The following is a 57,671-nucleotide window of genomic DNA, read 5'->3' as shown; positions in this document are numbered from 1 at the left end:
AATCATTTCAACGTTCATAAAACTCCTTTTTACCAAATACTCAGGCTAGCCAAATACCATAGAACATCAATACGCTTCCACATGAAATAACACATTTCGCGAGAACAAGAAGAGAAAAAGAAAAGCTACTCGAAACAGACGATAATTGATTATAGTTTTCATAGTTGTATTTTTTATGGAAGACCATAATCTTTTTAAAGATGGCACATAGCATAACCACCATGAATTTCATACCCAAAACAGTCAAAAGAGAGAGACCTAAAGCTGTAGTAAAATGTCTAGCTAATGCCATAGGCATTATTTCCCATGACACAATCAAATCATGCATAAGCCGCCCAAGTAAAGCGGTAAAAATCAAAACTCCAACCACTTTCAAAATAAGCATAAACCATTCTTTTTTATTAAAAAAATCCTGACCATTCCATAAATAAATAAGTGTCAGGATAAGAAAAATGACAAAAAAAATGTAATTCACTATAAACTCCTCTGTAATGAAAATCAGTCACCAACTATAACACTGCTACAACCGGTGATAATAAATCCTTCACCACTGCCAGTTTTTTTAAATTTTTTATTTTCACTATCATCATCTTCATATCCCCATTCTAAAATTCTTTTGATGGAAATTTTCGTATCAATGTCAAACCCTAACCCCAGAGCCATCATAACTTCACCTGAAAGCTTTATATTAAGTGAGTCGTCGTTAGTATCAATATATCCCGTTATTCCTCCAGAAAGTCCAACTGCGACTGCAGTTCCGCTAATTTTTGCATTAGTCACAATAATACCATATAAATCAAAGTTGCCTGAGGCCTCTCCTTTGATCGCTGCTGCTTCTGCACCCGCTTCCGCGCTAAACCCGTAGCGCCCATTATTACCTTTGTAAATCTCCGAAACTGCCTTAGCTTCAGCGGTTCCCAATGTCACATCTCCGGTACCGCTGCCGTAAAGTGTTCCCTCCTTGCCCAAAGCACCGCTTGCACCATACTGCATCCCCAATGCAGTAGCGCTGTTGTTAAATCCCGTAATATCGCTGTCACCACTGTAACCGTACCAGGTCCCTGTCACATTGGCTACCGCGATTTTATTGCGCAATTCGCCTCTTGTAAGATCATTACTCTTCATATTACCTATGGTTAGGTCTTCAAGAGCAAACCCTGATGAGGCCGTATCAAAACTGCCGTCAGCATTTTTATCCTGCAAACTGGAGATGGCACTCAGTATGGTTGCATCAAAATGATCACCGTGTATTGTGCCATCTTCACTTGCTTTTTTAGCAAGGCTTCCTCCCCAATACTGGGGAGGCTTTGCCTGTGGTTTATCTTCTTTGGTTGCGCCAGATACACTACATTGCGTTTTGTCACCCTTTCGCGCCAATGGCAATCCGTTAACATAAACGCTGACCGTTCCGCCGACGATAATACCGTTACCATGCTCTGAACAGACGATACGATCGCTTTTCCTTGCAGCGGGGAAACCGCCGATAATCACATCTGGGCTACCAGACTGGATTGGGCCACTGTGCGCTGCTTTATCTATCAGAGCTCTGGCAGCTGGCATTCCCATGCATCTTCTCCTTTTTAACAATATCAGCTGTTAATTTTGACTACAGCACTTCTGATGTCCGTGATGTTCGTCCCGGAGATCTCAACACTGTCACTAGCCTTGAGTTGCGCATTTACACCGCCCCCCAACATTGTCATTTTTTTGCCCGTCAGCATGGCAGTTTCAACACTTTCTGCCTGGATATTTCCTGCGTTAACCTGAATCTGAATCCCATCGGGAGATATCAAAATATAGTTATCGTTCACCTTTAATTTGATGCTGGTGTTAGCTTCAAGCAACGCATTGCCCTCTTTATCCATGGTCAGCACCGTTTCGCCTTCGCCAACATTAATAACGTGCTGGATGCCCGTATTGCTCACCGCATGTTCACCCACGTCGGCCTGACGATTGCGCTTTATCGTGACTTTTTCGTCACGGCCTATGCTTTTCTGCCGATCCACACCAACATGGTGCGTCTCACAGCTTTCCACTTCCGTATCCATATTTTTTTCGGCGTGGATCCAAATCTGCTCATGCCCTGCTTTGTCTTCAAAACGCAACGCATTAGCAGTATCGCTGTTGCCATCCTTCGACCGGCTCAAAAAGCCCATCTGCGTCGCTGCCGCCGGCAGCGCCCACGGCGGCATGCTTGCCTCGTTGTAAACCCGGCCGATGATCAGCGGACGATCCGGATCGCCGTTGATGAAGTCCACCACCACTTCGTCGTTCACTCGCGGGATCTGCACCCCGCCAAATCCCTGGCCGGCCCAGGCGCTGGAGACGCGCACCCAGCAGGAGCTGGTGTCGTCGCCCTTCGCCAGCCGGTCCCAGTGAAACTTCACCTTCACCCGCCCGTAGCGGTCGGTCCAGATCGACTCGCCTTTAGGCCCCACCACCTTCGCGGTCTGCGGGCCGTGCGTTTTCGGCCACGCCGTTTCGGGCGGCGTGCGGTACGTCACCGACGACGGCAGCACCGTGAAATGGATGTTGTGACGGCTGTCGCCGGTGTCACCGCTGGCGTAGGCGTTCTCGGCGAAGTCATAGGTCGCCGAGGTCACCAGATACTCGCCGTTGTCGCTGAAGTGCGGCGCGTTGATGATGGCGAAGGTAAAGCCCGGCGCGATGCCGGTGGCCGTGCCCGACCCGCTGACGCTGTGGTGCTCGGCCTGCCACACTTCCTGACGGATGCGCGCGTAGGACTCGCCGTGGCTGTGGTCGACAAAATGGCCCGGCCAGTCGTAAACGTCCACCGAGCCCGGCACCGGCGACGCCGGGTTCTGCCGCGCCTGCAGCATCCAGGCGTTCGGCTTGCGGAAGTCGTAGTCGTCGGTGCTGTAAATGCCCGGCGTCACGCTCTCCGCCAGCGACCACTGGCTGATGCCCTCTTCGGTGACCACGCCGCCCGACGGGGTGACGTGATAGGCAAGGGTCTCGTAGCCCGGAAACGCCTGATGCTGGTCCGGCGCGTCGCACAGCACCAGCGTGTGTCTGTCCGCCTCGTGGCGGAAGAAGTAGTAAATTCCCTCCAGCTCCATAAGGCGGCTGATAAAGTCCAGGCTGCTCTCCTGATACTGCACGCAGTACTCCCACACGCGGTAGCTGCCCGCCAGGCGCGTCTCCACGTTGACCCCGTACTCCTTCAGCAGCGTCTGCACAATCTGTGGCACCGTCTGACTCTGGAAGATGCGCAGGTTGCGGTCGCGCTTCATCGGCCAAAGGTCCGGCTCCACCGTTAGCGCATAGACCGCGTAGCGGGTGCCGCTCAGCTCCTGGCTGCGCACCGCCACCCGGGTGATTTTGCCGTTGAGGTAGCGCGGGCTCAGCGCGTTCATCAGCCCGTCGGTCGGCAGCGTAAAGGTCACCGGCTTCCCCAGCAGGGCGTGGCGGTCAATGCGCGCGTCGGTGGCCAGCAGTTCAGCGGTGAGCACAAACGGACGGGACAGCGTCTCGGTGCCCTTAAGCGTATGGAACAGCAGGCCGTCCGCCGGCAGCTGTGCAGTAATGCGTGAGAACATAAGTAATCCCTGACTATTAACTGTGTGGATCGAGCAACCAGACACCTTCTTCACTGATGTTCAGCGTTTGTTCGCGGGTGCCACTCTGGCCGCTGATGGCAAAGGTGTAGTTGCCCGGTGCCAGTTGCAGCGTGGCGAAGCCATTCACCGCCGGCACCAGCGCCTGCGGCTGACCGTTCACCTGAACGCGTTCACCCTGCTGCAGACGGATATAGACCTGGGCGACCGGCGCGGGCGGTGGTGCCGGTTGTGGATCGGGTTCACGCGCGGCGGTCTGCGCGGGCTCAGAAGTCTCAGCCGGCGTGCTGGCAACCGTATCCGGTGAGGCGTCAGCCTGGGTCGGAGGTGCGGCAACCGGCTGGTTAACCGGCGCGACGGTGACGGCAGGCGCGTCGTTCTGCGCGGTCTCAGCCGGCGGTGTCTGTTCGTTACCGCGTGACATCAGCAGACCGGCGCCCAGGCCGACCAGCACGCCAGCGGCAACCAGGCCCGGCAGTGCAAAGCGGTGTCCCAGCAGCGTTTTCAGTTTCGAGGCGGGTTTGCTCACCTCCTCTTCTTCTTCAATCGGCACCAGCATCGTGCCCGGTCCGCTGATTTTTGCGCTAAGCAGCGGTTCCGGTTCACGTTCCGGCAGCGCCATCAGCTCAGCAAAATCATCAATGCTCTGAGGGCGGTCTTCCGGTTTCAGCGCCAGCGCACGATCGACGGCGCTGAGTAGTGCCGTCGAGTAGCCCGCCATACGGCGCTGCACCAGCGGCTGGTAGTTATCTTCGATGCTGCGCACCACGCTGACCGGCGGCGGCGCACCGGTAATCAGGGTATGCAGCACCGCGCCCAGCGCGTAGATATCGGTCCATGCGCCCTGCTCGCTCTCGTCGTTGTCGCTGTACTGCTCAATCGGCGCATAGCCGGGACGCAGCATCGTCTCGCTCTCATCCGACAGATTGCCGATGGTTTTACGCGCCGACCCAAAGTCCAGCAGGATCGGCTCGCCGCTGCTCTGAATCTGGACGTTATCCAGCGAGATATCGCGGTGCAGATAGCCCGCTTCATGGATGGTTTTGATCGCGCCCAGCAGCGGTGGCAGCATGCGACGGATCCAGGCCTCATTTACCGACTGCGGATTGCGTTCGCTGAAGTTCGAGAGCGTGGTGCCGCTGTAGAACACCGTGCCCATATAGGCGGTGTCGTTCTGCACCCAGAAACGCAGCACGTGCAGCAGGTTGGGATGGTTAAAGCGTGCCAGCAGCCGCGCCTCTTGTATAAAGCTGTTCAGTCCGGCGTGGAAGGTTTTGCTGAACCGTTCGCTGCGCAGCACCAGATTCAGGTCATCGCTGCGCACAGCCAGCGAGGCGGGCATAAACTCTTTGATGGCGATATCACGTTCAAGCTGGTGATCCCAGGCGCGATAGACGATGCCAAAGCCGCCACCGCCAATGACCTCTTTGATTTCAAACTCATTGAAGCGGTAACCCAGCGGCAAGGCGTTGGGGACATTCAGGGGTTGATCATGTTCCGACATATTCAATTACTCTCTGATAGCAAGGCTTTAAACCGCGAACTGGCAGACAAATTCACCCTGCTCACAACGCACATCGACGCGGCGATAGCGTTCATCGCGGGCGTGGGCGCTCAGCAGGATCTGGCTCATCTGTGGCAACAGCGTGTTGGTGAGGATGGCATCCACCATGCGACCGCCCGACTCGACTTCGGTGCAGCGCTGCACGATCTGGCTCACCACTGACTCGTCGATCTGCGCCTCAATGCCGTGGTTCTCGGCCAGACGACGCACAATGCGCGCCAGCTGCAGCCGCACAATCTCCGCCAGCATCGCGTCGCTGAGCGGGTAATACGGCACCACCAGCAAACGGCCCAGCAGCGCAGGCGGGAACACCTCCAGCAGCGGCTTACGCAGCGCGGTGCTCAGGGCATCGGGGTCGGGCATCAGTTCAGGATCGGCACACATCGCGCTGATCAACTGCGTGCCGACATTGGAAGTCAGAATGATGATGGTGTTGCGGAAATCGATATGGCGGCCTTCGCCATCCTCCATCCAGCCTTTATCAAACACCTGGAAGAAGAGCTCATGCACATCCGGATGGGCTTTCTCAATCTCATCCAGCAGCACCACGCTGTAGGGGCGACGGCGAACGGCTTCGGTCAGCACGCCGCCCTCGCCGTAGCCGACGTAGCCCGGCGGCGCGCCTTTGAGTGTCGAGACGGTGTGCGCCTCCTGAAACTCACTCATGTTGATGGTGATGATGTTCTGCTCACCGCCGTACAGCGACTCGGCCAGCGCCAGCGCGGTCTCGGTTTTACCGACGCCGGAAGGGCCGCAAAGCATAAACACGCCCACCGGCTTGTTGGGATTATCAAGGCGCGCGCGCGAGGTGCGTACCCGTCTGGCCATCAGATCCAGACCGTGACGCTGGCCGATAACCCGCTGGTTCAGGGTGTCGGCCAGATTCAGCACCGCGTCGATCTCATTCTTCACCATTCTGCCCAGCGGAATACCGGTCCAGTCAGAGACCACGGCAGCCACCACGCCTGCATCGACGGCGGCAAACAGCAGCGGCGTGTCGCCCTGCAGCGCAGTAAGTTGCTGCTGCGTCGCATCACGCTGTTCACGCAGCGCCGCATCCTCTTCGGTCACACAGCGGGCGCGTAACGCAATCAGCGTCTCGACCAGTTCGCGCTCCTGCAGCCAGCGCTGTTGCAGCGCATCCCGTTCGGCTTCCAGCGCAGTGCGCTGTGCTGCAATCGCCTGCTGGCGGGTGGCGTCGCCCAGGCCCACCTTGATTTCGCGTTCGATGATCTCTGCTTCAATCTCCAGCGCCGCCAGACGGTGCAGACAATCTTCCAGCGCCGCGGGCTGCGCGCCCTGACTGACTGCCACGCGGGCGCAGGCGGTATCCAGCAGCGCCACCGCTTTATCGGGCAGCTGGCGCGCCGGAATGTAGCGATGCGACAGTTTTACCGCCGCACTGACCGCATCATCCAGCAACAGCACCCGATGATGTTTTTCCAGGGCGCTGACGGTGCTGCGCAGCATCAGAATCGCTTTGGCTTCATCCGGCTCCTGCACCTGTACGGTCTGGAAGCGACGGGTCAGCGCCGGATCTTTCTCAATGTACTTTTTGTATTCCGCCCAGGTGGTCGCGCCGATGGTGCGCAACTGTCCACGCGCCAGCGCCGGTTTAAGCAGGTTGGCGGCATCACCGGTGCCCTGCTGACCGCCTGCGCCCACCAGGGTGTGGATCTCATCAACAAACAGCACAATCGGCGTCGGGCTGGACTGCACCTCATTGATCAGCGCCTGCAGTCGTGCTTCAAACTCCCCTTTCATGCCGGCACCCGCCTGCAGCATGCCGATGTCCAGCAGCCAGAGCTGCACATCGCGCAGCGGCGCAGGCACATCGCCCGCCGCGATACGCAGCGCAAGGCCTTCGACCACCGCGGTTTTGCCGACGCCCGCTTCGCCGGTCAGCAGCGGGTTGTTCTGGCGGCGACGCATCAGGATATCGACCATCTGGCGGATTTCGTCGTCTCGTCCGGTCACCGGATCGATACGGCCTTCACGGGCGCGCGCCGTCAGGTCCTGCGCATATTGTGCCAGCGTGCTGCCACTGGCGGCGGGCGGTGCGCCAGCCGCATCAGCCGGTGCGCTCAGCGCCTGCTGCGCTTCCTTGCTGTTGCTGAGCAGCGTGTCGAACTCCGCCAGCAGCGCATCGGCATTGACGCGGCTGAACTGACCGGAGATGCCTTTCAGCACGCTGGCCAGGTTGAAGGTTTTCAGCATGCCGATCAGCAGATGGCCGCCGCGAATGCGGGTCGCGCCATATTTCAGCGAGGCGTAAACCCACGCCCGTTCAACGGCGCTGTCGATATGCTCGGAGAGGTCGGAGACCGCACTGGCACCGCGCGGCAGACGATCCAGCGCGGCAACGATGTCCTGAGTCAGGGCCTTTTCATCCAGTGAAAAATGTGTGATGACCTGCTGTAAGTCGCCATCCTGCTGCTGCATCAGCTGATGCAGCCAGTGCACCAGTTCGACATAGGGATTGCCGCGCAGTTTGCAAAAGGCGGTGGCGCTTTCCAGCGAGGTAAATAACAGCGTATCCAGTTTGCCGAATAGCACGGCACGGCTGATTTCTGACATAGGGGGCTCTCTTCAATGAAAGACGCAGGCTGTGTAACAGGGAAAGCGGCTGGGCTAGCGTGAAGCAGCCTCAACCTCAAACATAAAATCTTCACGATCTTGCGGCTGCGGCGCATGCCCCAGCCAGCTGGTATAGCCGAGTCGTGCACCGCCACCCAGCGCCACACCCTGCACCTCGTCAGCGGCCAGGATCAGGCTGAGATCCCACTGCATTTCGATGCCGAGGTAGTGACGCACCCAGTCGCGTACTTCACGCGCGCCGGGGGCATCCGGCAGAAAACGGGCATACTGCGCCGCGCTGAGCGGTCCCAGGTGCAGGCGAAAACGGTGCTGCACGTCGCGCACCGCCACACCGAGAAATGCAGAAGCACCCAGCCGGGGCATATGGCGTCCCGCGCCCAGTCGGGCCTGATCGCGGCTGTCCAGTGTCAGCCAGTGCGGCAGGTTCTGCGTCAGCCGGACCGGCACGCCAAAGTAGTGGCGCAAAATGCGCACCAGCCCTTCGGCATCGTGGCCGTGCCGGCTGAGGTGGCCCACCAGCATCAGCCGGGCATGGAGGCTGAGCGAGCTGGCCTGCTGCTGGGCCGGTAAACCGATGCCCGCCAGGCAGGCGAGATAGTTCAGAAAGCGACTGTCGTCGGGGCGATCCAGCGACACGGTCGGTTGCGCATCGGCCCAGGCACGATAAAAAAGCAGCGTAGCGCGATGGTGAAACAGGTCAGCAAATGCCGACAGGCTGTGATCCTGATGATGCACGATACGTTCATGCACATATTCGGTCAGATGGGTCGGCAGCGGGCCGTTGGGGCCAAACAGGCCGAAGCTGTAGATGGAGAGCGCATGACGTCCCGCCTCGTCACGCGGCGTGGCGCTGGCGACGGTGGCGGGCGCAAACGCCAGTGACGGCGTCTGACCGATGCGCACCGATTCGAACTTCGGCAGCGGCGCACGGCCCAGGGGATAGCGCTGACCGCCCTGCGCATCCAGCCGCCGCAGCAGCTGGAACAGATCGTAGCGCCACGGCGCAGCCATCACCCGCTGCCAGAAATCATCCGGCAGACGGGTGAGTCGGGGCAGCGAAATCACCTTTTCGCCACTCATATCAGCGCTTTCCGGCCCATGCGCGGTGGCCAGTAGCCCACTTCTCCACGCTGCTGGCTGTTCAGGGTGAACTCCGTGAAACTGTTGAGCGCCACAAGGCGGCCACAGACCCGCTCCAGTACGCTGCCGAACAGCCACGGGCTGGCACCCGAAAACGCCTGCTCATCCACTTCCAGCGTGATGCTGACACCGCGCGCAAACACTACCGGCCCCGGCTCCGGCACGCGGCGGTTGACCGCGCTGAGCGTACAGTGGCGGATGCCGTCAATCTGACGGGCAACCGGCGCTTCCGCCAGGTTGGCGTAGAGGCTCAGCAGCTGGCGCAGCGCCGCCGCGCCTTCTCCGTCGCTGCTGTCCATCAGGCTGAGGTAGTTCATCTGCAGATGGCTGATCAGCCGCCATGCGGAAAGTCCCTCGGCCAGCGCCGGACGCGGCGGCGTCGGCCCTTTGCAGAGCTTCAGTTCCGACACCGGAATGGAGTCCGGCATCACGAAGTTGCCCTGATCCTGCTGCAACATCAGCGGCAGATCGCGACTGGTGCACATCACGTCGGCTGAGAGATAGCGCACCTCGTCGTGCCACGGCGCGTGATGCTCATCCACCAGCGACAAAAAGACTTCTGAACCGATGTAACCGGTGCGCGTGCCGTAGCGCTGCGCCTGCTCGGACAGCGTGCGCTGTTCGCGGCGCAGTGAAAAATAGGCGCCGTAATCGCCCTGGTCACCGCTGAAGGTGCTCCAGAACGGACGGAAGACCTGCTCTTCCCGCTTGCCCTCTACCGTAGCGAACAGCCGCTGCACCGAGTGCACCTCATAATCCAGCGGCCGGATGTTATCGACCACCAGATGATATTCATGCTGGCTGTCGCTGACCTTCAGGCGCTCGGCGGTTTTCGGAAACAGATTGATGACAGGCGTGCAGTGCAGCGCCAGATGGCTGTGATCAACCACGCTTTCCAGCGCGCTGTCCGCTTTGTCGAGCAGAATAATGATATCGAACGCCATGGCGTTGTCGCAGCGGCGCAGAAACGGGGCCAGCTGGCTCAGGCTGATAAACTGGAAGCGCGCCGGAAAGGCGAAATACTCCTGCAACAGACGATAGCCGTCGAAGTTGCGCAGATCATCCGGCAGCAGCGCCTGCTCCGGCGCAAAACCCTGCTGCTGCAACGCGTCATCCGTCAGCACCTGACGCTGTGGCCGCTTCTCTACCGACTGCAGCACGATGCCCACCCGGTGCTGCATCAGCAGCTCCAGCAGTTTCAGCGCCTGGATATCCGGGCCGCTGAGAAACAGCATCAGATCGTCCACGCTGAGCTGACTGAGCGAGGAGATCCCTTCACAGCTGATGCGGATACGCAGCGCACTGACCGCGCCCAGGCCGCCGAGTTTCAGCTCGCCAGAGGGCAGATCGCCGGGCACGCCGCCGAGGCTGGCTTCGCTGATGCGCAGCGGATGCAGCACCACATCGTGTGCGGTGGTGTAGCTGCAGGTCACGCCGGTTTTTTTCAGGTTCTGGCTCTCCATCATGGTGCCGCGCGGCACGCGAAAGCCCTGGGTGATGTCACCCTTGCGGCTGTCAGGCGTCAGCTGAGCGATTGCCATTGACGGCGTTGGCGAGAGATAGGATGGCGCAATCATCTCCAGCAGACGCTGCGAGAAACGCGGAAATTCCGCATCCATCTTGAGTTGCACGCGCGACGTCAGGAAGGCAAAACCTTCCATCAGCCGCTCGACATAGGGGTCCGCCACGTCAATGCCGCGCATGCCAAGACGTCCTGCCACTTTAGGGTAGCGCGCAGCGAACTCGGCCCCCATCTCACGCAGGTAGGCCAGTTCACGGTTGTAATAGTCGAGCAGATTGCTGTCCATGATTACCCTGCATCCTGTAGTTCGAAATGGCCGCTCTCCAGATCAACCTGAGTGCGGAACAGAAACGCCAGCGGATAAGGCACGCACCAGAGCCGCCCTTTGATCTCAATCGACAGTACGTTGTGCAGGCTGAGCGAGCCGAGATCGCTGACGCAGCGCACCTGTAAACCCTGCGGCAGGATGCGCGGCTCGAAGTGCAGAATGGCGTTGGTCATTTTGCGCTGCATATCCTGCCATTCGATATCGGAGACGTTCTGCCCGGCCAGCGGTGACACACCGAAGTTCCAGACCGAGCGCTGCACGTGATCAAAGCCGCTGAGATCCTGCTGCGCTTCGTTGTTGATGGTGTTGAACAGCCACTGCAGATCGCGCAGTACGTGGCGGCGCAGCGTGCTGTGAGTGATCAGCATGCTGTTGTCCGCCTCCTGCTGTTTATCAGGCGCGTTGTCGGTCAGGCGATCCAGCAACGAGGATTGCAGCTTGTCGCGGGCGGTTAACGCATCACGTTTTTTACGCGCGCGAAAGCCGCCATGCAGCTGGGCATAGCCGTCGTTTTGTGCGCCTGAATCATGGCTCATCGGCGGACTCAACGCTGTCAAACGCGACCTGCTGCAGGCTCAGCAGCGAAAATTCCGCGCTGTCGCTGAGCCACATTTTTTGCCCCTGGCCGATGAACTGGTCCGGATCGTCGCCCAGCGGCTGCCATTCGGTGACGCTGGCGCGCAGAAAACGTTCGTCAGATGCCGCCAGCAGCGGATAGCGCGCCGGGATCTGGCACACCTGCTCACTGCCATCAACCAGTTGCACACGCGTGTGACGCCACACCAGATCGGTGACGCTGGCGGGTGCCTGAAACTGCATCTCACGAATAGCGGCAAACGGGATCCAGTAATAACGCCCCTGACTGATGACTTCACACACCGGCCCGAAACGGCTGTCGCCATCCATCAGCCAGCTGAATGCGGTGGGCTGATCCTGCTGCGTTGCGGTGCCGGGATTGGCCGCCGCAAGCTCAAGCGCTTCAGCCCGCAGCGTGCTGCCGCGCGCGACATCACCCGCTACCTCGGCCTGCAAGGCCGCCAGCAGCGTGTCGCACCAGTGCCATGCGCTGCCCGGCAGCACCGGCCCGGCCTCGCCACGCAGCACCGCGTCACGCTGTAATTCACCGGCGATCGCCTGTTGCAGCAGATTAACTGTCGGTTGCGCCTGCGGGCTTAACGCCAGCCAGGATTGCAGCTGCGTCTGCGCGCGCGCCCAGTTGCCGGAAAGACAGAGCAGTTGCACAAAGGCGGCCCGTAGGTCAGCATTCGCCGGATTTGCCTGAATCTGGCGGGTCACGTCAGCGAGCGTCTCGCCGAGGGTGGCGCTGGCCAGACGGTGTTGTAAGGATTCCATGCAAACTCCTTTTGCGTCAGTTAAGGGTGCGGTAGACCGCAGCGGCGGGATCTTTCAGTTCAGGATGGAGTTTTTCCACCAGCTGCACGCTCAGTGCGGCATCGCCGCTGATCCACGGCGACCAGACTTTACGGACTTCCTGCAGACGCGCCTGCAGCGCACTCTGATCGGCGGCTTCACTGACGGGCATTTGCACCACCACCTGACGCGTTGCCTGCCAGCCGTTAAAGCGGTTGCTGAACGGCAGAATCAGCCAGCTGTCCGGGGATTTTTCATTGCTCAGCACCATGCGTTCACTGTTGACCGTGGTGATGTGCAGTTCGGCAGTGGGCGACTGATTGCTCAGCCCCAGCACCGGAAAACCCTGCAGGAAAGTCACGCCGACTGCCGCAGGTGCGCCGTTACCCTGTTGCGTCAGACGGCTGTGTCCGCTGAGCCAGCCATCCGAACCACAGATCAGCCCCTGCTTTGCGGGAACAAACAGCGCGCTGCCCTGCGCAGGGTGCTGCCACCAGGTGCGGAAATGGCAGCCGTCCAGCAGACTGAATTGCAGCCACGGCGACGTGTCGGCCTGAGCGGCGTTGCGTAGTGCGTCTGCGGGGACCGCCGTAGCCGTCGGCTGGACCGGTTGCGTCGCGGGCGGCGTCACCACGGTTTTCCACTGCTGCGCACGGGCGGCGCTGCCAGTAGCAATTTCACTCCCCTGCGCATCGGTCAGTTGCCAGTGCAACTGTTGCAGCGGTTTACACTGTGACGCCATCAGTCCGGCAACGCGGGGCAGAAAATCTTTCAGCACCGCGGCGTTTTTTTCGCCCAGGGTGACGATGCGCAGGTTAATGGTGCTGTTACACCAGCTCGACAGCTGATTGTTTTTTACGTCATCAATCCAGACATCCAGTTTCTGTGCCGGGGACTGTACGATGCGATAGTTTTCAGCATAAGCGTGCGTGCTGAGCAGCAGCGCAGCCAGACCCAGTAATCCATATTTCATGTTGGCGTTCTCAATCTCGCAGAGGGAAGAACTGCGCCGCTTCAGAGAGCGAGTGCAGCAAGGTGGTGTCCTGAGGTGATCCAATCCAGACGGCCAGCGCGCTGAAATTATCCTGCTGCCCCTGATCCGGCTGATCGTTTCTGATGATTTGCTGCATCAGCGTCAGCCACTCTTCCGGTGTATTCACCATGTGCAGCGACTGTTGCATCTGTTCCAGCGTTACGCCGTGCCAGAAACCATCGGTGCAGAGTAAAAAGGCGTCGCCATCTTCAATCCCGACCACCTCGCTGTAGCTGGCGTCGCGCTGCCCATCGCCCATCCCCAGCGCAAAATAGAGCAGATTGCTGTTGATGCCTTCGGTGCGATGTCCGGCATCTTTCATCTGCTGCACCAGGCTGTGGTCAGTGGTGACCAGATAGAGATAGCCGCGACGGAACAGATAGAGGCGGCTGTCGCCTGCATGGGCCCAGCAGGCCAGATGGTAGTCGCGGTCGATGAACAGGCTGACCAGCGTGGTGCCCATCCGGCTGTGTTCGCTGCTGGCTTTCTGCTGCTGGCGGATGGCGTGATTCGCCTGATTGACGTAGTTACGAATCGACTGCGCATTGAGATGCGCATCGCCATCAAACGACTGCAGCAGGCTGCTACGGGCAATTGATGCTGCGATGTCCCCGCCGGGAAAACCGGCCACACCGTCGCAGACTACAAAGCAGGCCGAGCGCTTACCGATGACATCACCGATCTGATCCTGGTTACTGGCGCGATCGCCCTGATTCGACGTCGAGGCAATAGTGATATTCATGCGTCATCCGTGTGGGTTTGTGAGTCTTTGTACTGATTAACTTCCAGGTCATAGGCGTGCAGGAACGCTTCGCCGAACAGGGTATGGAAATCGTCTTCAATCTCGCCCGCCGTCTCGCTGTAGCGCTCAACAAAATGCTCCCAGAGCGCCGCTTTACGGCTGCCCGGCAGGCCGATACGTGACACCGATCCCGCCTGACGCGCCTCCTCTTCCAGCTGCTCCGGGTTAAAAGATTGCAGCATTGAGGCGATGATGGCGCGGATACCGGCGATCATGCCCAGCTGGTGCGCCTGCAGATCGATCAGCGCATCACGCACAGCCTGACGCGGCGGCATAAAGCCCGGCATCCGGCTGCCAAACATCTGCATTAAGACGGTTTTGCCCGAAGGCAGCAGCTTGAACGGGTTGTTGGCGTCGTCGAGGATCACCGTCATGTCAGCCTTCACCCCGCGCTTGAGGATCGAACGCGATGAGAGCAGCGCCACCGTGCCCTGCGAAAACATGCTCAGCATCTGCCCGAATTGCAGCATCTGCTCACGGTCAAATTGCGGCGTCGGCTGCAGGTCGCGCAGACCCATTCCCTCCAGCAACGCATCCAGCAGTTCGCCCTTAAGGGCATCACCGCTGCTCTCGCTGGGTGTCGTCGGGTGCGCAGCGGCGGCATGGTGGCGACCGGAAGCAACGGGATCGATGCGCAACCGCCCTTTCGGCGTCGGGGATGGCGCACGCTGTACCGCCTGCGGCGTGGGCAGCGTAATTCCGCCGTAGTCGATCTGTGGATTTACCGCGTCAGACTGGCCGGGCAGTTCCTCGTCAATCAGCGGCGACGGCTGCTGTGCCTCAGAGTGAGGCTGGCTGTGAGTCTCATGCTGTGATTCATCGAAGCTGAACAGCGGTGAGTGATCCATGTCGGTCAGGCTGGCGGGGGCCTGCTCCGGTGGACGTGCGGCCATCGGCTCAGTTTTTGCCACCGGTTGAGGTGGCACATGCAACGTGGCCGGTTTCGGCGTCGTCAGCTCCGGCTGGGCCAGCGGCACCGCGTTGCCCATCATCAGACCCAGCGGATCATCATGGTTGCGCGCATCTACGCTGCTCTCACCGTCAAACAGGCTCAGCGGATCAAGTTCAGCGGCAGGCGTTTCAGCCTGCGGTGGCGCCGTGTTCTGCTGAGCAGAGAGCGTGCTTGGCGTCCGGTCGTCAAAAATACTCTGCTGCCCGAACAGCGCATCGCCTTCATCAAACAGGCTGCTGTTTTTTGGCTGCTGCCCATAATCCAGCGGCGCGTCGTTAATCAGCTGAGCCAGCGGATCTTCCGGATTTCGGTCAGGACGAGCGGGCGCGGTCAGCGGATGGGCCTCGGGCATCTCTGGCGCAGCTTTGCGTTTAGAGAGATCGTCCGAAATCGAAAACTCTTTCGCCAGGCTGTCCCAGATCTCGCTGGGAATGGCGGCGGTGGTGCTGGCTTTTTCCGCTGCCGGTTCGCGGAAGGGTACTACGGGCTGCACCGGCTCAGGACGCGGAACGGCTCTTTCACTCTGCGGTTGCTGCGCACTGTTGAGATCGCTGACCAGCAATTGGTAATCATCAATGCCCAGTATGTCTCCATCCTGCAGCTCAACCTGACGTCCGCGTTCCAGCGGAATATCGTTGAGTAACACGCGCGTCACATTGCCACGGTTGGTCAGGCGACATTCGCCATTTGCCGTGATGTGCACAATCGCCTGCAGGCGGGAGAGTGTGCGATCGTCATCCGGCAGCACCAGATTATTATCCACGCCGCGACCAATGGTGCCGCCGGGCGGAAAGAAATCACAATGAGTTTGCGGCGGCTGTTGGCCGGGTTTAGTCGTTATTATCGTAAAGCGCATAACGGATTCCTGCGGTTAGCGGTTCGGCATCTATACCGCGCACCTCTCGGGGAAAGGCGCGGGGTATAGAGAGCGGGAGGTTTTAATTTTGGGAGTTGTCTATTTAAATACTCTGCCACTGGATTAATTCAATTATTTAAACAGATAAAAATTATATTTATTTAAGAAAATGAAGCTGCGTTAACGGCTTATCTTTAATTAACATACAGGGTAAACATTAAAATAGTTGCAAAGATGATTGCATTACAGCCACCAGAAGCCACTCTGCTGAAATGTCATTTATACAGAATTATTTACCGGCATTGAAAAAACGGGATTACAGCGTAATGCAGAGAGTGATATTCATAGATAATAGCGTGCCCAGCCTGTAAACCCTGAGCACGACGACATAATCAGTAAAGCAGTTGCTTCAGAATAACAGTGCGTTCTTTGTCGATGCGGATAACACAGAGGTTGGTGGCAACCGCATTCGCATTGCTGCCATCTTCAGCGGCAAAGGCTTCCAGTTTGCACTGACCGTCACGATACCTGAGCCAGCTGCGCTGAGTATCCACCAGCGTGGCGACATGGTCATCAGCCAGTTTTTTCTGCGTACCGTACATCTGAAAAATGCGTTTTTTAGCCGTCTGGTACTCTTTGTTCAGGTCATCTTCAGCCAGCTTCTTCTGCTGAACAGTACACTGAAATAGCGCACCGTCTGAATGCTGTTTTGCACAAGGTTCCTCAGCGAGCGCTGAAGCGCTGATGCAAAGAGACACAGCGATCAAAGCCAACTTATGTAGTCTCTTCATATTTTTCTTAGCAATCTGTACCATCAATGATAAGGAATTAACTTAAGTTTTTTAATTCTTTGCTCGTTAAGTTCAGAAGTACACATATTAATATTAGCGTTACTTAAATCACTTCCCTTATCTGCAGCATAAGAAGCCAGTTTACAATCATTCTCTCTATACTTCAGCCAGGCTCGTTGAGATTTAGTCAACGCATCCATATACTGGCTTAACTCTTTACTGTCACCTTTAAAAAGCATTTCAACTCTGGTCTTAGCTAGCTTATATTCTTTGTTTAAATCAAGCTCAGTTTCGTTCCTGTTTTTCTGGGTGCAGGTATAAACTTCCTGGTCATTATTGCCGCTTGAACAATCACTGGTTGCGTAGACGGGGGAAACATAAAAAACTGTGACACACAGCAACAAAGAAAAATAAGCTCTCATTAAAATCCTCACCTGTAATAACACACCTATGCCTGAGAACAAGTGCAGACTCAATATGCCAGGATTTTTATAAACGATGTTATTTAATCACCCCAAGATCCTGAGCAATAACTTTACTTTTAAAGGTTACGATATAATCCCAGAGGCCGTTGCCCTTCTGGCTTGGATAAAACGAATAATCATACTGGCCATTAGTAAAGCGATAACCCCGGAAGTCGCAGACGTCAGGACAGTTTGAATTTATGGTTTCACCTTTAAGAAATATCGATGAATTGTCTTTTACTCTGGTTGACTTAAGCGAAACGTCATCACAGGTGACGTTACCTTCATCACAGCCATATTCAATATCCGCTTTGAATATTTTTCCTTCAAAGTGTGAAACTGACTTCGCCAAAGAAAATGAAGGTGAAACTAAAAGCACTATCACAATCAAATGACTTACTTTCTTCATCATGTGGCAAGTTCCGTATAAGAGTCATTTACATTATACTGATCAACTTCAGGTTTAATTATCGGCTTCATTTAACTAAACATATTCTCTTTTGAAAATTCGCTGCTGATGTTTAGCGCTGCATAGACTTTTAATTCTCCTAAAAATAAACGCTATTTCTTATACTTATTGTAGAGCGCCTCGGCATCCTGACTTTGGGAAAGCAACGTGCATTTCATCATATTGAAGTTTCCTGTGACCGAACCATTCAGGTTCATCTTCAGATACGCATTGATTAACTTATCACCATCACTGAATGCTTCAACAGGGAGATGGCTTACCTCTAACCAGCCTGACGCACTTTTAAATGCATCATCGGTGAAAGCCTTGTCAGTCGCAGCTTTTCCTGCACAACGGTTCAGAAGCCAGTTGCTGAAAATCTGCGGTTGCTTGAATGAGTCAGGAGCCGGTGGCGATATCGCCAGCGCGGCTGGAGATAACATCACAGCAAATAACATCAGGAATTTTTCCATTTCAGTATCCACAAGGAGGCAACATCAGGAACAAAACTACCATTTTCTGCTCCCCAGAAAGTGACAGGTATCAGAGCAGATATTGCCGTTCCAGAGTGTCACGTGCCCTCCGGCTTTGCTGCAGCCATTTGCATCAACATAGTTAAGTACATATTACTTATAAAAATGACGCCAGATAATAAAACCTAAGCCTCCGCCAATCATCATTACCGCAGTCACCATATTTAAATTATGAAGGCGTATTAGCCAGCCAATTTCTTTTTCAGGTAACGATTGAATAAAATCATAAGTTTCCTGACTAACGCTTTCGTTACCTCTACGCTGAAGTTTTACACCTTTATATAAGCGTGCAAACCAGGAAATTTTTACAGGATGGAATGATGGACTAAAAAAGGAACTAACCTGAGTGCTGAAATCAAGATCCAATCTTCTTTTACGGAACTCGCTAATTAATGATTCAAAATTTTGAGCGTTATTTCTGAATATTATATAGCCAATGAATTGCAAAACAATTGAAATCAGGAATGAAATCACCGAAACAGAGATCAAAATGCATGGCCAAGTCATAAAATTTTATCCATTGTTAATCCCGTAAACCAGCTGGCAATTTCACCAGAAATATATCCCCCTACAGCCGCCCCGACCAGACTGCAGGTCAGATAGCCTACGGGACCAGTTCCTACCCCTACAGCAAGACAAATTCCCGGCCCCAAAGCAGATCCTAACGTACCACCATAGATACTTGCAGCGGTGCTACTGGCAAATTGAGCATACTTAGTTACGGCAACTTTAACACATTCATTCTGCCGGTCTACAGTACAAGCTTGATAAACGTCATTAGAAGTATTTGCAGCACCGAACCCGATGGATACCAGCCCACCCATTTTCATAAATTTCGCTGCCTTGGCTGCACCATCTACATAGGTTGAATAACCGCGTATTACTCCTGTCCCAGCAGTTTGCCAGTCATGAATAATAGAGGAGCTGGAAAGGTTTAATGCATGCTTAATCTTCTCATAGGGGCGCAAATTCAACATAAATCGGGATAAGCGATTCAGTAACACTTCAAGTTCACCAAACAACCGTCGGCGCTCGTAAAAAACTGTTGCCCGAACAATGTTCCTGATGTCAGGTATTGGTTACGGTAGGCGGTTTCAATAGCAACGAGTTTCTTGCCAATTTCATTGAAATATCGTTCTCCCGCATCGCCTATAAGACCTGAGGCTTTATCCATAAAATTGGTAATGGCAGCAATGGAAGCATAATGGCGGTTGAAAAAATCAGCCTCATCAACGGTCAGATGAGTGACACTATTATTGGTTCTGTATTTAGCCTCTTCCAGCGTGCGCATGGCTGCAGGGTGATTGTTACCATTCGGATCGGCAACAATCAAAATCTGGCCTGGCTTAGCCCATGCAACGTCAGCATTCAATTGCAAAAAGTAGTTTGCGGCAGACATATTGCGCGTGCCATAGAGCCACATTGCCTGCTCAGTCAGTCTTCCCGGACGCTGAACAACGCAAAACCCAGGCTCAATGGAATTTCTTTCAGCCATAACAACCTCCCTTTGCAAATAAATGTTTGAAACGTATAACTACTGCATCCATATCGTTCGATGTTTATGAAAATACGCCCCCTGTTCGGAGGCGTATTTTATTACGCTTCTTTGTTGCCTTTGATGTCCCAGCCGGCGCTGCTCTCTGCGCCTTTGCCGCCGGAAGAACTCTGCTCCCAGTACTGCTGCTTCACTTTAGAAGCCTGGAAGGAGTAGGTCATTCCCAGGGTATCGCCGTTGTCGGAGCCATTGTAATTCACAGCGGTCACCAGAACGTCTTCCAGGGTAATGCGTGCATACTCAACCTGAGAGCCACCCGCTTTGCAGATTGAGAGTTCGACTTTAGCGAGATGTTTACCGCTTGCGCAGTTCTTCAGCAACGCCGTGGTGGATTTGTCGATCAGTGCATTAACGTGCAGGTCGTTGAAGTTAACTTTACCGGCACCGCCGCCGCCGCCAACAGACATGTTGCCTGGCTGAGAAGCGCCCCATGAGAAAGAGGTGATATCAGTCCAGCCAGAGTGGTTTGAGTCTTTAGACTCGCCGGTGACTCCGTCAACCTTCATAAACATATCAATAGCCATTATCTTTCACTCTTTATTGGTTGAGATTATTGCTTTCAAAAAAGCAAGGATATGGCAAAAAGAAAAGCATGGGGCTGAATAAAACAGTCCATATTTTACCTTTGCCTTGCTTCTGAAATATCGTCATAAACCATATTTCAGACGTCGTATTGCCAGTTATTTAACCAGGCAAAAATCAGTATGCGTTTTTCATGGCGAGGCCAACATCGATAACCTGATACCCTGCTGCATCCCGCGCTTTCAGGTGGTCATTTCATAGACAGAATCCTGGCCGATAGTTTATAGTAGGCAGGCGCTTAAAAAGTTCACAGAAGGAATGAACATGAAAAAGATCATCTCACTTTTCCTGATAGTCGTGTTGTCGCTGCTTTCTCTTTACGCCATCGCTGATATTATTGGTTCGATATATCTGGTTGCTCGCTATGAAGAATTCACTCTCTCTTCTTCCGGTCTCATAGCCGGTAAAATTCTCTTTACCGCTGTCTGCCTGGCCTTTGTTTTTATTTTAATTAAAATAGCGCGCAGAAAGCCGGTTAATTAATTTGCTTCAACTTTTCTGCTACGGCATAAAGCGATATTGACGCAGTTATTGAAATAATAATCAGTACTGCGTTAATAACCTTACCCATTACTGGGATACTCCAGTCAAAAAACAGAATATAGTAACCCGAGCAGGTAACTAAAATCAGGGCAGAAAAAAAGGTTAGCAGATAACTCATGAAATAGAAAACTGACTTTTTAAACATCATGCATTCCTTCCACAAAATTCGTAAAGACCTCCTGGGCGAGTGGTGAGTTATTCTGTTGCAGCGCAATCGCATCCAGCCAGGGATCAATGTTGTCCTCCAGCAGGAAATAGAGTAAATCAAGATCGCCCGCCCCGCGTAGCAATGCGTATACCTCTTTATTCTTTTTCATCAAATCTCTGGAGGTATAGATGGATCTTGAAACAGACGCGCCAATTGTAATAATCCCTGTCATCCCCGCGCTAAAAAGGAACTTAGGAATGACCCGGCTAAAGAATCGTGACACGATTTCATTCACGAAAATGATTTTAAAAGCAGTTGAACCCGCTGCACTGCCGCCCATTTTAACCAGCATCTTTTCTAACTGCTGTTCATTAAGGCGTTTAACATATTGCTCAACCACCAGCTTTATCAGTTTTCTGAGATCGTCACTGGTTGCCCCTTTTTTTAACAGGGTGATCAGCCGGATACGATCTGTTTCGTTATCCCAGCGATGGTCGCTATCAAGAAAGTCTTTGGTCAGCGCAAAGAGATCACCTGGAATAGCGGTAAATCCACTTATCGCACTCACCATAAACGTCTCAACGCCTGATTTTTTTTTGGTATTGAACAGACCCAGCATGCCATCGGCGATATTTTTCGGCGAATCCATATCCCATATCCTTTTTTATACAGCAATCTTCGGAAGCAGGAGGCGCAAAACCCTTTGCTCCTGTTAACTCTGTGACTCAGCGGATACGTGATGCCAGGTCATCCCCGGCATCACGCCTCCCTGTCAGCCCTTACGCATTATCATTTTTCAGCGACGGCAGCTTAGAGACCAGACGCAGAGAAACCGTCAGCCCTTCCAGCTGGTAGTGCGGACGCAGGAAGAATTTCGCGGAGTAGTAGCCAGGATTATCCTCCTGCTCTTCCACATTCACCTCGGCAGCCGCCAGCGGCTTGCGTGACTTGGTCTCCTGCGAGGAGTTAGCCGGATCGCCATCGACATAGTTCATCACCCAGTCGTTCAGCCAGCGTTCCATTTCATCACGCTCACTGAAGGAGCCGATTTTGTCGCGCACAATGCACTTCAGGTAGTGCGCGAAACGGCAGCAGGCGAACAGGTAAGGAAGACGCGCGGCCAGACGGGCATTGGCGGTGGCATCGGCGTCGTGATACTCCATCGGCTTCTGCAGTGACTGCGCACCAATAAAGGCAGCGAAGTCAGAGTTTTTGCGATGCACCAGCGGCATAAAGCCATTTTTCGCCAGTTCAGCTTCACGACGATCGCTGATAGCGATTTCGGTCGGGCACTTCATATCCACGCCGCCGTCATCGCTCGGGAAGGTATGGCACGGCAGATTTTCCACTGCCCCACCCGACTCCACGCCGCGGATTGCGGTGCACCAGCCATACTCTTTGAAGGAGCGGTTGATGTTGGCAGCCATCGCGTAAGCCGCATTGCTCCACGTATAGTTGCCATGATCGGAACCATCGGTCTGCTCTTCAAAGTCAAAGCTGTCGACTGGATTAGTACGGATACCGTAAGGCAGACGCGCCAGGAAGCGCGGCATCACCAGGCCCAGATAGCGTGCATCTTCCGACTCACGCAGGCTGCGCCAGGCAGCATACTCAGTGTTCTGGAAGATTTTGGTCAGATCGCGCGGATTCGCCAGCTCCTGCCAGGACTCCATCTGCATCACTTCCGGTGCGGTGCCGGTGATAAACGGACAGTGCGCAGCTGAGCCGATACGCGCCATCTCACCCAGCAGCTCAACATCCTGCGGACTGTGGTCGAAGTAGTAGTCGCCTACCAGGCAGCCAAACGGCTCGCCACCGAACTGGCCATATTCCTGCTCATAAATCTTCTTGAACAGCGGGCTCTGATCCCAGCCGGCACCCTTGTAACGCTTCAGAGTGCGACCCAGCTCCTGCTTGGAGATGCTCATAAAGCGGATTTTGAGCATCTCGTCAGTTTCAGTGTTGTTCACCAGATAGCTCAGGCCGCGCCAGGCGCTCTCCAGCGACTGAAACTCCGGGTGGTGAATAATCTGGTTCACCTGCTGTGACAGTTTTTCGTCGATCTCCGCGATCAGCGCCTGAATGGTGCGATAGGCATCGCTGGAGACGGTAACCGTGTTCTCCAGCGCCTGCTGCGCCAGGGTTTTCACCGCGCTTTCAACCGCGGCACGCGCCTGATCGCTTTTTGGCCGGAACTCTTTATTCAGCAGCGCGCTGAACTCATCCTGACTGAAACTGGCTGCGCCCTGCGACTGCGGTTGTTGTGAAGTCTGCGTCATGCCTGCGGCTCCTTACCTTCAGTGGCCTCATCCTGCTTTGGCAGATGGGTCAGGGCCTGCAGCAGCGTAGGATCCTGCAGCACCTTACCAATCAGCTCTTCCGCGCCATTTTTGCCGTCCATATAGGTCAGCAGGTTAGCCAGCTGGGTACGCGCTTCCAGCAGCTTGCTCAGCGGCTCCACGTTGCGGGCCACCGCGTCCGGCGAAAAGTCATCCATGCTGTCAAAGGTCAGATCGATGTTCAGCTTGCCTTCGCCATTCAGGGTATTGTCTACCTGGAACGCGGCGCGCGGCTTCAGGGCTTTCATGCGCTCATCGAAGTTGTCGATGTCGATTTCCATGAATTTACGGTCATCGATGCCCGGCTGTGGCTCCAGCGGTTTACCCACCAGATCCGCCAGCACGCCCATTACAAACGGGAGCTGGATTTTGCGTTCCGCGCCATAAATTTCCACGTCATACTCAATCTGAACGCGAGGCGCGCGATTGCGGGCAATGAACTTCTGCCCACTGGATTTGCTTGTTGCCATGGTTTTCTCCATACATGATGCGCGGATAAAGTGTCACAGCAGGCGCGCAGGTCCCGCTGAGTGTGTGTGCGTCACGCCTGCTTAATCGCGACGTCCGAAAATGGTTTCCAGCTGATGTACGCCATCGGGTGCCAGTTCGCGGATGATCTCCAGAAAGTCGCGCTCGATTAAGCGCTGCACCCGGTCGATCATCAGCGGGGCCGGATGACTCGGCTCATGCTGGGTAAAGTAGAGCTTCACTTTCTCCAGCATCAGCTGCGCGTCGGCGCGGGAACTGATCTGCACCGTGCGCCAGTCAGCGGCAGCGCGCGGGCTGGCCGGTGCAGGCGATGCCGCGGTTTCTGCGGGCTGTTCTACGGCGGCTGTAGGGATCAGCGCAGTGAGATCGGTGGCCTGGCAACGTTCAGCGATCAGCGCAATCTGTCTGCGCAGCTGTGTGAGTTCCGGCACCGCGGCTTCGCCCAGCCGTTCGGTCACGGTTTCGCAGATGGTCTGCAGCCGCTCATGAATCTGCAGCACCGCCTCAATACCGGGCTGGTCGCCGCGCGCCAGTTCGTCGATCAGACGCGGCAGGCCGCCAGGATAGTCCGCGACGTCGGTTTTACTGCCGTCGCACAGGGCGGCCGCATCACGCAGCGTGATGCCGTCAGAGGGATAGCGCAGCAGCCAGCACTGACGCACCGCGCCGCTCAGATCGGTTTTGTCACCCAGCAGCGCCAGCGCATTAATGCGGTAGAAGGGATCCTGCTCGCCGAACTCCTCCAGCCGGGGCCACAGCGGCTCCCAGTAGAGCAACAACGCCTGTTCAATCAGCTTCAGGCCCTGGGCATAGCCCGGCAGCCCTTTCAGTTCGGTCCAGGCGTGGGTCAGCGCCAGCATCACCCGTAAATCTTTGCTGCGCGCCAGCAGCGCTATCGCCAGCTTCTCGACTCTGTTCCAGTCGGCCGGTTCTGCCGGAATGATGGTATTGCCAAACTGCTGCTCCGCTTTACCGGCGCTGGCCTGCTCCATCGCCTGAAAATCGGCGTGGTACTCCAGGTTATCGCCGCCGGGATTGTCCTCGCTGACCGGAGCCAGCAGAGCCTCTGTATTTATCGTCATGCGTGTCGCCTCAGGATTCAAACATCGGGGGATAAAGTCCGTTTCGTCCCGGTTTTGCCCCACCGGCCGGATCAAACAGCAATGAAAAGAGCTGGGCGGTAAAATTACCGCTGTGGACCTGGGTATAAAGCGGGAAACCGTCGCTTTGATTGGTCCACCAGAAACTGGTGTAGAACTGCGGGTCGAAGTTCTCGCCCGGCAGTGTCCAGTTCAGTGTCGAAGGGGTATCGCCATGCCCGATGACGTTGAGAATGTCTGACGTCTCGTCCGACTCCTGCGGCGGCTGCGGCTGAGGAATGCTGATCAGCGCCTGATCCAGCTGCTCCGGTGACCCGCCGCCCTGCACCACCCGCAGCAGCGTATTGCCCACCTGCTGATACCACTCGCCGGAGCGCGCCAGCAGGCCTGGCGACCACTCGGCGGGCGTGAAGTGGCGCAGCGCGCAGAGCGGGTAGTTACGGCCCACGCTGTCACGCGCGGCAATCAGGCAGCCCATCTGAATCAGCTGGCTGCCCAGCATCGGCGGCACCACAAAATTCCAGACCGGCGCGTTGAGGAACGGCCGCGACGGGGCGTTATCACTCTCCTGACTGCTCTGCCAGTGATGCAGGCCCACCTGAAACCAGCTGGACCATTGGCGATAGAGCACGTCCGGGAAGCGGCGCTTCACAAAGTCGCCCGCGCTGGGCACTTTGCCGTACCAGCAGGGTGCAGCGTAATGAGTCATTGTCGGGTCCTGTTTCAGGGGCAGCTAAAGCCGGGAAGCTGGAACGGGTTACGAATGCTGCCAGGGGTGAACGACAGCGTGACCTGATGACCGTCCACGCTGAAACTCGCTTCGCGGGTCAGACCGCCTGCCGCAGTCAGCCGGGCGCGGTCAAAGAAGCGATTGAGCGCCCAGGGACCGCTGGTGACCAGCGTGGAGGTGGTGCCGTTGGTCAGACCCAGCTGCATCCGCACCTGGCTGGTGCCGCCAGGACCGGGCCAGCTGACCATCTGTACCGCCTGCGGTCCGTGGCTGTAGCGTAAGATCTGCCCATCCACATCCAGCGTCAGGTTAAGGATGTCGTTATCCATTTTTACCGTGCGCAGCGTGACGCGGAAGCCGGGCGTGGTCGCACCATTGGCAAAGAAGGCATCGCGAATTGACTGCGCCTGCTGGAAGGGCCGCAGCAGGGCTTCGCCACCCGGCAGGGTTTTACCGTCAATGCCCGGCGTAAAGCGCCACGCCGCGTTGGTGGTGTCGACTTTGCTGGCCAGGTTGTCGCGGAAGAAGCTGTCCATCATGCCGCTGCCGGGTGCAAACATCCGCGCCAGATCGTCTGGTGTGACCTCACTGCGCGCAGAGCGAACCAGCGGATAGCGACCGGCGATCGCCTGGCGGCAGAAACTGCCCACTTCCATGGTGATGCGTTTGCGGACGTTATCCATATCGCGGCGCTGTGCGTCGCTGCTGGCACCCACCGCCATGCTGGAAACCATGTTCTGCAATGAACCCGGCAGACGGCCGGCACTGGCCTGCAGACGACTGATGGCATCGCTGGCCGGTGGCGGCATCCCGCTGTTCGCCGCATCCTGCACGGCGTTAAGGTAGCGATAGAGATCATCAATCTGATGCAGGAAGTCATCCACCGCCAGCACCTTGCTGCCCTGCTGCAGCGGCTGGGCCAGCTCCAGAACCGGCGCAAAGTGCAGCGCGACGGCCTGCTCCGGTGACGCCTGGGTGGCAGCCTGTCCGCGCGCGGCACTGGCCTCGGGCGAGGTAAACAGCGCTTCAAGGGTGCGGGTAGCGCTGTTATCCGACGGCTTTGCTGCCTGCGCGGTTTTCTCATCCGGCTGCGCCCGGTTCAGCGTCAGCAGACCACCGAGGTTGATCACCAGCTGGCGCAGCGGCGAATGGTTGCCCGACAGCAAACGGGCAGTGTTGATGCGTTGCGACAGATCGGCGCTGCTGTTGAGCTGAATGTCGCTGAGGAACTGCTCCCACTGCCGGATATAGTCCTGCACGTAGAGCTGGCGCACCGCAAGATCCGTCTGCTCACTTTTCTGCTGCGGCGCCGCGCCGCCCAGCACCCAGAGATCGTCCTGATATAACGCCTGGGTCACAGGGGCAATCTGCTTATCCACGTGCTGCCAGTAGCCATCCGGCGTATAGAGACCCGCCACACCGTCATTGACCGATTTACCACTTTTTCGGGAAAACACCAGCTCGCTCTGGGGGCCACCCAGCGCCGCCAGCGTCACCGGCTGCAGGCTGTCATCACGTTGCAGCAGGCGCTTCAGCCGTCCATAGACGCGCTGTGACAGCGGCATTTGATTAATCAGCGCCTGCTCGCGCTTTACCAGCGCTTCATCCTTCGCATACGGCGACGAGTGAATCTGCGTCTCCAGCAACTGTTGCAGGTGCCACGCCAGCTGTTTCACCTGCTGCTGAGTGACGTTCTGCGGCAGTTCGCGTGACAGGTTGAGCATCAGCCATGCCTGCAGGAATTTGCCATCGTAGTGCTTTGGCTGATAGAGCATCTGATACGCCTTCAGCGCTTCGTAGCTGTAGTCAGCATCACTGCCGTTGTCATTACGCAGCCAGCGGGTGATGTTCTGCGCCACCTGTGGCAACAGCAGCTGTTTCAGTGCCTTGTCGTAGAGCGCACGGGTGGCATCGCTGACCTCGGTGCCGCGATAAAGCCCCATGCGGCGCGTCAGCGGCGGTGCTTCCAGTGAGAAGTCGGCGCTCTCCGGCAGGTGCAACAGAGTGTTGAGATAAGGCACCAGCGCAAAGAGATCGCCATTGACCTGCTGCTGAAGCTGATCGCCCAGTTGTTCAACCTGCGGCGCTTTGGCGGCCATCTCCTGCAGATAGGCTTTGTTTTTACTGTAGCTGGTGAGCCACAGCGCCCCGGCCACCAGCAATATCAGCAGCAGCGCCAGATAGCCCGACCAGAGTCCGGCGCGGTTGCGCAGCTCCCACCAGCGGTTGCTGCCCGCCAGACCGGACTCCTGGAAAATCACATTTTCCAGTACCCCTTTCAGGAAGAAGCTCTGCCCTTTGTTCTGCGGGATAGGCGACTCTTTATCGACCTTATCCCAGCTTCCTGACTCGCCAGCCTGCTGCCCCGGCAGATTCAGCGCGCGGTTCAGCTCGCCCATCACCCGGTCAAACGGCAGTCCCTCCTGGGTGCCGCTGGCAAAGTAGATACCGCGCGGCGCGAACTGGGTTTCAAAATCGGAGCGGGCAAACAGTGTGTCGAGCGCGTCTGCCAGCAACGGCCGCAGCGCCGCAAACTCCTGCGGGAAGAGGTAGCTCTCAGCCCGCGCCTGCGCATCGCTTTCCGTCAGCAGCCGATCGGCCAGTCCGGCATCCAGACGCTGTTGCAGCAGGGAATACTCCTGCTGGAACTGGTTGTTAAGCTCAAAATCGGCGGCTGACGCCTTCGCCCAGGGAAAGGTGAACCCCCAGATTTGTTCACGCTGCGCTTTATCCAGCGAGGCAAAGTAGCTGCGGAACCCTTTGAGCAAGTCCGCTTTGGTGACCAGCACATAGACCGGGAAACGGATGCCGAGACGATCGTGCAGCTCCATCAGCCGCTGACGCAGGGCAACCGCCTGATTACGCAGCGCCTCAGGCGACTGCGACAGCAGGTCGGAAACGCTCAGCGTGACGATCACGCCGTTGATCGGCTGACGTCCGCGATATTTACGCAGCAGGTCGAGAAAATGATGCCATTCGCTGGCATCACGCTCCTGCTGACTCTCCTGGGTGCTGTAGCGCCCGGCGGTATCGAGCAGCACCGCTTCATTGGTAAACCACCAGTCGCAGTTGCGGGTGCCGCCAATGCCGCGCAGCGCCGACTTGCCGAACTTATCTGCCAGCGGAAACTGCAGGCCCGAGTTGACCAGCGCGGTGGTTTTACCGGCACCGGGCGCGCCGATGATCATGTACCACGGCAGCTGATAGAGATACTGACGGCCAAAGCGCTGTGCCCAGAACGGCGTGCCCTTGCTGCTGTGGCGCTGGAAGTGCGCCTTTTTCAGCATGTCAGTGGCTTCGGAGAAACGCCCTGCCAGCACCTGCTCTTCACTGGTCAGGCGCTGACGTTCGGCTTCCGGCGCATCGCTTTTGCCGGTTTCGAGGCTCGACATCAGCTTGCGATTGAGCCAGATGTTATAGAGCCGCGGAATCGCCTGGCCCAGGCCCCACACCAGATAGAGCAGCGCGATACTGATAATGCGGTTCTGCTCCGGCTCAAGCGGGCGCGAATCGACGATTGAGAACACCGGGCCAATTACCCAGATGATAAAAGAGAGCGCGGTAATGCCGACAAAGCCCCACGCGAGGCGGCTGGTCAGCACCGCAAACAGAATATTCAGCATGGATCAGTTCCCTCTCGCCAGGCCGTTGAGTTCGGCATGCGTCGCATCCGGTGCCACCAGCAGGGTAATTTCAACACGACGGTTACGTGCGCGATTTTCTGCGCTGTTATTAGGCACCAGCGGATTGCTTTCACCGCGTCCTTCCGCTTTCACCCGTGACGGCTGCGCCAGTTGCTGTTGCAACAGGGTCTGTACTGACCGGGCGCGCGCCAGCGAAAGCTCAAAGTTGGAGGCGAAGCGGGCACTGCGGATCGGCACGTTATCGCTGTAGCCAATCACCTGAATCTGGCCGCTGACATTGTTCATGGCGGCAGCGATGCGCTGGATTACGTCGGTGTAACGTCCACGTACTTCGGTGGCCGCCGAGGCAAACAGTCCGTCCCCTTTCAGCGTCACCACGCTGCGGTCCGCTTCGTCACGCACCGCTACCAGCCCGGCATCAATTTCCGGTTTCAGGAAAGCGCGCAGGTTCAGCGTGGCGGGCGGTGGTGGCGCAGGGTTGCCAATCTTCACTTCCGGCAGCGCCGTCTGATAGATACGGGCCAGTACCGGCGAGGTGTAATCGCCGAGACGCCAGTTGAGCACGATGTAGAACAGACAGGCCGCCAGCCCCGCCACCGCCGCACAGGCCCACAGCGGGATCATTGGCCGCCACAATTTGCGCAGGACCGGCTGATCGGTGGGATGCGGAGACAGCGCCGCTGCATAATTGCCACGCACGCTTTTGATCATCTGCAGCAGGCGCTGTTTGATGGTCTCCAGCTGCGAGCGACCGTTGTCCAGCACCCGGTAGCGTCCTTCGAACCCCAGCAGCAGGCAGAAGTAGATCAACTCCAGCATCAGAATGTGGCGCCTGGGGTTCTGCGACAGCTTAGCCAGCAGCTGGAAAAACTTTTCGCCGCCCCAGGTTTCATTGTGAAAGGTGACCAGCAGACCATTGCTGGTCCAGACGCCGCGGCTGCCCCACGGCGTCAGCGCCGCCGCCTCATCCAGCGCGGTACAGAGACAGTATCGCGCGCCGATGATCACTTCATAGCCCAGGCCTGACTGTTGGCAGCTCAGCTCGAAGCGCCGAATCTGATCGATCAGCTGCTGACGCAACTGTGCCGGATCTTCATGTGATACCGAGTGACGGATCTGAGGAATGGCGTTAATCAGGGGGTTGGCCGCCGCGACCAGCACATTCTGATGGCTGGCCTCCGGCGCAAGATCGCTGTGTGATTTTTGTTGTTCCTGCATCATGCTGCGTGCTCAGTTTATGATTCTGACTGACTACGAATGGCCCAGAACTCCATGTTCAGACCTGGAAACTCACCGGCAAGATGCAGCGCAAAAGCGCCCGAGCGCTCCATCTCTTTCCATAGCTCGCTGTTCTTATCCAGTTCGAAATAGCTGTATCCGGCATGCCACGGGATCTGCGGCGGCGCGCCGGGCATGGCCCGAAGTGCCAGACCGGGCAACTGCAACTGCACCAGATCGCGAATTTTGCTGACCGGGGCGACTTTCATCTGCGCCGGGAAGTGGGTTTTGAGGGTGTCGGCTGGCACGCTGGCTTTCACCGCCAGCACAAAGCCAAACTCATGCACCATACTGCTCTCCGGCACGGTCGCGACGTTAAGACCGTGCGAGCGCTGAATCAGCGGCAGCTGAATCGCGCTCTCTTCCATCACCTGGGACAGCCCCTGACGCAGCAGCAGTGACAGGCGGCTAAAACAGCTGTGCAGATCGTCATGATCGTAGAGCGGCAGGCCATCGGGCGCGCGGGCTGGCGTCCAGGTACTGAGCTCCGCCGCCAGTTGCAGCCAGTGGCTGTAGAGCGTTTCAGGATGCAGCAGCGGCAGATGTTGCAGATGAGTGTGCAGGCCAAGCTGACGATTGAGCAGCGCCAGCAGCATAAAATCGACCATATCCGCGCTGTTAAAACGACCGGTGCCCGGCGCGCGCTGACTCAGCTGCTGGCTGCGTTGCTGGATCAGCCCGTGCAGATCGTTAAACATGTTTTGCAGCGGACGGCTGCTGTTAAGCGTCAGCATCGGCGGGATGTAGTCACTGTCGAGCCGGATATGGTTGTCGCTGCGTTTTTCAATCACCTGAGCCACGCCCATGGCGGTCCACTCGGCGGTCAGATCCTGTTCCAGCATCAGCCGCAGACGCAGCTTGCCGAACTGCACCGTGGCGCTGCCCACGGCCTGGGCATTGTCATCTTCCACTTCCGCTTCCCAGGCGAGGTAGCGCGCCAGAGAATCCTGCGACTCCTGAAAGGCCACCGCTTCGCGGCCATTGCGGCGTGCCGGAATGGCCAGCACCACTTTGCTGCGGTCAACGGAGGCAGGCAGATCAAGCGGGGCCGGACCGTGCTGTGGCTGGCTGAAGGCAAAAAACGTGCCGTCAGGCAGACAGCCGCTGGCGGCGCTCAGCGCCAGTTTCCCCTGGCGCAGCAGCGCTTCATCGAACTCCAGATCGTAAAAACCCCAGGTATAGGCGCGCTGCGACTGGCCCCACTCACGCAGGGTGCTGAGAAGATAATTTTCAGACTGCTGGAAATGGTGAGGACGCAGAAACATCCCCTCGGTCCAGACCACCTTTTCGGCTCTGTTCATAGGCATCACTGTTTTTCCACGCGAAGGCCGTTAATCCCCGCCACGATGCGCGCATTCAGCTCACCATCGTCACGCTTCCAGAACGCCCAGAATGAGGGTGATTCGCCTTCGGGAACCGGCAGCGACAGTCGCCAGACCTTGCCATCCAGCGCCTGATATTCCGCCATGATGCCGATGAAGCGCGCCTCGGGCAGACTCTTAATCCGCAGCGTTTTATGGGGCTGAGTGGAAGTCAGGAAGAACTGTTGCGTATTGAGTTGCGCATTACCCAGCGCATTAGCGGACGGGCTTTGCAGGGAGTAGAAGTCAGCCGACATAAACTCCGCATCGGAGGTCAGTAATACCACCCGGACTTTCAGCGGCGCACCGCCGTTAACCTGGTTTTGCGCCTGAACGTCCAGGTTGTACCAGGCAACGGGCTGTGGAGTGCTGCTGCACGCTGTCATCAGCCACGTCAGCAGCACTATCAGCGCCCCACGCCATTGCGTTGTTGTCATCATCCCGCCCTCCCTGCTTAGTGCGATTAGTTAATAATCCAGGTTCCGTTAGTGCTGTTCTGGCAGGCGGTGCTGTCACCGTTTACCGCAACACAGGTTTTCTTCTTGCTGCTGCGCACCCGGCGCTTCGGCTGGTCAGCCTTAATCGTCTGATCGTAAAGCTCGCTTTTCACCACGGCGCGAAACGGCACATAGCCGGTCAGCTGAACGGTTGCCTGCGGCGCTGCGGAGGGTGCTGTCTCTTTAACGGCACTGCTGGCTTTACCCGGTTCAGGTTCTGCTGACGCCTGAGCGGGTTCACCCAGCGCCAGCCAGTTGTTCTCTACCTGACCAATTACGGTGTAGCTTTCGCCGGTTTTCAGCGTCTCCACCACCTTGCCGCCAAAACTCGGATGGCTCATCACCGAAGCGGGATAGAGCGCACGGTAGGTTTCATTGACCGGGCTGAACTGCGCAGGCGGTTTAACCGCATAACGGTGACTAATCACCACGCCATCCACGGTGCTGGTGACCAGCGTGTCATCCGTCATTTTTGGCGGCGTTTTACAACCCGCGACAGAAAAAACAAACATCAGGCCTAACGCAATACGGAGCTTCACCATTTTTTTCATGTTGTGTTCCATTCATATCCTGGAGAGTGGCCAGAGGCCGGTTGTCAGTAATGAAAATCGGGGATGTGGTGCTGAAAGAGCGCCACTTAGTGCCAGCCTAAAAGAAAAATCTTAAGCAAATAGCGTTAAAGTGCCATGGCGTGGCACTTTAACAGATCAACTAACTTTAACTATTAAAAAGCAACTCTGGCGACCGGGACGGGCGCAGGGAGAAATCTGAGCTGGCAATAAATGATCATAAACATGATCTATTTTTTTCCGTCAGATTGGATGAGGAAGGCAAAACCCAAGCTTTACTTATGCCATCCCTGGCCGAAAAACTGACATATTGACTCAGATTTACAGTTGTGACGCTATTCGCTGACAAAAGGAAAAACCTCAGCGCACAGGCTGATTTTCCTGTTTTCACGATCACATTCAGTAAGTTACAAGATGTGTATAAGCTCATAGCTACCGCACGAGCCAGGTATATCCTGCCCGTGGGTATGAAATCACAATTCCTTTGTAAACATAAGCTGCGAGTTTACAGAAGATTGACAAAATTTCAACGGGCCACTTTCAGAAGATTTTACTTAAGTAAAGTTTAAGTAATTTACTTAGTGCAAATATGTGTTACTTTTAATCACTCACTTAGGATTATTCTTAACAATATGAGTAACTATGAAGTATTCTTACACAGAAACCAGATTCCTCTGTAGTCAGCATTAAAAAAACTCATTTAAAAAATGGCTCTGATTCACCAGGCCGGAATAAAGGTTAACGGCGGGGTGACCGTAATACGTGGCAGTTTTTAGCAAAAAAAAACAGTGGGATAATGCTTACACATCAGTAAGTTGATCTATTATGAGACGCTTCAGAAAGGGCTGAGGAGGAGATGGTCTTGAAGCGAGGTAAGCGAAGCGCAAAACGGCCCGGCATCGCTTTAAGAAAGGACTGATTAATTGTTCTTTATCGGCATTGCAGCCATCGCCACGCTTCTGATGCTTTTCAGCATGCCCGGCTACGTGGAGCAAAAAAAACCACGCCGTAGCGTGGTTCTGAGGGAAGAGTGCAGGGTTATCCTGGCAAGTTGCGGGCCAGAACTAGAAGAAGCCCAGCGGCTCGATACTGTAGCTGACCAGCAGGTTTTTAGTCTGCTGATAGTGATCCAGCATCATTTTGTGGGTCTCACGCCCGATACCCGACTTCTTATAGCCACCAAAGGCGGCGTGCGCCGGATAGAGGTGATAACAGTTGGTCCAGACGCGCCCGGCTTTAATCGCCCTGCCCACACGGTAAGCACGGTTGATATCGCGGGTCCAGACGCCAGCACCTAACCCATAGATGGAGTCGTTGGCGATACTGATTGCTTCTGCCTCATCTTTAAAGGTGGTGATGCCAATGACCGGGCCAAAGATCTCCTCCTGGAAAACGCGCATGCTGTTGTTGCCTTTCAGCAGTGTCGGCTGAATGTAGTAGCCGCTGTTAAGTGACTCATCCAGCTTCTCTACGCCACCGCCCACCAGCACTTCAGCGCCCTCCTGTCGGGCAACCTCAAGATAAGAGAGAATTTTATCAAACTGCTGCTGCGACGCCTGCGCGCCCACCATGGTTTCGGTATCCAGCGGATCGCCACGTTTGATGGTTTTTACCCGCTTCATCACGGCCGCCATAAAGGGTTCGTAGATCGACTCCTGTACCAGCGCACGCGACGGACAGGTACAGACTTCGCCCTGATTCAGGAAGCCCAGCACCACGCCTTCGGCCGCTTTCTCTATAAAGCTCTCCTCCGCCTGCATGATGTCTTCAAAGAAGATGTTAGGTGATTTACCGCCCAGCTCAACGGTCGAGGGGATCAGGCTTTTTGCTGCCAGCTCCAGAATATGACCGCCGGTTTCGGTAGAGCCGGTGAAGGCTACCTTGGCGATGCCGGAATGGGAGGCGAGCGCTTCACCCGCCTCTTTGCCGAACCCATGCACCACATTCAGCACACCCGGCGGCAGCAGATCTTTAATCAGATCGACAAAAACGGTGATCGACAGCGGGGTCTGCTCAGCCGGTTTCAGCACCACACAGTTACCCGCGCCCAGTGCCGGGGCCAGTTTCCACGCCGCCATTAATAGCGGAAAGTTCCATGGAATGATCTGCGCAACCACGCCCAGCGGCTCATGGAAATGATAGGCGGCGGTGAACTCATCAATCTCGGCGGCACTGCCCTCCTGCGCCCGGACACAACCGGCAAAATAGCGGAAGTGATCGACGGCCAGCGGCATATCGGCCGCCAGGGTTTCGCGTACCGGTTTACCGTTATCCCAGGTTTCATAGACCGCCATCGTCTCCAGATGCTGTTCCAGCCGATCGGCAATTTTCAGTAACAGCAGCGAGCGTTGTTGCGGCGAGGTCTTGCCCCAGGCTTCCGCCGCCGCTGCTGCCGCAGCCACAGCGTTATCAACATCGGCAACGTCTGAGCGCGGAAACTCACCGGCCGCAGAGCCGTTCACCGGGGAGGTATTCGTGAAGTAGTTGCCGTTCACCGGCGCGACGAATTCACCATTAATGAAGTTGCCATAATTCTTTTGTAGGGTAATCAGAGAACCCTGTTCTCCGGGGGCGGCATAACGCATGATCATTCTCCTGACAGGTGACTGATGTAACAATGATGAAACTTATTATTAACATGAAGCATCATCAAGAGCCTGTCAGTTCTGTTAACCGGAAACTGTGACCGCCCCGAAGGAATGGGGTGTTTACGCTTCGTCTTTAGATAATTCCGACTTTTACCCAAAAGGCTGGTCAGAGAGAAACTTGTGCGGCACAAAGGGGTCAACGTGAGGATGAATTCATTCTGGAGATGAGCATGCTGGCTTCAGCTTTTACCCTGATGCGCGCTAAAGCCAATTTCGTGCATCAGTTTATCCGCAACCCGCGCAAGATGGGCAGCATTACGCCCTCGTCAGAGGCGCTGTGCCGCACCATGATTACGTCGGTGGAATGGCCTGAAAAGTTACGTATCGCCGAACTCGGCGCGGGCGACGGTGTGCTGACTCGGCAGATACTGGCGCAGATGTCACCCGATGCCACGCTGGATGCCTTTGAGATCAGCAGCACGCTGGCCGATAAACTTAATGCGCTGGACGATCCGCGCATGACGGTGCGCACCTGTTCAGCGGAGTACCTGAGCGGAGAATATGACGTGATCTTCTCCGGCCTGCCGCTGCTCTCCTTACCACCTGAATTGCGTGAGGCGATTCTGCGCGCGGTGTATAACGCCCTCGGGCCCAGCGGCGTCTTTGTGCAGTTCCAGTATACCTCGCTGACCCAGCCAGACCTGTCGCGCTACTTCACCTGGGAGCGCCAGCGGGTGCTGAAAAACGTGCCACCCGCCTGGGTCTATCGCTGCACGCGTCACTACGCGCCCTGAGCTTGCGCCAATGCAGGGCGCGTTTGTTGCCAGAACGCTACCAGCAACTCACGCGCCCAGTCTTTCCCCTCCATCTCGTTTGCCCCATCTTCTGTACAGCCCCTGGGCATACAAACGTTCATGATGTGCCGTGAAAATTCAGGATGAAACTGCACCGAGAGCGCCTGCGGCGAATAACGCACAATCTGACAGCCATCGCGCGCAGAGGCCGCCAGCACCTGCGCCTGGGGCGGCGCGCTGATTACCGACTGGCGATGCGACAGCCAGACGCTGAAATCCTGTGGCAGCCTCTGCAGCAGCGGATCGCGCTGCGCTTCACTGGTGCAGCGAATCGGCAACAGACCGCGTTCCCAGCCATTGGGATTATCCGCCACCTCACCGCCCAGCGCATACGCCATCAGCTGGTGACCGTAGCAGACACCCAGCAGCGGCAGATCCGTATCAATGGCTGCCCGAATCCATGCGGCGCTGCGTTCGCTCCAGTCTGCGTGATCGGTAACCATCGCCCAGGAGCCGCTGAGGATCGCCCCGGAAATCTGATCGAAATCGGGTAGCGCCTCGCCCAGATGGGGCCGGATAATCAGGTACTCATCCGGTTGCAGGTTTAACGCGTCAATGAACCAGCGCGGCTGTTCACCAATCTCCTGGACGACGTTTGCGGGCGGGACTTCAAGCTGAATTAATGCAAGGGGTAAGGCAGACGTGTGGGTCATACTGAATCGGATCCTGTCAGAAAGCGTATCAAATCAGTCTGCCAGCAATGCGCCCGAAAGTCTCATCAGGCTGCGCCGCCATCACAGAAAATTTCTCGCTGCGATTGGCTGGAATGCCGCAGTTCGTGCCATCATTAGCGGGCTAAGCAAAAAAACATCGAAAGGATATTATCGTGGCTGTGCGGCATTTTTTTCTGATTCTGATGGTGGTTTCAATCTGGGCCTTCAACAACGTTGCGGTGAAATGGGGCCTGCTGGAGCTTCCGCCACTTTTCCTGACGTTTATGCGCTTTGTGGTCGTCGCCATCGTACTGGTACCGTTTTGCCGGATTAACCGTCAACAGCTCCCCTGGCTGTTGCTACTGGCTTTCACGTTCGGGTTTATGCATTTCTCGCTGCTGTTTGTCGGCCTGCGCTATACCGATGCTGGCACCGGCGCCATTGTGGTTCAGTTGGGTACACCCATTGCCATGCTGCTGGCGATGGTGGTGCTGAAAGAGAAGCTGAAGCTGGTGCAGCTGATGGGCATTATGATCTCGCTGAGCGGCGTCGTCGTGCTGTCCGGCAGCCCGACGATTCCGTCGTGGTGGGTGCTTTGTCTGTTGTTGTGCAGCGCCACCGGCTGGGCCGTCAGCAACCTGATTGTAAAAAAGTCACCGCCGATTAAACCGCTGACCATGACCGGCTGGATTGCCTTTCTGGCCATTCCTGTCGTCGGCGCATCCAGCTTGTTGATGGAATCACATCAGCTCTACGCCCTGCAACATGCGGGCTGGCACGGCTGGTTTGCCATTCTTTACAGCGCCATCGCCTCGTCGATTGTCGCCTATACACTGTGGTATATGCTGCTGAAGAAATATAACGTCAACCTGATCATGCCCTACTCACTGCTGACGCCGGTATTATCCGTGCTGATGGGGATTGTGGTGCTGGGCGACAGCCTCAACAGTTTCAAAATTATCGGTGCGTCGCTGGTGGTCCTTGGCACCGCTATTGCGGTGATCAACCTGCGTAGCCTGCGGATGCATGCCCGCTTCCCGCGCCTGCGGCGGCGTTAATTCTGCGTGCTATGCTTGAGAAATGACCTCTCTCAGGAAGCACAACATGGACTCACCGCTCGCCGCCTCTCTCTGGCAGCAGATGCAGCAGGGATTGCACGGTCGCGATGCCGCCTGGCCTCTCCCCGCCTTCGTTGATCGCGCCACCTTCTCTTCTGCCTTTGCCGTCAGTGAACTGGCGGCCACCAGCATCGGTCTGGCAACGCAGGCTGCTGCTGCGCTTATGGCCACATCCCGCCCTGAATTCGCCTCTCCGCTCGTCACCGTAAACGTCCGGCTGGCGTCACGCTGGTTTCAGCAGAGCTTCCATCCACTGAATCGCGCGGCGCCCGCGATGTGGGATGCGTTTGCCGGTGACTATCGCAGCCGGGATGGCTGGATCCGTCTGCACACTAATGCCGCGCATCACCGGCTGGCGATGAAGCGGGTACTGGGCGCGCACGCCGATCGCGCAGCACTCGCGCAGCAGGTGCAGCAGTGGCAGGCCAGCGAACTGGAGCAGGCCGTTATTGATGCGGGTGGGTGTGCCGCAGAAATGCGCAGCGCCGCCGCCTGGCAGCAGCATCCGCAGGGCCAGGCCGTGCAGCGCGAACCGCTGTTTAGCTGGCAGACCACACAACAGGCAGCCGCACCGGCGTGGCCGCTGGCCGAAGCCCGTCCTTTACTGGGCATCAAAGTACTCGATCTGACGCGGATTATTGCCGGGCCGGTTGCTACCCGTTTTCTTGCCAGCCTGGGAGCCAGCGTGCTGCGCATCGATCCGCCTGGCTGGCAGGAGCCGACGCTGGATGAGGAGATGAGCTGCGGCAAGCGACGAGCGGTGCTGGATCTGACTCAGCCCGCCGATCGCCAGCAGTTTATTCACCTGCTGCGTGAAGCGGACGTGCTGGTGCATGGCTATCGGGCGGATGCGCTGGAACGGCTCGGGTTTGACGCGGAGACTCTTCAGTCACTCTCACCCGGTCTGGTCGATGCCGGCCTGAATGCCTGGGGCTGGCAGGGTCCGTGGCGCAATCGCCGGGGTTTTGACAGTCTGGTGCAGATGGGGTGCGGCATTGCTGAACGCGGCATGCAGTGGCAGCAGAGCGACCAACCGGTTCCGCTGCCGGTGCAGGCGCTGGATCATGCCAGCGGCTATCTGCTGGCGGCGGCGGTGCTGGAGGGATTACGGCAACGCATTACTGAGGGCCACGGCAGCCAGGTCCGGCTGTCGCTGGCGCGCACCGCGTGGCTGTTGCAGCAGCATCCCACCGATCAGCACACAGGTTCCGGCATTGTGCCGCAGGTTAAGGATAACCTGCCCTGTTACGAATTAACGCCGTGGGGGTTTGGAGTGAGGCTGCGAGCGGCCGCCTGGCTGCCCGGCACCCCACAGCTCTGTGCGACGCCAGGGTGCGCGCCGGGTACCCACCCCGCGACCTGGTTAAGCGAAACATTAGATAATTAGAAAAATAATGTTGATGACATTAGATTACTATCTTATTATTTACACCTGACTCAGGGACGAAGTTCATTGAAACGGGGTGCAGAATGGTCAGGGTAGACTGGTCCAGGCGGGCATTGAAGCACCTTATGAAGATCGACAAACGTTACCAGAAAATCATTTACCAGAAGGTGGGTGAGTTAGTCAGTTTCCCGGTCGTCACACTGGACATTAAAAAAATGCAGGGCAGCGATAATCACTACCGGCTGCGGGTTGGCAACTACCGGGTCCTGTTACGTTAACCGGTGGCGAACCGGTGATCCTGGAAATTACAGAGGTAGCAAGAAGAACATCCGTCACTTACTAAAGCTTTTGGGATACCTGCAAAGCCTTACGCACTCACGACCTCTGCTGCGCCACAAAATTACCCGGATAAACTATGTCAAAACAGTACATCTATGATGAAGCAGGCAAACCCCAGTTTGTGGTCTTGCCGGTGGCGGAATATGAAAGGCTGCTCTTGGCCAGCGATGGCGAATGGGAGACTATTACTGTGGAGGCTGACGAGCACGACGATGAGACGATCCCGCACGACGTTGCAGGGATCATGATTGAGCAGGAAGTGAGTCTTCAGGCGGCCTGGCGCATCTGGCGGGGGCTCAGTCAGCATGATGTGGCTCAGCAGTTGGGAACCACGCAAAGTGCGATCTCTCAACTGGAGCGTATTGAAAGTAAGCCGCAGAAAAAGACGCGTGAACGTCTCGCAAAACTTTATGGCTGCCGGCCCGGGCAGTTAATCCTGTAAGCCGCCATAATTGAGAGGGTACAGGTGCCCGAAAAAAAGCACGCCGGATCCAGATAATCCCACAGAACCCATTGAGAAAGATGATTCAGCACTGTGCGCCGGGTACGCACCCGGCGACGTGATGAATCAGGCGTCAGGCGTCAGGCGTCTCTTCGCTGCTATCCAGCAGTTCGTTATACATCGCCTGGATCGCTTCGCGGCTCAGCATGGCAAGAGTACGATAAAAAGCGGTGGTCGCGTGCGCTTCCACTTTACCCAGGAAAGCACCGCACCACGGCAGGAGATACTCTTCAAACAGCGCCATCTGCGCTGCGCTCTCATCTTCCGCTGACTGATCTTCCAGCCATGACGCCGCCAGCATCAGCACACCAAAATGATCAGCAGGCGCATCGCTCAGCGGCATTCCGCGTGAGGTCAGGAACGCACGCACTTCCGGCTCCGTTTTGCCTTCCGGCCACTGTGAGGCGTACGGCGGCACGTTGCAATCGCTGCCAACAAACAGCGCGTTGTAATCGGCGGCCAGTGCCTGGGGATCGCTGTTCTGTTGCAGACGGGTGAGCAGCTCATCCTGCTCCAGCGGCCACTGCGACTGCAGTTTGCCTTCACGCAGCAGCGTGAACAGCGGCACCAGCAGCGGATCCTGCGGCTGACGATTAAACAGTGAGCCGATCACGCGGCACAGAATGGAAAACTCATTCATGAGTCAGATTTCCTTGAGGCAAGTAAATTAAAAGTCAGCCAGTTCAGCAATATGTTTGCCGCTGCGCCGCTCCAGAAAGTCGAGCAGGCGCGGCGTGACATTTAACACCCGATCCTCAGAAAAATCCACATCGCGGGCGATGCGCAGGCAATGTTCAAAATGCCCGAGCGTAAACGCGGTGTGGGAATCGGAGCCAAATGCCAGCCGTCCACCGGCATCGGCGGTCTTAACAACGGCGATGACCGGGACTCTGAGTAATCGACCCTTACACCTGGCTATCTCAGCCAGAAAGTGAGTTCATACTTCAGAAAAAATCTTAAAGCAACTGGTTAATTTTGCATAGAAAACTTCAGAATACATCATCCAGCAACTTCTGATTCTGATGAACTATTAGCCAGGCGGAATGAAGATATGCAATAACAGGCTAATCAAACTCGTAAATTTTCATAAAAAAAATAGAATAAAATAAAAAGCACTTTTCATACGGGGGCTTACCTCCACTAGTAATAGCGAAAATACTTTCCACAAAAATAAATAATTAAAAGGATCCATAGAAAAGCGAACAGCAGACCATATGTAGGAAAGACGCTTACAAAAAAAATGGCCCCGACCAGACCGGCCGCTGGTGGTATAAGTCCAAAAAAGGATTGACTTACCCAGGCATATAGCCAGCGAAGGGTCGCCTTCATTTTATTAAAATCTTGTTTAGTAGATTTAAAATCTGCTCTTCGCTGGTGGAACCTGAATTTTTCAAATAGATTATTCTAGACATTTCCGACTCAATCAAATAATAGAACATTTCTAAATTAGCATTATATAAGTCGAAGTAATACTCCGCATCATCGAAGCGTAATTTTCTTGCTGCTTTTGTGGCAACCTCAAACTTACCATAAAATTTAAAAGCGGTTACGGCATACGAACTTGTAGCATTAATTACATTAATGTGTGACTGTTTGAAATCCCGGGATTGTGTAATAACGAGAGCGATTAACTGTGCTATAGCAAGTTTAGAGAATTTACCAGAAGCATAATCAGACGCTTTTTCAGCTAACAGTCTCTGTATGTTCTGGATGCCTGTATCACCAATACGGCTCAGTTTTTTTCTGAAGTATATTTCTACCATCTCTAAAACCACGTCCTGCCGGGTAAACAGCATTCTGAGTTGCTTCAGGTATCGCAAATCTTCCTGCTTAAGTTGATTACAAACATCCTTGTAGTCATCAAAAAAGCATGAACCATAGCCGCTTGCACGTTGAGCGCCAGACACAATCCCCCTTCCTGTATCAAGCATTGTTTGATGTAACTCAGCAAGTGCCTTCTCAAAGTTAAGCGCAATGGTTCGCTCTGCCTGAAGTTTAATCTTAAGATATGACATGCTCATACTCATCCCTTTGTGTAGAATTCCTTATGCAACGATTGTATACTGAAGTGAAAGGTATGCAAAGAGAATGGCTTATGAAAAGGATCAAGTGGCTGGCTTTATACACCGTATTTACTCTATTTTATCTTATAGTGATCCCGGAAATCATCTTCAGAACCCTTTCGGAAGATGCTTACATGAAGCTCGGTGAAATCGTAAATCCATTTCAAATTTTCCCTTCAACAGCGAATGCATTATTCATAGCAATAATAATTTCAGCTTTGCTATTAGCATGGTTAACTATTAAATTAATAAAGCGCGTTACAAGGCGTGGTAATTCTACGCTTTGATCTAACGCGATCAATAAAGAGCAGAATAGAACTTAAAGTTTACGCCATTACCCGCCCGGACGAACATCCCCGTTGACATTGCTAACCCGAACGATTGAGACCATTTTTCAGTTATTAAGTGCTCTCTCAGCTTTAAGCTTCAGGTCTTGCCACACGCCCTTTCCGGGCTGATAAGGAAACGGGTTACGGTAAAATACTCGCCTCAGTCATTATATCCCCGCAGATATAAGCGGGGATTTTCATCATGGTGAGCGTGTTGCTTACCTGGCTGGCGCTAAAAGTCAGCCAGTTCAGCAATATGTTTGCCGCTGCGCAGCTCCAGAAAGTCGAGCAGGCGACGCGGCGTGACATTTAACACCCGATCCTCGGGAAAATCCACCTCGCGGGCGATGCGCAGGCAATGTTCAAAATGTCCGAGCGTAAACGCCGTGTGGGAATCGGAGCCAAATGCCAGCCGTCCACCGGCATCGCGCACGGCGGCGGCGATAGCCCGGCAGTTCGGTTCACTGCCCGGACGCGAATGGGTAAAGGAGGAGTTATTCAGCTCCAGCGCCACATCGTAGTGTGCGGCTGCCTCGGCGATAGCCGTGATATCGACCGGGAATTTCGGGTTGCCTGGATGACTGATGATATGGACCAGCCCGCCCGCCATCGCGGCGATCATCGCATCCGTGTGATGTTTCCGGTCGCGCGGCGCATAAACCGGCTCGTGAAAACCGGCGACGATCAAATCCAGCGCATCGAGCATCGGGCCGGAACAGTCGATTTCGCCCTGCTGATTTTTAATATTGGCTTCGATACCGCGCAGAATACCCACGCCATCGATCACGCGCGGCCAGACGCGCATATTAATGAAGTGCCAGTAGTGCGGCGCGTCGGCCATGTCGGGGCCGTGATCGGTAATGGCAAACAGTTTCATGCCGGTTTGCTTCGCCTGAGTCACGTAGTCGTGAAGCGTGCTGTAAGCATGGGTGCTGGCGATGGTGTGCATATGCAGATCTACCGGATACATCCTCTTCTCCTGCTGATTGCCCCTGACGGGGCCGGTTCATTAATAGCCGCGCTGACGATCCACTCTGCCCTGCGGCGGCTCGCCTGCCTTGTCCTGGGTGATGGCGCGGGCGATGTAGTCGATAGCTTCGTCGATCAAGGTTACGGCCGCATTATGGGGCGTGATTGTGACGCGTGGATGTGACCAGAGCGGATGCGCTTCGGGTAGCGGTTCAACCTGAAAGACATCCAGCGCCGCCGCTTTCAGCTGTCCGCTATTGAGCGCGGCCAGCAGATCCTCTTCCACCACCTGGGCGCCACGCGCGATGTTGAGGAAGAAAGCGCCGTGCGGCAGCTGCTGTAAAAAGCGGTGGTCGATAAGATTAATGGTCTCGTGCGTGCTCGGCAGCAGGTTAATCACCACCCGCGTTCCCTGCAGAAAAGCAGGCAATGCATCGCGACCGGCAAAGCTGGTCACGCCATCAATTTCTTTGGGCGAGCGGCTCCAGACACGTAACGGGAATTCCCAGACTTTAAGACTTTCTGCCACGCTCTGCCCCAGCACACCCGCCCCCAGGATGCCGATGGTGAAATCTTCGCGCGCGTAAGCGGGCAGCGGCTGCCAGCACTGTTGCTGCTGCTGAAGACGGTAGTCGTCAAAACGTCGGAACCAGCTGAGTACGCTATGAACCGCATACTCCTGCATCTGCCGCGCCATGCCGGTATCTTCCAGCCGGTACAGTGGCACGCTGTCCGGCAGCATCTCAGGGTTCTGCTGCAGCTGTTTCAGAATCTCGTCCACGCCTGCGCCCAGCGCAAAGACACCGCGCAGGGTGGCGCGTCCCTGCAGCATCTCTGCAGGCGGCGAACGGACCAGGGCGTAATCAGCCGGACCGTTATCGCCTGGCTGCCAGGCACGCACCCGCGCCTGGGGCAGCCGCTGTTGTAAACCGTTAATCCAGGCCGCTGCAGACTGCGACGGGTGATACCAGATGATCTCCATCCTGCTCTCCTTTTTTCTTTCAGCGTCAGGGAAAAGCGAGGTGAGAGCAAGAAAAAACCCGCTTAATAAAGCGGTTTTTTCCATAAAAATAATTCCCGTGGCTTCACATTTCCGGCTCGCTTCAGGGTGAAGTGGTCAGATAAGGTCTAAAGTTGGTCCTGTGGTCAATGCGTTACGCGCGGCCGCGTTTCGGACAAGGAGAAAAACCGATGACAAAAACTGAGGTAAACGCCGCTCCACGGCGTCAGCGTTATGCGCCCTTTCTGCTCACGTTGCTGCTGAGCGTACCCGCCTTCACTGCTCAGGCCGACGACAACAGTCGCATGCTGAATAATCAGCCGCAGCCGCCTGACGTGCGTTTAGGACCGCTGTTTAATGCCGTGCAACAGGCGAAGTTCTATCCCGATCAAAAGACCTTTGCGGATGCGGTGCCGAAATTCGATCCCGCTTCAATTCTTGCCGACTGGCAGATGCAGAAGAAACAGCGCAATTTCGATCTTAAGCGTTTTGTAGATGCCAACTTTACCCTGCCCGCGGCCGGTGACAAATATGTGCCGCCAGCCGGACAAAACCTGCGTGACCACATTGATGGCCTGTGGCCGGTGCTGACGCGCACCACCAGCAGCGCCGGTCAGTATGACTCGCTGCTGCCGTTACCCAAACCCTATGTGGTGCCAGGCGGGCGCTTCCGCGAAGTCTATTACTGGGACAGCTACTTCACCATGCTCGGGCTGGCCGAGAGCGGGCACTGGGATAAAGTGCAGGATATGGTGGATAACTTCGCCTCGCTGCTCGACCGTTATGGCCACATTCCCAACGGCAACCGCAGCTACTACCTGAGCCGCTCACAGCCACCATTCTTCAGCCTGATGGTCGATCTGCTGGCGACGCACGATGACGGCAAAGCCTACACCCGTTATCTGCCGCAGCTGCAGAAAGAGTATGACTACTGGATGGCAGAGAGCGATAACGTCGCGGCGGGCGCAGCCAGCAAGCGGGTGATTAAGCTGGCGGACGGCACCCTGCTCAACCGTTACTGGGATGCGCGCGACGTGCCTCGCACCGAATCCTGGATGGATGACATTGCCACCGCGCAAAAAGCGCCGCAGCGTAATAAAGCGGAACTCTATCGCGAGCTGCGTTCCGGTGCGGCGTCGGGCTGGGATTTCAGTTCGCGCTGGTTTACCGATGCGCATAACCTGTCAACAATTCGTACCACGCAGCTGGCCCCGGTTGACCTCAACAGCCTGCTATTCCATCTGGAGCAGACTCTGTCGAAAGGCTATCAGATGAACAAGCAGAGCGATCTGGCTAAGCAGTTTGCCGATCGCGCGGAGAAGCGCCAGGCGGCGATCAACCGCTATCTGTGGGACAGCAAACAGAACTGGTACGCCGATTATGACTGGCAGAAAAAGCAGGTCCATCCTCAGCTGACTGCCGCCACGCTGTTCCCGCTCTATCTGCAGGTCGCCAGCGATAAGCAGGCTGAAAGCACCGCCAGCGCGGTAGAAAAACAGCTGCTGAAACCTGGCGGTCTGGTGACCACCACCGTGAACAACGGTCAGCAATGGGATGCGCCCAATGGCTGGGCACCGCTGCAGTGGGTCGCCGTTGAAGGTCTGGAACACTACAACCAGCCGAAACTGGCGAAAGAGGTGGGATTACGCTTCCTGCAAAACGTCCAGAACACCTATGACCGTGAGCATAAGCTGGTGGAGAAATATGTCGTTGAGGGCAAAAATCTCGGCGGCGGTGGTGGCGGTGAATATCCGCTGCAGGATGGCTTCGGCTGGACTAACGGCGTCACGCTGAAACTGCTGGATAAGTACTGCCCGAAAGATAAAACCTGTAACAGCGCCCACGATATTCCGCAGGCGTCTGCCTCACAACCTTAATCCTCTCTGGATACCTCTGGCCTTGCCGGGGGTATCCCCACTTCATTTCCGCGAATTTTACTTGACCTTCTTTCATCAACAGGCAAAATTGCAGCCAATTTACAAAAGGTAATAATTCTCATTATGATAATGAGATTGCCTATCAAAGCTTTTATTCACCTGCCTGAACCTTTGCCAAGAAAGGAATTTTGATGAAACTGTCATTGTCGCTGAAAGGTTATGTTCGCCTCTGCACCCTGGCGCTGACCGCGCCTGCTCTGAGTTATGCTGCCGATATGGTGGTAACCGCGCAACCGCAGGAAGATTCGACCTCGCCGACCCAGGGTTATCTGGCGACGACCAGCCAGGGCGCAACCAAAAGCGATCGTCCTCTGATCACCACGCCGCAATCGATTTCCGTAGTTACCCGCCAGCAGATGCAGGATCAGGGCGCGCTGACCCTGAATCAGGCGCTGGGCTATAGTTCCGGCGTCTTCACCAATTTCGGCGGCGCCGCTACCCGTTACGACACCATTGCGCTGCGTGGCTTCCATGGCGGCGATGTCGATAACACCTTCCTCGACGGCATGCGGCTGATGAGCGACGGCGGCAGTTTCAACGGCCTGCAGGTGGATAACGCCTTCCTTGAGCGCATCGACGTGATCAAAGGCCCCTCTTCTGCGCTCTATGGTCAGACGGTGCCGGGCGGGCTGGTGAACATGGTCACCAAGCGTCCTCAGTTCAGCGAAGAGGGTCACATCCAGTTGCAGGCGGGCAGCAACGCCACCACCGGCACGATGTTTGACTACACCAATGCCATCAACGATCAGTGGGCGTTTCGCCTGACCGGCGTGACCCGCAACAGCGATACCCAGTACGATCACACCCGCGAAGAGAAATATGCGCTGATGCCGCAGCTGATGTGGCAGCCGGATGAAGATACGCATCTGATCCTGAAAGCCTATCTGCAGAAGGATCCGTCGGGCGGCTATCACGGTTCGGTACCGGGTGACGGCAGCCTCACCGAACACAATGGCTACAAGCTGAGCAACGGCTTTTATGAGGGCAACAGCGATCTCGATCAGTTCAAGCGTCGCGAGCAGATCTACAGCTTCGATTTCGCCCATCGCTTTAACGACGTCTGGTCATTCTCCTCGACCGGCAGCTACAGCCACTCGAATGTCGATCTCGATCAGGTCTATCAGATTGGCTGGGACAGCGTGAATCCCGATCTGCTGAACCGATATTACTCTGGCGAGCGCTCGTCGCTCTCGGCCTGGTCCACCGATAACCGCTTACAGGCTGAGTTCGGCACCGGAGAACTGGAGCATCGCGTCACCCTGGGTGCTGAGTATCATCGTTATAAAAATGAGATCAGTGAGGCTTCCGGTTCGGCCAACCAGCTTAATGCACGGACTGGTGAACAGGTTGGCGACATGCCTGATTACACCTGGGCCGATAAAACCCGTCGCTACTATCAGACCGGCCTCTATCTGCAGGATGAGATGAAGCTGGATCGCTGGCATCTGGATCTCTCCGGTCGTTATGACCGCATTGTCGCCAGTAACAGCGGCAGCGACCGCCGTCAGGATGATCACATCAGCGGCCGCGCAGCACTGCTCTATGCCTTCGACAACGGTATCTCGCCTTACGTCAGCTGGAGCCAGGCGATTACCCCGACCGCGCTCACCGATCCCAACAACAACCTGCTGAAGCCGACTACCGCCGAGCAGTATGAAGCCGGGGTGAAATATCAGCCGGTCGGCACCCGCGATCTCTATAGCGTGGCGGTCTATGACCTGACGCAGAAAGATGTGGCAAACCGCAATGTTAAGGATGGAACCTATACGCCATCGGGCAAAGTGCATTCACAGGGCATTGAGCTGGAAGCGCATAATCAGTTAACCCCGCGTCTGAGCACCGTGGCGAGCTATACGCTGAATCATCTGCGCTTTAAAGAGTCGGTGGATGGCAACGACGGACATACGCCATATGTCACACCTAACAGCATGGCTGCACTCTGGGGTCACTATCAGTTTGATTACGGTCTGAGCGCGGGTGCGGGCGTGCGTTACATCGGCAAACAGTGGGCGGACAATGAAAACACTACGCGTGTGCCGTCTGTGACGCTGTTTGATGCGTCAGTGCGGGCCGATCTCGGCGTCTGGAACAGCAGCCTGAAAGGTGCATGGGTGCAGGTCAACGCCAATAACCTGACCGACCGTACCTATGTGGCGGGCTGTTATGGCACCGGCTACTGCTACTGGGGCGCAGAGCGCAGCGTAATGGCGACAGTCGGTTACGACTTCTGATAGCAAAATAAGAGATAAAAAAAGGGGACGAATCGCTTCGTCCCCTTTTTCGTTTAAACCTTTACGGTCAACTGCGTACTTTGCGGTAGATAAACAGCACCACGATGGCACCGATAACAGCGACCACAAAACTTCCGAAGTTAAACCCATCGACGCGGCCGAAGCCAAACAGCGTACTGATCCAGCCACCCACTACTGCACCGATAATACCCAGAACGATAGTCAGAATGAAACCGCCACCATCTTTACCCGGCATAATCCACTTCGCCAGAATACCCGCGATTAAGCCAAAGACGACCCAGGAAATAATACCCATCTGTTGCTCCTTCCTTTTTTGATTAAATCGTGAACGCCTGATTAATCAAGCGGTTTACCGCGATAAGTATAACCAGCTTTTCAAAAAATGCCTGCCTGCTCACAGTTATTATTGATGAATAGCATGCTAAAGCTTTTTTTTGCCGCGCCGATAACCGAGACGAGGCAAAAAAACAGCATCAACAAAGTAACCCCCCTTGTGGAGCAGGACGTGAAAGAAGCCGACCAGGAACAATATCTAAAACGTGGCACGCTGGCGGTTCTTGGCGTTATGAAAGATCTGCTGCGATTGCAGACGCCATTACTGGTGCGCTTTCCGCGTGGGCAGTTTATCAGCCGGATGCTGGCTGCCGATGAAGATCGCCTGCTGTTTGACCTCGGCAGTAATAATCTGGATAACGATTATGCCCTGACCAGCGACGATCTCAGTATCACTGCGGAGACCTACGGCGCTAAGGTGGAGTTCAGCCTCGCCGCGCTGGAAATCGTGGAGTTTGAAGGGTTACCCGCTTTCAGCGCGCCGCTGCCAGACCTGCTGTGGCAGATCCAGCGACGTGAGTTTTTCCGGGTCTGCGCCCCGCTGGAGCCGCAGTTCTGGTGTCACACCGTGTGGCCCGATGGCAGGAAGACACGCCTGCGTCTGCAGGATCTGTCGCTGGGCGGCATCGGCGTGCTGGTCGATGAAGCGCTGCCGGACGGGTTGCAGGACGGTGACAGCTTCAACCCGTTCCGGATCGAGCTGGGCGAGTATGGCCATTTTGACGTGCCGGTAAAGCTGCTGAGCATTGGCGAGCGCAGCGTGGTAACTCGCAAAAATGAAACCCGCATCACACCGCGACTGAGCTTTCGTTTTGCCACGCTGAACCCGGCGCAGGAGCGGCAGCTTCAGCAGATTATTTTTGCCCTTGAACGCCTGGCTCGCGATAAATCGACCCGATTCCAGTAACCGCTTTACGGATGCGCCACACAGGTGGGCCGCATCCAGGCTATGCTTCTTGCTTGTTTTCTTTTAAACCGGAACCCAGCAAGGAGACCCTCCCCAATGGAAAACTGGCTCTCTTCACGTCGTTTTCACTCCCTCTTTTTTAATCAGGAACTCTGGCTAAACAGCGCCATCGTGGTGGTATCCACGCTGGTGATTTACTGGGTATTACGTACCCTGATTCGCTTTATCTCCAACCGGATTGCCCTTTACAGCGAACATCGTCATGTTCGCGCTACCGCGATTCTGGTGGAGATATTACGCAGTACCAGCCAGACCCTGCTGCTGATCTTTTCGCTGCTGATTGCTCTGAAGTTTATCGATCTGCCCGCGTCGTGGAGTGTAACCATCGCGCACGGCTGGTTCCTGGCGCTGATTGTGCAGCTCGCACTGTGGCTCGACTGCGGCATCCGGCTATGGCTGAAAAGCCTGCTGCGTGACCCGCTGCACGTGCGCAACCCGGTCACTACGGTGATCCTCGGGATTCTGCTGCGGGTAGTGGTCTGGATTATGATGTTCCTGGCCATTCTGTCGAACATGGGCATTAATATTACCGCACTGGTCGCCAGCCTGGGAGTCGGGGGCATCGCGATTGCGCTGGCGATTCAGACGGTACTGAGCGATGTGTTTGCGTCGCTGGCGATAGGCTTTGATAAACCGTTTGAGCATGGCGATTTTATTGTCTTCGGTGACATCGCCGGTTCCATCGAGCATATCGGCCTGAAAACCACCCGACTGCGCAGCCTGAGTGGCGAGCAGATTGTCTGCTCCAATACCATTCTGTTGCAGCAGACGATCCACAACTATAAGCGCATGCAGCAGCGCCGCATCGTCTTTAAGTTTGGTATCAGCTACGCCACGCCGTCAGAGCAGGTCCGGGAGATCAGCCCGCTGGTGAAAGAGATTATTCAGGGCGTTGAGACCACCCGTTTTGACCGCGCCCACTTCCTGGCCTTTGAGGATTCAAAACTGACCTTTGAAGTGGTCTATTTTGTGCTGGATGCGGATTACAACAAGTACATGGATATTCAGCAGGAGATTAACCTGCAGCTGATGGCCGCACTGGAAGAGCGGAATATCCGCTTCGCCTTCCCGATTCGTCAGGTTGAGTTCAGCGGCGGCAATCTGCCGCCGGTGGATCTGGTTGCGGTGCAGAATGACGATGACGAGGTGCGCAGAATGGCGCGCTAAATCAGTGCCCGCCTTCTTTTTCAGGCGTGGCGGGCATACAAGCCGGTGCGGGCGGAATCGTGACTGCACCGGCTGCTTCATCCCCTTGCATTCAGCCGTTCCGCCTTACCGCTTACTGATGCCGGTAGCAGCTCACGCCGAGATACTCACTGAATGCTTCCTGCAGCACACCAGCCGTGGCAGAGTGATTCATCGCCACATGATGCTCAAAGCCGTTACGGCAGATCCACGCCAGCAGTGTCTCCAGCTGCGGCACCTGGATCACCGCACGGCAACCTACCGTGTCCAGCGGATCGGTGACCGACATTCCCTCTCCCACATAGGCTTTGATTTCGCCGCTGAAGTCGTCGGTAGAGAGGCGGAAATAGGTCAGATCGCCCTGCTTCATCCGGCCATGCACTGCGCCACAGGTGTTCTCTTTGCCTACGGTGGTGCCGATGATATCCGCCGTGCCCATGGTCGGTGACTCCAGGCTGGCGCTGGCGAAATTACCGCAGTGAAACAGCACACATTTGTCCCGCTCGTCGCCAAAGTTGTTGTTCCAGTCTGCCAGCGAGGCGGGGTTCAGCGAACAGCTGGCGAGCGCGTACATCGACAGCGCCCCCATTACATCCACTTCGCAGGCGCTGGGCATCAGCTGGCCCGACATCACGCTCATGATTGAGCAGACGTTAATGCCCAGGTTCTCCTGCAACGATGTCCAGCACTGAATGGCGGTGGTATCGATATCGTTGTCGCTGATCCACTCGCTGATCACCACAAACAGTTTGGCCATGGTCACCAGTTTGTCACCCGGAATCCCCCGCGCATCGGCGTTGGCCTCCAGGATTTCACGCTTCTCTGCCACACGGATATCGTCATCGCGCAGCCGGTTGGTGCGGGTAAAGATCTCCGATAAATCCAGGGTCTCCACCGCGATACCCATCTTCTCCAGCAGCTTTTCGCTGTAGCGCACGGTGTTGAATCCAGCGGGCCGGGCACCAATCGCCCCGACGCGTACCCGCCGCATAGCATTCACCACCCGACAGAGCTGGCTGAACCGCTGCAGATCCTGCATAAACACCTCGCCGCTCAGGGCGCAGACGTGCTGGCGGGTCAGCGTAAACGGGATGCCATATTGCCGCAGGTTGTTGCAGAGCGAAATTTTGCCGCAGAAGCTGTCGCGGCGCGTCGCCAGTCCCATTTTATCCAGATTGTCCTCTTCGGCCTGCACCAGCACCGGCACGTTCAGCCCGGCGAGACGCAGCGCTTCCGCGATAGCTTTTTCATCACCAAAGTTAGGCAGCAGCACCACAATGCCGTGAATCGCTTCGCGATGCTGGCGAAACAGCGCGGCGCAGGTTTTGGCCTCCTGACGCGTCTCGACGCCGCCCAGATTGGTCTGGGTCTCATCCAGCATCACCGTATTAATATTCATCTTTTCAAACAGCGCGACCGCCTGCTGGCGCGCCTCGCCCACCAGATAGCTGGGAAAAAAACCCCGGTTGCCAATAATGACGCCGAAGGTTAACTGCTGAGGAAGTGTTGACATGGCTATGCTCCGGATAAGGATTAATGTGGCTGATAACGACAGCGTGCAACGGCGTCAATCCAGCCTTTATAGTTTTCCTGCATACGCTGCGCGTTCTCTTCACGCGGCATGATGACGCTGCCGCCCTGCAGCGCCTGCATATCACTGCCCTGCTGCCACCATCCCAGCACTTTGCCTGCCAGCAGTGCCGCGCCCAGCGCGGAGACCTCGGCGGTAGGCACCCGCTGCAACGGCCGCTGTAACACATCCGCCTGTAACTGCATCAGCCAGCTATTTTCGGTGGCGCTGCCATCCACACAGAGCGCCGGAAGCTGCTGGCCGCTGGCCTGTTCCATGGCAAAAAAGACGTCGGCGATTTGCCAGACGATTGACTCCAGCGCCACCCGCGCCAGCACGGCGGGTGTGGCGGCATCCGTCAGTCCACACACCATGCCGCGCGCCTGCAGATCCCACCAGGGCGCACCCAGGCCAGAGAGCGCCGGGACAAAATAGATGCCCTGATTATCGTCGCAGCGCTGCGCCATCGCGGTGAGTTCGCGCGGCTCCTGCACGCCGAGCATTCTGCCCAGCCAGGCGGCACCAGAACCGGTGTGGGTGATGTTGCCTTCAAAGGCATAACGCAGCGTGCCGTCGTGCCAGGCCACGGTGGTGCTGAGCCCATTTTCCGTCAGCAACGGCGTTGCCATGGACATCATCAGTGAAGATCCGGTGCCGTAGGTGGCTTTCACCACTTCAGACTCGCCGCGCCGCTGCGCCTGTAGCGCAGCATGAGAGTCACCGATGCGCGCCAGAATTGGTGTGCCTGGCGCTAAGCCGGGAATATCACTCACCGCGACCACGCCCTGTTCACTGGCGGAGGCGGTGATGCGCGGCAGCGCGGCGCGCGGCAGCTGAAACAGCGTCAGCAGCTCGTCGTCCCAGTCATTAAGATGCAGGCTGTAGAGTTGAGTACGAGAGGCGTTAGCATGATCGGTAATAAATACCTCGCCGGCGCTGAGCTGCCAGCTGAGCCAGCTGTCGACCGTGCCGATACAGAGCTCACCCGCCGCCGCCCGCGCCGCGCCGTCGGGAATGGCGGCCAGCATCCCGGTCAGCTTGGCGGCCGGAAACATCGGGTCAACGGCCAGACCGGTCAAACCGGTGATGCGAGGTGCTTTGCCCGCCTGACGCAGGTCGCGACAGAGTGACTCGGAACGTCGATCCTGCCAGCTCACCAGCGGCGTCAGCGGCTTGCCGTCACGCCGCTGCCAGATCAGCACCGACTCGCGCTGATTACTGATCGCAACTGCCGCGACAGGCGCGCCACCACAGGCTGCCAGGCAGTGGGTAATGGCCTCTTTTACCGCCTGCCAGATCGCCACAGGGTCCTGCTCAGCCAGTCCCGGTTGCGGGTGCTGCAGGGTTAAGCTCTGGCTGCCGCGTGCCACCACGCGGCCATCGCGATCAATCGCAATCGCCTTGGCATTGGTAGTGCCTTCATCGATTGCCAGAATCAGGGGTCCCACCATGTTTATGCTCCTGCGCAGATGCGCGCTGCACGGTTCACCACGCTACTGGCATCAATGCCATGATGGGCGCGGGTAGAGGCGCGATCGCCGGCAATCGCATATTCCCCATCTGCAATGCCGAGCCGCAACAGCGGGATGCCGCAGCCGCCTTCCGCCAGCACTTCGGCCACCAGGCTGCCGACACCGCCATTAACGTTATGCTCCTCTACGGTAATCACCGCTGGGTAGTGATTTAACAGGTTGCGCAGCTGTTGGGTATCACAAGGTCGAATCGATGGAACCGCGATCACACCGGCTGAAATGCCCTGCTCAGCCAGTTGCTCAGCAGCGTGAACCACCTCGTGAACCGTTGAGCCCATCGCCACCAGTGCGATGTCGCTGCCTTCACGCAGCAGGTCGATCGCGCCCGGCCTGAACTGGTAGCTTTCCTCGTGCAGCTGCGGCAGATCTTTGCCATCCAGACGGATATAGACCGGCCCGACATGCTCAAGGGCGTAATCGATGATCTGACGGCACTCCAGCGGGCAGGAAGGCGCATAGATCTCGATGTTGCCGAAACCGCGCATCACCGCGATGTCATCAATGCTGTGATGGGTGCTGGCTAACGGGCCATAGCTGGTCCCGGCATTCAGCCCGAACAGTTTGACGTTGGTGTTGTTGTAGCAGACGTCGACTTTTACCTGCTCATTGGCGCGTGACACCAGAAACGGCGCGGCGTTACAGGTCACTGCGACTTTGCCGCCCAGCGCCAGACCGGCCGCCGTGCCCACCAGCGTCTGCTCAGCAATGCCGACATTAATCAGCCGGTCGGGAAAGGCCTTGATAAAGGGGGCGATTTTAGCCGTCGACGTGGAGTCGGCTACCACCGGCACCAGATCCACACCGCGATTCACCGCGTCGATAAAGGCCGTGACCATGACGCTTGCTAAATGTTGTGCATTACTCATCTTTCAGTTCCTCCAGTGCCAGTGCGATCTCTTCGCCTTTCGGCACCCGGTGATGCCATTCCGCCTTGCTCTGAATAAAGGAGACGCCAAATCCCTTCTCGGTATGCGCCACAATCACCTGCGGTTTGCCGTTCTTCGGCAGGTTTTCAATGGTGTCGACCACCGCCGCCATCTCATTGCCGTTGCATTCGGTTACCTCCAGCCCGAAGGCGCGCCATTTTTCCGGCAGCGGATCGGTGTTCATGATGTCGCGCGTCGTGCCCGCCAGTTGCAGCTTGTTTTTGTCATTGATGATGATCAGGTTGTCGAGGCCGTAATGCGCCGCCACCAGCGCCGCCTCCCAGTTGCTGCCTTCAGCCAGTTCACCATCGCCGGTCACCACAAAGATGCGGCGCGGGCTGTTATCTTTTTTCGCGGCGATAGCGATGCCCACCGCCACCGGCAGGCCGTGACCCAGCGCGCCGGTGTTCAGCTCAACGCCCGGCGTTTTCTGCCGTACCGGATGACCGGGCAGATGCGAGTCGGCATGCTGATAGGTTGCCAGCCAGTCGGTCGGAAAATAGCCCGCTTCCGCCAGTACGCAGTAATAGCCCCCCACCGCATGCCCTTTGGACTGGATATAGATGTCACGCTGATCGTCGTCTGTGCGATCCGGGGCGCAGTTCAGAATGCGGAAGTAGAGCGCGGTGAGGATCTCTACCTGTGACAGGTCAGCGCCGGTATGACCGCCTGCCGGGCTGCCCGCGTTAAGCTGGATGATGCGGCGGCGGATTGCCCGCGCCCGGCGCTCAAGGTCATTGACCGGAAGATTGAAAGGATTCATACACTACCTCTGAATTTTAAATCTGTTATGAATATATATTCACGTCGGTTAAAAAATTTTGTGCCTGAAAAAAGGGGCTAATAAACTGAACCGCCCTTTGTTCGCCACTCTGCCCGCTAAACCGGGCAGGCTCTCCCCTGCCAGGAATCACTCAGCGGCCCCGCCTGTCCGGTTCAACGTACTTCTCCGTCAGGGTTTTGCCGGTGTTCCCTCCTCGATTAACGCTTTCTGTGCTACCACGGCCGCCTTCTGCTGCATCCGGCTCTGGGTCTGGTCGATGATCACCGCGATGATAATCACGATGCCTTTGATCACCATCTGCCAGAATTCACTGACACCCATCATGATCAGGCCATCTGCCAGAAAGCCGATGACGAACGCACCAATCAGCGTGCCGAGGATGGTGCCGCGTCCGCCCGCCAGTGACGTGCCACCCAGCACTACGGCGGCAATGGCATTCATTTCAAACGCAGTGCCGTTAGCCGGATGGCTGGCGACCAGTTGCGATGAGACCACGATGCCAGCAATCGCCGCGCAGAATCCCGACAGGGTGTAGACCAGAATTTTTACCTGCCGGGTTTTCACGCCCGACAGTTCAGCGGCACGTTCATTATCCCCGATGGCATAGACCTGACGGCCAAACGGCAGGCGACGGGCGATATAGGCGATTACCAGCGCCAGCACCACCATCATCCAGATGGCGTAGGGCAGCCCGAAAAAGGTTCCGGCACCAATCCGATCGAAACCGGTGTTGCCCAGCAGCGGATTCCCCTGCAGACCCGGAAAGGTCTCGCCGCCGGAGGTGAGCATCGCTGCGCCGCGCAGGATGTACATGGTACCGAGGGTGCAGATAAAGGGTGCCACGTTGTAGCGGGTAATGATCCAGCCGTTGCCCGCGCCAATCAGCGCACCGATCAGCAACACCACCGGCACAATCACCCAGACGCTGGGGAAGATGGCGATGCCAAACATTGGCAGCACAATGCCTTTAGTAATCAGCCAGCCGGCGATCATGCCGCACAGTCCCAGCGTCGCCCCAATCGACAGGTCAATTCCCGCCGTAATAATGACAAAGGTAATGCCCAGCGCCAGAAAGGCGTTGATGGCGATATGTTTTACCATGATCACCAGACTGCCGGTGGCGAGAAAGTCCGGCACGGTGATGGCGAAGAAGCCGACGATCAGAATCAGCGCAATAAACGTGCGCAGCTTCAGAAGCAGCAGCAGAATGCTTTCACGTGAACTGAACGCCTTAGCCGGAACTGTGGTCAGCGCGACGCTGTCATTGCTTTTCATGCTCAGAACCCCTGCGCACTTGCTTTTACCAGCGCTGCCTCTTCCGCCTGGTCGCGGGGAAGATCAGCCGTAAGTTTGCCGCCCGACATCACCAGGATGCGATCGGCTACCGCCATAATCTCTTTCAGGTCCGAGGTGGAGAACAGTACTGCAATGCCCTGCTGCGACAACGCCACCATCATGCGAAACACCTCTGCTTTTGCGCCGACATCAATGCCGCGACTCGGCTCATCCAGCAGCAGCAGACGCGGATTGGTCAGCAGCGCGCGGCCAATCACCACTTTCTGCTGGTT

Annotated in this window: 53 protein-coding genes and 3 pseudogenes (2 of these 56 only partly in view); 10 read left to right on the top strand and 46 right to left on the bottom strand. The window is 56.3% G+C overall.

The window, feature by feature from the left end:
* From AC0T7J_RS10480 to AC0T7J_RS10375, 22 genes and pseudogenes are all read right to left on the bottom strand, one after another.
* Positions 1-18, bottom strand: the start of a protein-coding gene (locus AC0T7J_RS10480; protein ID WP_137241529.1) for a hypothetical protein. 1,050 nt of this gene lie to the left of the window's left edge; only the first 18 of its 1,068 coding nucleotides appear in the window; it begins with the start codon at positions 16-18; the stop codon falls past the left edge of the window.
* Between the two features lie 22 nt (positions 19-40).
* Positions 41-475 (bottom strand): hypothetical protein, encoded by a 435-nt coding sequence (locus tag AC0T7J_RS10475; RefSeq protein ID WP_473793935.1) that lies wholly within the window; start codon positions 473-475, stop codon positions 41-43.
* Positions 476-498: 23 nt separating this feature from the next.
* Entirely contained in the window at positions 499-1,566 is a 1,068-nt protein-coding gene (locus AC0T7J_RS10470) for a PAAR domain-containing protein (RefSeq protein WP_115759220.1), read from the bottom strand.
* Positions 1,567-1,589: 23 nt separating this feature from the next.
* On the bottom strand, positions 1,590-3,560 hold the full coding sequence (locus tag AC0T7J_RS10465) for a type VI secretion system Vgr family protein (RefSeq protein ID WP_473793933.1): 1,971 nt from the start codon (positions 3,558-3,560) through the stop codon (positions 1,590-1,592).
* Between the two features lie 16 nt (positions 3,561-3,576).
* Positions 3,577-5,082, bottom strand: a complete 1,506-nt coding sequence (locus tag AC0T7J_RS10460; RefSeq protein WP_473793931.1) for a serine/threonine protein kinase — start codon at positions 5,080-5,082, stop codon at positions 3,577-3,579.
* A gap of 27 nt (positions 5,083-5,109) precedes the next feature.
* Positions 5,110-7,719: a type VI secretion system ATPase TssH gene (gene tssH, locus AC0T7J_RS10455; RefSeq protein ID WP_473793929.1), complete on the bottom strand. Its 2,610-nt coding sequence runs from the start codon at positions 7,717-7,719 to the stop codon at positions 5,110-5,112.
* Between the two features lie 54 nt (positions 7,720-7,773).
* Positions 7,774-8,820: a type VI secretion system baseplate subunit TssG gene (gene tssG / locus AC0T7J_RS10450; protein WP_473793927.1), complete on the bottom strand. Its 1,047-nt coding sequence runs from the start codon at positions 8,818-8,820 to the stop codon at positions 7,774-7,776.
* Complete coding sequence (gene tssF / locus AC0T7J_RS10445) at positions 8,817-10,688, bottom strand: type VI secretion system baseplate subunit TssF (RefSeq protein WP_010669908.1); 1,872 nt, start codon at positions 10,686-10,688, stop codon at positions 8,817-8,819. Before tssF ends, tssG begins: the two co-directional genes overlap by 4 nt.
* Positions 10,689-10,690: 2 nt before the next feature.
* Complete coding sequence (gene tssE, locus AC0T7J_RS10440) at positions 10,691-11,266, bottom strand: type VI secretion system baseplate subunit TssE (RefSeq protein ID WP_086905646.1); 576 nt, start codon at positions 11,264-11,266, stop codon at positions 10,691-10,693.
* Positions 11,256-12,083 carry a type VI secretion system accessory protein TagJ gene (locus AC0T7J_RS10435; protein ID WP_137228660.1) on the bottom strand — a complete coding sequence of 276 codons (828 nt, stop codon included), beginning with the start codon at positions 12,081-12,083 and terminating at the stop codon, positions 11,256-11,258. The genes tssE and AC0T7J_RS10435 overlap by 11 nt, the downstream gene beginning before the upstream one ends.
* A 16-nt stretch (positions 12,084-12,099) precedes the next feature.
* On the bottom strand, positions 12,100-13,074 hold the full coding sequence (locus tag AC0T7J_RS10430) for a hypothetical protein (RefSeq protein WP_473793924.1): 975 nt from the start codon (positions 13,072-13,074) through the stop codon (positions 12,100-12,102).
* Positions 13,075-13,084: 10 nt separating this feature from the next.
* The gene (locus tag AC0T7J_RS10425; RefSeq protein ID WP_473793922.1) at positions 13,085-13,876 is read right to left on the bottom strand and encodes a PP2C family protein-serine/threonine phosphatase; all 792 of its coding nucleotides are present in this window, start codon (positions 13,874-13,876) and stop codon (positions 13,085-13,087) included.
* On the bottom strand, positions 13,873-15,744 hold the full coding sequence (tagH, locus tag AC0T7J_RS10420) for a type VI secretion system-associated FHA domain protein TagH (RefSeq protein ID WP_473793920.1): 1,872 nt from the start codon (positions 15,742-15,744) through the stop codon (positions 13,873-13,875). The genes AC0T7J_RS10425 and tagH overlap by 4 nt, the downstream gene beginning before the upstream one ends.
* Positions 15,745-16,136: 392 nt before the next feature.
* Positions 16,137-16,517, bottom strand: a complete 381-nt coding sequence (locus AC0T7J_RS10415) for a lysozyme inhibitor LprI family protein (RefSeq protein WP_473793918.1) — start codon at positions 16,515-16,517, stop codon at positions 16,137-16,139.
* 41 nt (positions 16,518-16,558) lie between these two features.
* Complete coding sequence (locus AC0T7J_RS10410) at positions 16,559-16,957, bottom strand: lysozyme inhibitor LprI family protein (protein WP_473793916.1); 399 nt, start codon at positions 16,955-16,957, stop codon at positions 16,559-16,561.
* Positions 16,958-17,036: 79 nt separating this feature from the next.
* Positions 17,037-17,411, bottom strand: coding sequence for a hypothetical protein (locus tag AC0T7J_RS10405; protein WP_473793914.1), 375 nt, complete (start codon positions 17,409-17,411; stop codon positions 17,037-17,039).
* A 149-nt stretch (positions 17,412-17,560) separates the two neighbouring features.
* The gene (locus AC0T7J_RS10400) at positions 17,561-17,920 is read right to left on the bottom strand and encodes a T6SS amidase immunity protein Tai4 family protein (RefSeq protein ID WP_473793912.1); all 360 of its coding nucleotides are present in this window, start codon (positions 17,918-17,920) and stop codon (positions 17,561-17,563) included.
* Positions 17,905-18,049 (bottom strand): annotated as a pseudogene (locus AC0T7J_RS10395) (hypothetical protein); the annotation flags it as partial. The pseudogene AC0T7J_RS10395 and the gene AC0T7J_RS10400, both read right to left, overlap by 16 nt.
* Before the next feature lie 24 nt (positions 18,050-18,073).
* Positions 18,074-18,487 carry a hypothetical protein gene (locus tag AC0T7J_RS10390; RefSeq protein ID WP_473793910.1) on the bottom strand — a complete coding sequence of 138 codons (414 nt, stop codon included), beginning with the start codon at positions 18,485-18,487 and terminating at the stop codon, positions 18,074-18,076.
* Positions 18,484-19,002 carry a hypothetical protein gene (locus AC0T7J_RS10385; protein ID WP_473793908.1) on the bottom strand — a complete coding sequence of 173 codons (519 nt, stop codon included), beginning with the start codon at positions 19,000-19,002 and terminating at the stop codon, positions 18,484-18,486. The genes AC0T7J_RS10390 and AC0T7J_RS10385 overlap by 4 nt, the downstream gene beginning before the upstream one ends.
* Complete coding sequence (locus AC0T7J_RS10380; RefSeq protein ID WP_473793906.1) at positions 18,975-19,475, bottom strand: hypothetical protein; 501 nt, start codon at positions 19,473-19,475, stop codon at positions 18,975-18,977. Before AC0T7J_RS10380 ends, AC0T7J_RS10385 begins: the two co-directional genes overlap by 28 nt.
* 101 nt (positions 19,476-19,576) lie before the next feature.
* Positions 19,577-20,059, bottom strand: a complete 483-nt coding sequence (locus tag AC0T7J_RS10375) for an Hcp family type VI secretion system effector (protein WP_031592956.1) — start codon at positions 20,057-20,059, stop codon at positions 19,577-19,579.
* A gap of 322 nt (positions 20,060-20,381) precedes the next feature.
* Between AC0T7J_RS10375 and AC0T7J_RS10370 the strand changes: the two genes are divergently transcribed.
* Positions 20,382-20,600: a hypothetical protein gene (locus AC0T7J_RS10370; RefSeq protein WP_031592955.1), complete on the top strand. Its 219-nt coding sequence runs from the start codon at positions 20,382-20,384 to the stop codon at positions 20,598-20,600.
* Between the two features lie 197 nt (positions 20,601-20,797).
* Here the strand turns inward: AC0T7J_RS10370 and AC0T7J_RS10365 are convergent, their stop codons facing one another.
* The 11 genes from AC0T7J_RS10365 to exaC all read right to left on the bottom strand — a co-directional run bounded on the left by AC0T7J_RS10365 (position 20,798) and on the right by exaC (position 35,400).
* Positions 20,798-21,457: a hypothetical protein gene (locus AC0T7J_RS10365; RefSeq protein ID WP_060679989.1), complete on the bottom strand. Its 660-nt coding sequence runs from the start codon at positions 21,455-21,457 to the stop codon at positions 20,798-20,800.
* A 130-nt stretch (positions 21,458-21,587) separates the two neighbouring features.
* On the bottom strand, positions 21,588-23,087 hold the full coding sequence (gene tssC, locus AC0T7J_RS10360; protein WP_473793903.1) for a type VI secretion system contractile sheath large subunit: 1,500 nt from the start codon (positions 23,085-23,087) through the stop codon (positions 21,588-21,590).
* A complete protein-coding gene (tssB, locus tag AC0T7J_RS10355; RefSeq protein WP_010246114.1) occupies positions 23,084-23,617 on the bottom strand; it encodes a type VI secretion system contractile sheath small subunit in 534 nt (177 codons plus the stop codon). The genes tssC and tssB overlap by 4 nt, the downstream gene beginning before the upstream one ends.
* An 81-nt stretch (positions 23,618-23,698) precedes the next feature.
* Positions 23,699-24,718, bottom strand: a complete 1,020-nt coding sequence (gene tssA, locus AC0T7J_RS10350) for a type VI secretion system protein TssA (protein ID WP_473793901.1) — start codon at positions 24,716-24,718, stop codon at positions 23,699-23,701.
* A gap of 10 nt (positions 24,719-24,728) precedes the next feature.
* A complete protein-coding gene (gene tagF, locus AC0T7J_RS10345; protein ID WP_109653202.1) occupies positions 24,729-25,445 on the bottom strand; it encodes a type VI secretion system-associated protein TagF in 717 nt (238 codons plus the stop codon).
* Positions 25,446-25,459: 14 nt separating this feature from the next.
* Positions 25,460-29,089, bottom strand: coding sequence for a type VI secretion system membrane subunit TssM (gene tssM, locus AC0T7J_RS10340; protein ID WP_473793899.1), 3,630 nt, complete (start codon positions 29,087-29,089; stop codon positions 25,460-25,462).
* Between the two features lie 3 nt (positions 29,090-29,092).
* On the bottom strand, positions 29,093-30,331 hold the full coding sequence (locus AC0T7J_RS10335; protein ID WP_010246128.1) for a DotU family type VI secretion system protein: 1,239 nt from the start codon (positions 30,329-30,331) through the stop codon (positions 29,093-29,095).
* 14 nt (positions 30,332-30,345) lie between these two features.
* Positions 30,346-31,689 carry a type VI secretion system baseplate subunit TssK gene (gene tssK / locus AC0T7J_RS10330; protein ID WP_010246132.1) on the bottom strand — a complete coding sequence of 448 codons (1,344 nt, stop codon included), beginning with the start codon at positions 31,687-31,689 and terminating at the stop codon, positions 30,346-30,348.
* Between the two features lie 5 nt (positions 31,690-31,694).
* Entirely contained in the window at positions 31,695-32,189 is a 495-nt protein-coding gene (gene tssJ, locus AC0T7J_RS10325; RefSeq protein ID WP_109653206.1) for a type VI secretion system lipoprotein TssJ, read from the bottom strand.
* A 23-nt stretch (positions 32,190-32,212) separates the two neighbouring features.
* Positions 32,213-32,809, bottom strand: a complete 597-nt coding sequence (locus tag AC0T7J_RS10320; RefSeq protein WP_069026096.1) for a hypothetical protein — start codon at positions 32,807-32,809, stop codon at positions 32,213-32,215.
* 1,070 nt (positions 32,810-33,879) lie between these two features.
* A complete protein-coding gene (gene exaC / locus AC0T7J_RS10315) occupies positions 33,880-35,400 on the bottom strand; it encodes an acetaldehyde dehydrogenase ExaC (protein ID WP_473793896.1) in 1,521 nt (506 codons plus the stop codon).
* Positions 35,401-35,633: 233 nt separating this feature from the next.
* On the opposite strand from exaC, the gene AC0T7J_RS10310 reads away from it, so the two are divergent.
* Positions 35,634-36,197: a class I SAM-dependent methyltransferase gene (locus tag AC0T7J_RS10310; RefSeq protein WP_473793894.1), complete on the top strand. Its 564-nt coding sequence runs from the start codon at positions 35,634-35,636 to the stop codon at positions 36,195-36,197.
* Here the strand turns inward: AC0T7J_RS10310 and AC0T7J_RS10305 are convergent.
* Positions 36,185-36,910 carry a glutamine amidotransferase gene (locus AC0T7J_RS10305; protein ID WP_473793892.1) on the bottom strand — a complete coding sequence of 242 codons (726 nt, stop codon included), beginning with the start codon at positions 36,908-36,910 and terminating at the stop codon, positions 36,185-36,187. The two genes, AC0T7J_RS10310 and AC0T7J_RS10305, sit on opposite strands and share 13 nt — an antisense overlap.
* Positions 36,911-37,083: 173 nt before the next feature.
* On the opposite strand from AC0T7J_RS10305, the gene AC0T7J_RS10300 reads away from it, so the two are divergent.
* The 4 genes and pseudogenes from AC0T7J_RS10300 to AC0T7J_RS10285 all read left to right on the top strand — a co-directional run bounded on the left by AC0T7J_RS10300 (position 37,084) and on the right by AC0T7J_RS10285 (position 40,196).
* Positions 37,084-37,968, top strand: a complete 885-nt coding sequence (locus tag AC0T7J_RS10300) for a DMT family transporter (RefSeq protein ID WP_473793890.1) — start codon at positions 37,084-37,086, stop codon at positions 37,966-37,968.
* 46 nt (positions 37,969-38,014) lie between these two features.
* The gene (locus AC0T7J_RS10295; RefSeq protein WP_473793888.1) at positions 38,015-39,415 is read left to right on the top strand and encodes a CoA transferase; all 1,401 of its coding nucleotides are present in this window, start codon (positions 38,015-38,017) and stop codon (positions 39,413-39,415) included.
* Between the two features lie 83 nt (positions 39,416-39,498).
* A pseudogene (locus tag AC0T7J_RS10290) lies at positions 39,499-39,758 on the top strand (type II toxin-antitoxin system RelE family toxin).
* 72 nt (positions 39,759-39,830) lie between these two features.
* The gene (locus AC0T7J_RS10285) at positions 39,831-40,196 is read left to right on the top strand and encodes a helix-turn-helix domain-containing protein (protein ID WP_473793886.1); all 366 of its coding nucleotides are present in this window, start codon (positions 39,831-39,833) and stop codon (positions 40,194-40,196) included.
* Between the two features lie 133 nt (positions 40,197-40,329).
* On the opposite strand, the gene AC0T7J_RS10280 is transcribed toward AC0T7J_RS10285, so the two are convergent.
* The 5 genes and pseudogenes from AC0T7J_RS10280 to ghrA form a co-directional block, all read right to left on the bottom strand.
* Positions 40,330-40,896 carry a TorD/DmsD family molecular chaperone gene (locus tag AC0T7J_RS10280; RefSeq protein ID WP_010246159.1) on the bottom strand — a complete coding sequence of 189 codons (567 nt, stop codon included), beginning with the start codon at positions 40,894-40,896 and terminating at the stop codon, positions 40,330-40,332.
* 27 nt (positions 40,897-40,923) lie between these two features.
* A pseudogene (locus tag AC0T7J_RS10275) lies at positions 40,924-41,115 on the bottom strand (phosphatase); the annotation flags it as partial.
* Positions 41,116-41,581: 466 nt separating this feature from the next.
* Positions 41,582-42,271: a hypothetical protein gene (locus AC0T7J_RS10270; protein WP_473793884.1), complete on the bottom strand. Its 690-nt coding sequence runs from the start codon at positions 42,269-42,271 to the stop codon at positions 41,582-41,584.
* Positions 42,272-42,880: 609 nt separating this feature from the next.
* Complete coding sequence (locus AC0T7J_RS10265; RefSeq protein WP_031592918.1) at positions 42,881-43,618, bottom strand: phosphatase; 738 nt, start codon at positions 43,616-43,618, stop codon at positions 42,881-42,883.
* A gap of 39 nt (positions 43,619-43,657) precedes the next feature.
* Entirely contained in the window at positions 43,658-44,599 is a 942-nt protein-coding gene (gene ghrA / locus AC0T7J_RS10260; protein ID WP_473793882.1) for a glyoxylate/hydroxypyruvate reductase GhrA, read from the bottom strand.
* Between the two features lie 209 nt (positions 44,600-44,808).
* Between ghrA and treA the strand changes: the two genes are divergently transcribed.
* Together treA and AC0T7J_RS10250 are read left to right on the top strand one after the other, a co-directional pair.
* Positions 44,809-46,494, top strand: coding sequence for an alpha,alpha-trehalase TreA (treA, locus tag AC0T7J_RS10255; RefSeq protein WP_473793880.1), 1,686 nt, complete (start codon positions 44,809-44,811; stop codon positions 46,492-46,494).
* 191 nt (positions 46,495-46,685) lie between these two features.
* Positions 46,686-48,785 (top strand): TonB-dependent siderophore receptor, encoded by a 2,100-nt coding sequence (locus AC0T7J_RS10250; RefSeq protein WP_473793878.1) that lies wholly within the window; start codon positions 46,686-46,688, stop codon positions 48,783-48,785.
* A gap of 67 nt (positions 48,786-48,852) precedes the next feature.
* Here the strand turns inward: AC0T7J_RS10250 and AC0T7J_RS10245 are convergent, their stop codons facing one another.
* Positions 48,853-49,101 carry a GlsB/YeaQ/YmgE family stress response membrane protein gene (locus AC0T7J_RS10245; protein WP_010246168.1) on the bottom strand — a complete coding sequence of 83 codons (249 nt, stop codon included), beginning with the start codon at positions 49,099-49,101 and terminating at the stop codon, positions 48,853-48,855.
* Positions 49,102-49,311: 210 nt separating this feature from the next.
* On the opposite strand from AC0T7J_RS10245, the gene AC0T7J_RS10240 reads away from it, so the two are divergent.
* Together AC0T7J_RS10240 and AC0T7J_RS10235 are read left to right on the top strand one after the other, a co-directional pair.
* Positions 49,312-50,046, top strand: a complete 735-nt coding sequence (locus tag AC0T7J_RS10240) for a flagellar brake protein (RefSeq protein WP_473793875.1) — start codon at positions 49,312-49,314, stop codon at positions 50,044-50,046.
* 96 nt (positions 50,047-50,142) lie between these two features.
* Entirely contained in the window at positions 50,143-51,273 is a 1,131-nt protein-coding gene (locus AC0T7J_RS10235) for a mechanosensitive ion channel family protein (protein ID WP_473793873.1), read from the top strand.
* Positions 51,274-51,385: 112 nt separating this feature from the next.
* On the opposite strand, the gene AC0T7J_RS10230 is transcribed toward AC0T7J_RS10235, so the two are convergent.
* From AC0T7J_RS10230 to AC0T7J_RS10205, 6 genes are all read right to left on the bottom strand, one after another.
* Entirely contained in the window at positions 51,386-52,804 is a 1,419-nt protein-coding gene (locus AC0T7J_RS10230) for an L-fucose/L-arabinose isomerase family protein (RefSeq protein WP_039391657.1), read from the bottom strand.
* A 20-nt stretch (positions 52,805-52,824) separates the two neighbouring features.
* A complete protein-coding gene (locus AC0T7J_RS10225) occupies positions 52,825-54,312 on the bottom strand; it encodes an FGGY family carbohydrate kinase (RefSeq protein ID WP_473793871.1) in 1,488 nt (495 codons plus the stop codon).
* 2 nt (positions 54,313-54,314) lie between these two features.
* Positions 54,315-55,259 carry a transketolase family protein gene (locus AC0T7J_RS10220; protein WP_473793869.1) on the bottom strand — a complete coding sequence of 315 codons (945 nt, stop codon included), beginning with the start codon at positions 55,257-55,259 and terminating at the stop codon, positions 54,315-54,317.
* A complete protein-coding gene (locus AC0T7J_RS10215; RefSeq protein WP_473793867.1) occupies positions 55,252-56,082 on the bottom strand; it encodes a transketolase in 831 nt (276 codons plus the stop codon). Before AC0T7J_RS10215 ends, AC0T7J_RS10220 begins: the two co-directional genes overlap by 8 nt.
* 189 nt (positions 56,083-56,271) lie before the next feature.
* Positions 56,272-57,378 carry an ABC transporter permease gene (locus AC0T7J_RS10210; RefSeq protein ID WP_473793865.1) on the bottom strand — a complete coding sequence of 369 codons (1,107 nt, stop codon included), beginning with the start codon at positions 57,376-57,378 and terminating at the stop codon, positions 56,272-56,274.
* 2 nt (positions 57,379-57,380) lie between these two features.
* Positions 57,381-57,671 carry the end of a sugar ABC transporter ATP-binding protein gene (locus tag AC0T7J_RS10205; RefSeq protein WP_473793863.1) on the bottom strand. It continues 1,224 nt past the right edge of the window, so the window shows 291 of its 1,515 coding nt (coding positions 1,225-1,515); its start codon lies off the right edge, out of view; its stop codon occupies positions 57,381-57,383.

It is taken from the genome of Pantoea sp. E956-1 (assembly GCF_982223955.1).
The sequence above is the reverse complement of the archived record's forward strand: the minus strand, read 5'-3'. Positions and strand labels throughout refer to the sequence as shown.

Bases quoted from the DNA above. Each gene is read 5' to 3' on its own strand.
- AC0T7J_RS10470 (WP_115759220.1), bottom strand. From the start codon at position 1,566: ATGGGAATGCCAGCTGCCAGAGCTCTGATAGATAAAGCAGCGCACAGT.
- AC0T7J_RS10465 (WP_473793933.1), bottom strand. From the start codon at position 3,560: ATGTTCTCACGCATTACTGCACAGCTGCCGGCGGACGGCCTGCTGTTC.
- AC0T7J_RS10460 (WP_473793931.1), bottom strand. From the start codon at position 5,082: ATGTCGGAACATGATCAACCCCTGAATGTCCCCAACGCCTTGCCGCTG.
- tssH (WP_473793929.1), bottom strand. From the start codon at position 7,719: ATGTCAGAAATCAGCCGTGCCGTGCTATTCGGCAAACTGGATACGCTG.
- tssG (WP_473793927.1), bottom strand. From the start codon at position 8,820: ATGAGTGGCGAAAAGGTGATTTCGCTGCCCCGACTCACCCGTCTGCCG.
- tssF (WP_010669908.1), bottom strand. From the start codon at position 10,688: ATGGACAGCAATCTGCTCGACTATTACAACCGTGAACTGGCCTACCTG.
- tssE (WP_086905646.1), bottom strand. From the start codon at position 11,266: ATGAGCCATGATTCAGGCGCACAAAACGACGGCTATGCCCAGCTGCAT.
- AC0T7J_RS10435 (WP_137228660.1), bottom strand. From the start codon at position 12,083: ATGGAATCCTTACAACACCGTCTGGCCAGCGCCACCCTCGGCGAGACG.
- AC0T7J_RS10430 (WP_473793924.1), bottom strand. From the start codon at position 13,074: ATGAAATATGGATTACTGGGTCTGGCTGCGCTGCTGCTCAGCACGCAC.
- AC0T7J_RS10425 (WP_473793922.1), bottom strand. From the start codon at position 13,876: ATGAATATCACTATTGCCTCGACGTCGAATCAGGGCGATCGCGCCAGT.
- tagH (WP_473793920.1), bottom strand. From the start codon at position 15,744: ATGCGCTTTACGATAATAACGACTAAACCCGGCCAACAGCCGCCGCAA.
- AC0T7J_RS10410 (WP_473793916.1), bottom strand. From the start codon at position 16,957: ATGAGAGCTTATTTTTCTTTGTTGCTGTGTGTCACAGTTTTTTATGTT.
- AC0T7J_RS10405 (WP_473793914.1), bottom strand. From the start codon at position 17,411: ATGATGAAGAAAGTAAGTCATTTGATTGTGATAGTGCTTTTAGTTTCA.
- AC0T7J_RS10400 (WP_473793912.1), bottom strand. From the start codon at position 17,920: ATGGAAAAATTCCTGATGTTATTTGCTGTGATGTTATCTCCAGCCGCG.
- AC0T7J_RS10390 (WP_473793910.1), bottom strand. From the start codon at position 18,487: ATGACTTGGCCATGCATTTTGATCTCTGTTTCGGTGATTTCATTCCTG.
- AC0T7J_RS10380 (WP_473793906.1), bottom strand. From the start codon at position 19,475: ATGGCTGAAAGAAATTCCATTGAGCCTGGGTTTTGCGTTGTTCAGCGT.
- AC0T7J_RS10375 (WP_031592956.1), bottom strand. From the start codon at position 20,059: ATGGCTATTGATATGTTTATGAAGGTTGACGGAGTCACCGGCGAGTCT.
- AC0T7J_RS10370 (WP_031592955.1), top strand. From the start codon at position 20,382: ATGAAAAAGATCATCTCACTTTTCCTGATAGTCGTGTTGTCGCTGCTT.
- AC0T7J_RS10365 (WP_060679989.1), bottom strand. From the start codon at position 21,457: ATGGATTCGCCGAAAAATATCGCCGATGGCATGCTGGGTCTGTTCAAT.
- tssC (WP_473793903.1), bottom strand. From the start codon at position 23,087: ATGACGCAGACTTCACAACAACCGCAGTCGCAGGGCGCAGCCAGTTTC.
- tssB (WP_010246114.1), bottom strand. From the start codon at position 23,617: ATGGCAACAAGCAAATCCAGTGGGCAGAAGTTCATTGCCCGCAATCGC.
- tssA (WP_473793901.1), bottom strand. From the start codon at position 24,718: ATGACGATAAATACAGAGGCTCTGCTGGCTCCGGTCAGCGAGGACAAT.
- tagF (WP_109653202.1), bottom strand. From the start codon at position 25,445: ATGACTCATTACGCTGCACCCTGCTGGTACGGCAAAGTGCCCAGCGCG.
- tssM (WP_473793899.1), bottom strand. From the start codon at position 29,089: ATGCTGAATATTCTGTTTGCGGTGCTGACCAGCCGCCTCGCGTGGGGC.
- AC0T7J_RS10335 (WP_010246128.1), bottom strand. From the start codon at position 30,331: ATGATGCAGGAACAACAAAAATCACACAGCGATCTTGCGCCGGAGGCC.
- tssK (WP_010246132.1), bottom strand. From the start codon at position 31,689: ATGAACAGAGCCGAAAAGGTGGTCTGGACCGAGGGGATGTTTCTGCGT.
- tssJ (WP_109653206.1), bottom strand. From the start codon at position 32,189: ATGATGACAACAACGCAATGGCGTGGGGCGCTGATAGTGCTGCTGACG.
- AC0T7J_RS10320 (WP_069026096.1), bottom strand. From the start codon at position 32,809: ATGGAACACAACATGAAAAAAATGGTGAAGCTCCGTATTGCGTTAGGC.
- exaC (WP_473793896.1), bottom strand. From the start codon at position 35,400: ATGCGTTATGCCGCCCCCGGAGAACAGGGTTCTCTGATTACCCTACAA.
- AC0T7J_RS10310 (WP_473793894.1), top strand. From the start codon at position 35,634: ATGCTGGCTTCAGCTTTTACCCTGATGCGCGCTAAAGCCAATTTCGTG.
- AC0T7J_RS10305 (WP_473793892.1), bottom strand. From the start codon at position 36,910: ATGACCCACACGTCTGCCTTACCCCTTGCATTAATTCAGCTTGAAGTC.
- AC0T7J_RS10295 (WP_473793888.1), top strand. From the start codon at position 38,015: ATGGACTCACCGCTCGCCGCCTCTCTCTGGCAGCAGATGCAGCAGGGA.
- AC0T7J_RS10285 (WP_473793886.1), top strand. From the start codon at position 39,831: ATGTCAAAACAGTACATCTATGATGAAGCAGGCAAACCCCAGTTTGTG.
- AC0T7J_RS10280 (WP_010246159.1), bottom strand. From the start codon at position 40,896: ATGAATGAGTTTTCCATTCTGTGCCGCGTGATCGGCTCACTGTTTAAT.
- AC0T7J_RS10270 (WP_473793884.1), bottom strand. From the start codon at position 42,271: ATGTCATATCTTAAGATTAAACTTCAGGCAGAGCGAACCATTGCGCTT.
- AC0T7J_RS10265 (WP_031592918.1), bottom strand. From the start codon at position 43,618: ATGTATCCGGTAGATCTGCATATGCACACCATCGCCAGCACCCATGCT.
- ghrA (WP_473793882.1), bottom strand. From the start codon at position 44,599: ATGGAGATCATCTGGTATCACCCGTCGCAGTCTGCAGCGGCCTGGATT.
- treA (WP_473793880.1), top strand. From the start codon at position 44,809: ATGACAAAAACTGAGGTAAACGCCGCTCCACGGCGTCAGCGTTATGCG.
- AC0T7J_RS10250 (WP_473793878.1), top strand. From the start codon at position 46,686: ATGAAACTGTCATTGTCGCTGAAAGGTTATGTTCGCCTCTGCACCCTG.
- AC0T7J_RS10245 (WP_010246168.1), bottom strand. From the start codon at position 49,101: ATGGGTATTATTTCCTGGGTCGTCTTTGGCTTAATCGCGGGTATTCTG.
- AC0T7J_RS10235 (WP_473793873.1), top strand. From the start codon at position 50,143: ATGGAAAACTGGCTCTCTTCACGTCGTTTTCACTCCCTCTTTTTTAAT.
- AC0T7J_RS10230 (WP_039391657.1), bottom strand. From the start codon at position 52,804: ATGTCAACACTTCCTCAGCAGTTAACCTTCGGCGTCATTATTGGCAAC.
- AC0T7J_RS10225 (WP_473793871.1), bottom strand. From the start codon at position 54,312: ATGGTGGGACCCCTGATTCTGGCAATCGATGAAGGCACTACCAATGCC.
- AC0T7J_RS10220 (WP_473793869.1), bottom strand. From the start codon at position 55,259: ATGAGTAATGCACAACATTTAGCAAGCGTCATGGTCACGGCCTTTATC.
- AC0T7J_RS10215 (WP_473793867.1), bottom strand. From the start codon at position 56,082: ATGAATCCTTTCAATCTTCCGGTCAATGACCTTGAGCGCCGGGCGCGG.
- AC0T7J_RS10210 (WP_473793865.1), bottom strand. From the start codon at position 57,378: ATGAAAAGCAATGACAGCGTCGCGCTGACCACAGTTCCGGCTAAGGCG.